At 67.9% G+C, this 54,814-nt stretch carries 55 protein-coding genes and 1 tRNA gene (2 of these 56 cut by a window edge); 29 read left to right on the plus strand and 27 right to left on the minus strand.

What is annotated here, in order from left to right:
* The 5 genes from CBM2594_RS02710 to gpmA form a co-directional block, all read right to left on the minus strand.
* On the minus strand, positions 1-145 hold the 5' end (the start) of the coding sequence (locus CBM2594_RS02710; protein ID WP_116357661.1) for a PGAP1-like alpha/beta domain-containing protein. 1,523 nt of this gene lie to the left of the window's left edge; 145 of the gene's 1,668 nt are visible here — the first part of the coding sequence; it begins with the start codon at positions 143-145; the stop codon falls past the left edge of the window.
* 7 nt (positions 146-152) lie between these two features.
* The gene (locus CBM2594_RS02715; protein WP_116355491.1) at positions 153-3,206 is read right to left on the minus strand and encodes a type VI secretion system Vgr family protein; all 3,054 of its coding nucleotides are present in this window, start codon (positions 3,204-3,206) and stop codon (positions 153-155) included.
* A 288-nt stretch (positions 3,207-3,494) separates the two neighbouring features.
* Positions 3,495-4,259: a HesA/MoeB/ThiF family protein gene (locus tag CBM2594_RS02720; RefSeq protein ID WP_116355492.1), complete on the minus strand. Its 765-nt coding sequence runs from the start codon at positions 4,257-4,259 to the stop codon at positions 3,495-3,497.
* Between the two features lie 257 nt (positions 4,260-4,516).
* Positions 4,517-6,124: a S41 family peptidase gene (locus tag CBM2594_RS02725; RefSeq protein ID WP_116355493.1), complete on the minus strand. Its 1,608-nt coding sequence runs from the start codon at positions 6,122-6,124 to the stop codon at positions 4,517-4,519.
* A gap of 179 nt (positions 6,125-6,303) precedes the next feature.
* Positions 6,304-7,050, minus strand: coding sequence for a 2,3-diphosphoglycerate-dependent phosphoglycerate mutase (gpmA, locus tag CBM2594_RS02730; protein ID WP_116355494.1), 747 nt, complete (start codon positions 7,048-7,050; stop codon positions 6,304-6,306).
* Between the two features lie 187 nt (positions 7,051-7,237).
* Here gpmA and CBM2594_RS02735 point away from each other — a divergent pair, with 187 nt between their 5' ends.
* The 5 genes from CBM2594_RS02735 (at position 7,238) to CBM2594_RS02755 (ending at position 10,852) form a co-directional block, all read left to right on the plus strand.
* On the plus strand, positions 7,238-7,651 hold the full coding sequence (locus CBM2594_RS02735) for a rhodanese-like domain-containing protein (RefSeq protein WP_116355495.1): 414 nt from the start codon (positions 7,238-7,240) through the stop codon (positions 7,649-7,651).
* Positions 7,652-7,729: 78 nt separating this feature from the next.
* Positions 7,730-7,987, plus strand: a complete 258-nt coding sequence (gene grxC / locus CBM2594_RS02740; RefSeq protein ID WP_116355496.1) for a glutaredoxin 3 — start codon at positions 7,730-7,732, stop codon at positions 7,985-7,987.
* Between the two features lie 201 nt (positions 7,988-8,188).
* Positions 8,189-8,707: a protein-export chaperone SecB gene (gene secB, locus CBM2594_RS02745; RefSeq protein WP_116355497.1), complete on the plus strand. Its 519-nt coding sequence runs from the start codon at positions 8,189-8,191 to the stop codon at positions 8,705-8,707.
* 114 nt (positions 8,708-8,821) lie between these two features.
* Positions 8,822-9,838 carry an NAD(P)H-dependent glycerol-3-phosphate dehydrogenase gene (locus CBM2594_RS02750; RefSeq protein WP_116355498.1) on the plus strand — a complete coding sequence of 339 codons (1,017 nt, stop codon included), beginning with the start codon at positions 8,822-8,824 and terminating at the stop codon, positions 9,836-9,838.
* Positions 9,839-9,874: 36 nt separating this feature from the next.
* Positions 9,875-10,852, plus strand: coding sequence for a tripartite tricarboxylate transporter substrate-binding protein (locus tag CBM2594_RS02755; protein ID WP_116355499.1), 978 nt, complete (start codon positions 9,875-9,877; stop codon positions 10,850-10,852).
* Positions 10,853-10,868: 16 nt separating this feature from the next.
* Here CBM2594_RS02755 and trmL read toward each other — a convergent pair whose 3' ends face one another.
* Together trmL and CBM2594_RS02765 are read right to left on the minus strand one after the other, a co-directional pair.
* Positions 10,869-11,339 carry a tRNA (uridine(34)/cytosine(34)/5-carboxymethylaminomethyluridine(34)-2'-O)-methyltransferase TrmL gene (gene trmL / locus CBM2594_RS02760; protein WP_116355500.1) on the minus strand — a complete coding sequence of 157 codons (471 nt, stop codon included), beginning with the start codon at positions 11,337-11,339 and terminating at the stop codon, positions 10,869-10,871.
* A 98-nt stretch (positions 11,340-11,437) separates the two neighbouring features.
* Positions 11,438-12,295: a ComF family protein gene (locus CBM2594_RS02765; RefSeq protein WP_232346546.1), complete on the minus strand. Its 858-nt coding sequence runs from the start codon at positions 12,293-12,295 to the stop codon at positions 11,438-11,440.
* Here CBM2594_RS02765 and CBM2594_RS02770 point away from each other — a divergent pair.
* From CBM2594_RS02770 to CBM2594_RS02800, 8 genes are all read left to right on the plus strand, one after another.
* On the plus strand, positions 12,284-13,237 hold the full coding sequence (locus tag CBM2594_RS02770) for a methyltransferase domain-containing protein (RefSeq protein WP_198048087.1): 954 nt from the start codon (positions 12,284-12,286) through the stop codon (positions 13,235-13,237). The two genes, CBM2594_RS02765 and CBM2594_RS02770, sit on opposite strands and share 12 nt — an antisense overlap.
* 269 nt (positions 13,238-13,506) lie before the next feature.
* A complete protein-coding gene (locus tag CBM2594_RS02775; protein ID WP_116355501.1) occupies positions 13,507-14,016 on the plus strand; it encodes a DUF2244 domain-containing protein in 510 nt (169 codons plus the stop codon).
* A 58-nt stretch (positions 14,017-14,074) separates the two neighbouring features.
* A complete protein-coding gene (coxB, locus tag CBM2594_RS02780; RefSeq protein WP_116355502.1) occupies positions 14,075-15,346 on the plus strand; it encodes a cytochrome c oxidase subunit II in 1,272 nt (423 codons plus the stop codon).
* A gap of 38 nt (positions 15,347-15,384) precedes the next feature.
* Complete coding sequence (gene ctaD, locus CBM2594_RS02785) at positions 15,385-16,992, plus strand: cytochrome c oxidase subunit I (RefSeq protein ID WP_116355503.1); 1,608 nt, start codon at positions 15,385-15,387, stop codon at positions 16,990-16,992.
* A gap of 71 nt (positions 16,993-17,063) precedes the next feature.
* The gene (locus CBM2594_RS26770; protein WP_217449847.1) at positions 17,064-17,195 is read left to right on the plus strand and encodes a cytochrome oxidase small assembly protein; all 132 of its coding nucleotides are present in this window, start codon (positions 17,064-17,066) and stop codon (positions 17,193-17,195) included.
* Positions 17,196-17,212: 17 nt separating this feature from the next.
* Entirely contained in the window at positions 17,213-17,836 is a 624-nt protein-coding gene (locus tag CBM2594_RS02790; protein WP_116355504.1) for a cytochrome c oxidase assembly protein, read from the plus strand.
* A gap of 43 nt (positions 17,837-17,879) precedes the next feature.
* Complete coding sequence (locus CBM2594_RS02795; protein ID WP_012351628.1) at positions 17,880-18,104, plus strand: DUF2970 domain-containing protein; 225 nt, start codon at positions 17,880-17,882, stop codon at positions 18,102-18,104.
* Positions 18,105-18,249: 145 nt separating this feature from the next.
* A complete protein-coding gene (locus tag CBM2594_RS02800) occupies positions 18,250-19,110 on the plus strand; it encodes a cytochrome c oxidase subunit 3 (protein WP_116355505.1) in 861 nt (286 codons plus the stop codon).
* A 142-nt stretch (positions 19,111-19,252) separates the two neighbouring features.
* Here CBM2594_RS02800 and CBM2594_RS02805 read toward each other — a convergent pair whose 3' ends face one another.
* The gene (locus CBM2594_RS02805; RefSeq protein ID WP_012351630.1) at positions 19,253-19,462 is read right to left on the minus strand and encodes a twin transmembrane helix small protein; all 210 of its coding nucleotides are present in this window, start codon (positions 19,460-19,462) and stop codon (positions 19,253-19,255) included.
* 105 nt (positions 19,463-19,567) lie between these two features.
* Between CBM2594_RS02805 and CBM2594_RS02810 the strand changes: the two genes are divergently transcribed.
* From CBM2594_RS02810 to CBM2594_RS02830, 5 genes are all read left to right on the plus strand, one after another.
* A complete protein-coding gene (locus tag CBM2594_RS02810) occupies positions 19,568-20,323 on the plus strand; it encodes an SURF1 family protein (protein WP_116355506.1) in 756 nt (251 codons plus the stop codon).
* 73 nt (positions 20,324-20,396) lie between these two features.
* A complete protein-coding gene (locus CBM2594_RS02815; RefSeq protein ID WP_116357664.1) occupies positions 20,397-21,047 on the plus strand; it encodes an SCO family protein in 651 nt (216 codons plus the stop codon).
* An 8-nt stretch (positions 21,048-21,055) separates the two neighbouring features.
* Positions 21,056-22,159 carry a COX15/CtaA family protein gene (locus CBM2594_RS02820; RefSeq protein WP_116355507.1) on the plus strand — a complete coding sequence of 368 codons (1,104 nt, stop codon included), beginning with the start codon at positions 21,056-21,058 and terminating at the stop codon, positions 22,157-22,159.
* On the plus strand, positions 22,156-23,100 hold the full coding sequence (gene cyoE, locus CBM2594_RS02825) for a heme o synthase (RefSeq protein ID WP_116355508.1): 945 nt from the start codon (positions 22,156-22,158) through the stop codon (positions 23,098-23,100). Before CBM2594_RS02820 ends, cyoE begins: the two co-directional genes overlap by 4 nt.
* Before the next feature lie 112 nt (positions 23,101-23,212).
* Positions 23,213-23,833: an SCO family protein gene (locus CBM2594_RS02830; RefSeq protein WP_116355509.1), complete on the plus strand. Its 621-nt coding sequence runs from the start codon at positions 23,213-23,215 to the stop codon at positions 23,831-23,833.
* 105 nt (positions 23,834-23,938) lie between these two features.
* On the opposite strand, the gene rpoH is transcribed toward CBM2594_RS02830, so the two are convergent.
* Entirely contained in the window at positions 23,939-24,868 is a 930-nt protein-coding gene (rpoH, locus tag CBM2594_RS02835; RefSeq protein WP_116355510.1) for an RNA polymerase sigma factor RpoH, read from the minus strand.
* 345 nt (positions 24,869-25,213) lie between these two features.
* Here rpoH and CBM2594_RS02840 point away from each other — a divergent pair, with 345 nt between their 5' ends.
* Positions 25,214-26,089, plus strand: coding sequence for a pirin family protein (locus CBM2594_RS02840; protein WP_116355511.1), 876 nt, complete (start codon positions 25,214-25,216; stop codon positions 26,087-26,089).
* A 19-nt stretch (positions 26,090-26,108) separates the two neighbouring features.
* Here the strand turns inward: CBM2594_RS02840 and ybiB are convergent, their stop codons facing one another.
* The 5 genes from ybiB to CBM2594_RS02865 all read right to left on the minus strand — a co-directional run bounded on the left by ybiB (position 26,109) and on the right by CBM2594_RS02865 (position 31,310).
* Positions 26,109-27,101 (minus strand): DNA-binding protein YbiB, encoded by a 993-nt coding sequence (ybiB, locus tag CBM2594_RS02845; protein ID WP_116355512.1) that lies wholly within the window; start codon positions 27,099-27,101, stop codon positions 26,109-26,111.
* Positions 27,102-27,186: 85 nt separating this feature from the next.
* The gene (locus tag CBM2594_RS02850; protein WP_116355513.1) at positions 27,187-27,990 is read right to left on the minus strand and encodes an ABC transporter ATP-binding protein; all 804 of its coding nucleotides are present in this window, start codon (positions 27,988-27,990) and stop codon (positions 27,187-27,189) included.
* Between the two features lie 18 nt (positions 27,991-28,008).
* Entirely contained in the window at positions 28,009-28,899 is an 891-nt protein-coding gene (gene ntrB, locus CBM2594_RS02855) for a nitrate ABC transporter permease (RefSeq protein WP_116355514.1), read from the minus strand.
* A 31-nt stretch (positions 28,900-28,930) separates the two neighbouring features.
* A complete protein-coding gene (locus tag CBM2594_RS02860) occupies positions 28,931-30,265 on the minus strand; it encodes a CmpA/NrtA family ABC transporter substrate-binding protein (protein WP_116355515.1) in 1,335 nt (444 codons plus the stop codon).
* A gap of 400 nt (positions 30,266-30,665) precedes the next feature.
* Positions 30,666-31,310 carry an ANTAR domain-containing response regulator gene (locus tag CBM2594_RS02865; protein ID WP_116355516.1) on the minus strand — a complete coding sequence of 215 codons (645 nt, stop codon included), beginning with the start codon at positions 31,308-31,310 and terminating at the stop codon, positions 30,666-30,668.
* Positions 31,311-31,517: 207 nt separating this feature from the next.
* On the opposite strand from CBM2594_RS02865, the gene CBM2594_RS02870 reads away from it, so the two are divergent.
* Together CBM2594_RS02870 and maiA are read left to right on the plus strand one after the other, a co-directional pair.
* Positions 31,518-32,219, plus strand: a complete 702-nt coding sequence (locus CBM2594_RS02870; protein ID WP_116355517.1) for a fumarylacetoacetate hydrolase family protein — start codon at positions 31,518-31,520, stop codon at positions 32,217-32,219.
* Positions 32,220-32,223: 4 nt separating this feature from the next.
* Positions 32,224-32,871 (plus strand): maleylacetoacetate isomerase, encoded by a 648-nt coding sequence (gene maiA, locus CBM2594_RS02875; protein ID WP_116355518.1) that lies wholly within the window; start codon positions 32,224-32,226, stop codon positions 32,869-32,871.
* Positions 32,872-33,118: 247 nt separating this feature from the next.
* Here the strand turns inward: maiA and ftsY are convergent, their stop codons facing one another.
* A complete protein-coding gene (ftsY, locus tag CBM2594_RS02880; protein WP_116355519.1) occupies positions 33,119-34,291 on the minus strand; it encodes a signal recognition particle-docking protein FtsY in 1,173 nt (390 codons plus the stop codon).
* A 230-nt stretch (positions 34,292-34,521) separates the two neighbouring features.
* Between ftsY and CBM2594_RS02885 the strand changes: the two genes are divergently transcribed.
* From CBM2594_RS02885 to CBM2594_RS02905, 5 genes are all read left to right on the plus strand, one after another.
* Positions 34,522-36,069 (plus strand): M16 family metallopeptidase, encoded by a 1,548-nt coding sequence (locus CBM2594_RS02885; RefSeq protein ID WP_116355520.1) that lies wholly within the window; start codon positions 34,522-34,524, stop codon positions 36,067-36,069.
* A 10-nt stretch (positions 36,070-36,079) separates the two neighbouring features.
* Positions 36,080-37,462, plus strand: coding sequence for a M16 family metallopeptidase (locus tag CBM2594_RS02890; RefSeq protein ID WP_116355521.1), 1,383 nt, complete (start codon positions 36,080-36,082; stop codon positions 37,460-37,462).
* 49 nt (positions 37,463-37,511) lie between these two features.
* On the plus strand, positions 37,512-38,159 hold the full coding sequence (gene rsmD / locus CBM2594_RS02895; protein ID WP_174080045.1) for a 16S rRNA (guanine(966)-N(2))-methyltransferase RsmD: 648 nt from the start codon (positions 37,512-37,514) through the stop codon (positions 38,157-38,159).
* Positions 38,160-38,413: 254 nt separating this feature from the next.
* Positions 38,414-38,899: a pantetheine-phosphate adenylyltransferase gene (gene coaD / locus CBM2594_RS02900; RefSeq protein WP_012351649.1), complete on the plus strand. Its 486-nt coding sequence runs from the start codon at positions 38,414-38,416 to the stop codon at positions 38,897-38,899.
* Between the two features lie 67 nt (positions 38,900-38,966).
* Positions 38,967-39,227 (plus strand): YfhL family 4Fe-4S dicluster ferredoxin, encoded by a 261-nt coding sequence (locus CBM2594_RS02905; protein WP_115663110.1) that lies wholly within the window; start codon positions 38,967-38,969, stop codon positions 39,225-39,227.
* 120 nt (positions 39,228-39,347) lie between these two features.
* Here the strand turns inward: CBM2594_RS02905 and CBM2594_RS02910 are convergent, their stop codons facing one another.
* From CBM2594_RS02910 to CBM2594_RS02945, 8 genes are all read right to left on the minus strand, one after another.
* Entirely contained in the window at positions 39,348-41,207 is a 1,860-nt protein-coding gene (locus tag CBM2594_RS02910) for a PhoX family protein (protein WP_116355523.1), read from the minus strand.
* A 208-nt stretch (positions 41,208-41,415) separates the two neighbouring features.
* Entirely contained in the window at positions 41,416-42,012 is a 597-nt protein-coding gene (gene pth / locus CBM2594_RS02915) for an aminoacyl-tRNA hydrolase (protein WP_116355524.1), read from the minus strand.
* Between the two features lie 146 nt (positions 42,013-42,158).
* Positions 42,159-42,776: a 50S ribosomal protein L25/general stress protein Ctc gene (locus CBM2594_RS02920; protein WP_116355525.1), complete on the minus strand. Its 618-nt coding sequence runs from the start codon at positions 42,774-42,776 to the stop codon at positions 42,159-42,161.
* Positions 42,777-42,909: 133 nt separating this feature from the next.
* Positions 42,910-43,863 carry a ribose-phosphate pyrophosphokinase gene (locus CBM2594_RS02925; RefSeq protein WP_116355526.1) on the minus strand — a complete coding sequence of 318 codons (954 nt, stop codon included), beginning with the start codon at positions 43,861-43,863 and terminating at the stop codon, positions 42,910-42,912.
* A gap of 97 nt (positions 43,864-43,960) precedes the next feature.
* Positions 43,961-44,037 (minus strand) — tRNA-Gln (locus CBM2594_RS02930).
* A 72-nt stretch (positions 44,038-44,109) separates the two neighbouring features.
* Positions 44,110-44,988, minus strand: a complete 879-nt coding sequence (ispE, locus tag CBM2594_RS02935; protein ID WP_116355527.1) for a 4-(cytidine 5'-diphospho)-2-C-methyl-D-erythritol kinase — start codon at positions 44,986-44,988, stop codon at positions 44,110-44,112.
* Positions 44,989-44,998: 10 nt separating this feature from the next.
* Positions 44,999-45,595 (minus strand): lipoprotein insertase outer membrane protein LolB, encoded by a 597-nt coding sequence (lolB, locus tag CBM2594_RS02940; protein WP_116355528.1) that lies wholly within the window; start codon positions 45,593-45,595, stop codon positions 44,999-45,001.
* A gap of 91 nt (positions 45,596-45,686) precedes the next feature.
* Positions 45,687-47,630 carry a tetratricopeptide repeat protein gene (locus CBM2594_RS02945; protein WP_116355529.1) on the minus strand — a complete coding sequence of 648 codons (1,944 nt, stop codon included), beginning with the start codon at positions 47,628-47,630 and terminating at the stop codon, positions 45,687-45,689.
* Between the two features lie 153 nt (positions 47,631-47,783).
* On the opposite strand from CBM2594_RS02945, the gene mutM reads away from it, so the two are divergent.
* From mutM to mutY, 3 genes are all read left to right on the plus strand, one after another.
* A complete protein-coding gene (gene mutM, locus CBM2594_RS02950; RefSeq protein WP_116355530.1) occupies positions 47,784-48,674 on the plus strand; it encodes a bifunctional DNA-formamidopyrimidine glycosylase/DNA-(apurinic or apyrimidinic site) lyase in 891 nt (296 codons plus the stop codon).
* Between the two features lie 259 nt (positions 48,675-48,933).
* Positions 48,934-50,886 carry a dynamin family protein gene (locus tag CBM2594_RS02955; RefSeq protein ID WP_116355531.1) on the plus strand — a complete coding sequence of 651 codons (1,953 nt, stop codon included), beginning with the start codon at positions 48,934-48,936 and terminating at the stop codon, positions 50,884-50,886.
* 132 nt (positions 50,887-51,018) lie between these two features.
* The gene (gene mutY, locus CBM2594_RS02960; protein ID WP_116355532.1) at positions 51,019-52,194 is read left to right on the plus strand and encodes an A/G-specific adenine glycosylase; all 1,176 of its coding nucleotides are present in this window, start codon (positions 51,019-51,021) and stop codon (positions 52,192-52,194) included.
* Positions 52,195-52,218: 24 nt separating this feature from the next.
* On the opposite strand, the gene CBM2594_RS02965 is transcribed toward mutY, so the two are convergent.
* The 4 genes from CBM2594_RS02965 to hprK all read right to left on the minus strand — a co-directional run.
* On the minus strand, positions 52,219-52,878 hold the full coding sequence (locus CBM2594_RS02965) for an LON peptidase substrate-binding domain-containing protein (RefSeq protein WP_116357665.1): 660 nt from the start codon (positions 52,876-52,878) through the stop codon (positions 52,219-52,221).
* Between the two features lie 91 nt (positions 52,879-52,969).
* Entirely contained in the window at positions 52,970-53,848 is an 879-nt protein-coding gene (rapZ, locus tag CBM2594_RS02970; protein WP_116355533.1) for an RNase adapter RapZ, read from the minus strand.
* A gap of 108 nt (positions 53,849-53,956) precedes the next feature.
* Positions 53,957-54,355, minus strand: a complete 399-nt coding sequence (locus CBM2594_RS02975; RefSeq protein ID WP_116355534.1) for a PsiF family protein — start codon at positions 54,353-54,355, stop codon at positions 53,957-53,959.
* 170 nt (positions 54,356-54,525) lie between these two features.
* On the minus strand, positions 54,526-54,814 hold the final stretch of the coding sequence (gene hprK, locus CBM2594_RS02980) for an HPr(Ser) kinase/phosphatase (RefSeq protein ID WP_012351664.1). 683 nt of this gene lie beyond the right edge of the window; only the last 289 of its 972 coding nucleotides appear in the window; its start codon lies off the right edge, out of view — the gene reads right to left on this strand; its stop codon occupies positions 54,526-54,528.

Raw genomic sequence — 54,814 nt, forward strand, 5'->3', positions numbered from 1 at the left:
TCACTGCGGGCAGCTTGGCCTCGATAACCTTGGTTCGTGTGTCCTCGGTGGGTGTCAGGTGTGTGTCAAAGACCGGTCGCCCGTCGATATCGCGCGTGCGCGATATCACGACTTCTGGATCGGACGGATTGCGCTCGTTTTGCATTGCCTCCTCAGCCCTCTTGGTCACGTGTGTGCTTTCCAAGTACGCGCAGCTGAACATGCTCCATCGAAATGCCTCGCTGCTTCGGCAAGCGCCCCTCGCTGTCTGTCACAAGTTTGATGCGTGCGCCATCGTTCCGGCGCAGTTCAACTTGGACGTTTCGCAGCGGCTCGCCGGTGATTTCATCTCTCAAAAGGTAGGCGTCATCGAACGGCGTTTGCGGCCACGTATTCATCTCTCTTGAGGCATGGGTCGGCCCTTCGAACTTCCTCTGCGCCGCCTTATAGGTAATCGGCCCCGGACATTCAAAGGTGATATTGCCGCCCTCGATGGTGATGGCAGCCCCGCCGGCGGTCGCAATACGAATGCGCTTGGCCGCGGCAAAGTCCACATTCATATTCGCCGAGACGATGGTCAGGTCCTGCCGCGCCGCCAGCTTCAGCAAGTCATGCTGCGCCTGCAGATCGATATCATCCTGGCCTGCCGTCAGTTGCAGGCCGATGTTTCCTTCGCCCGGCCCAGACAATCCCGCCGCCACGCCAATCGCCTTGCCTGCATGCACGCGCGCCCGCCCCGCGACGCCGATACTCTGGTCCTGCCCGCTGGCCATCACGACGCTTTCGCCACTGGCAATCTGCAAGTCCTGTCCCGCCACCATCGCAACGCCGGCCCTGCCGTTGAGGTGGACCATCGGCTCGCTCTGGTGCGGCACCTTGCCTGGTGTGCTGGTATTGCCGCTGGCCGCGTCGCCTTTGGCCGCTTCGAGCGATTGCCCATCGACCATGCCGCCTGCGGCCTTGGCCTGCTTCGCCAGCGGTGCCTCGTCATCCTTTCCGGTCGATAGGGCCTGGGTCTGGTGCGCGGTCGCGCCATCGCTCAGCGTCCTGACCAGATCGCCCGCCTGCCGCAACAGCGCGATGCCCGCGGCGTTGTCGCCAGTCGGCAGCACCCGCTTGGTGACGGCATCGCGATAGGTGGTCAGCAATAACCCCGCTTGCCCGCGCACCGCGGCATAACCGTCGGTGCGCAGCTCGAACCCCTGCCCGCGGAAGCTGCCGCGGCGGTTGTCCTGCTGGTGAATCACATGGCCGAGGTTGAGTTGGGTGGCCTGTTCCGTCGTGGCCAGTTGCGTGCGGAGCTGGTCATCGGTGTCGTCGAACACCAGCTGGTTGTAGCCCTTGCCGCCGTGTTCCTGGCTTTTGAAGCCCGTCAGCGCGGCGTCGTTGCGGTGGCCGTCCGGGTCGGCACCCATGCCATGCCACGCCGGGCTGTTGCCGCCGGCAAGGTTGCCCTGGGCACTGGGCCGGGTGTCGGAACCCATCGCATAGAGACCGCTGGCGTCATAGGGCTGGGAGAGCGTGGTGGCGGCCATCGATTTGCCGCCCGGGGTAGGTGTGATGCCGGCTTCGCCCTGGCCGTTGTAAAGCGCGCCGATCACGAAAGGCTGGTCGATATCGTTGTCCGCAAACTTGACCACCACCTCCTGGCCGATGCGCGGCAGCCATTGCCAGCCCATGCCGGCGCCGGCTTGCCGTTGCGCGACGCGCACCCAGCGGCTGCTGCGATCGTCGGCGCGCGCGCCGCGCTGCCAGGGGAAGCGCACACGGATCTGGCCGCTTGTGCTGGCGTGGTGCTCGGCATTGCCGTCCAGCTGCGTCTGCCCGTCGGGGCCGACCACGATTGCGGTATGGACGCCCAGCGGGGTCGATTGACTGTACAGGCGCGGACAATCGCCCTCCAGCACGGCGGCGCGCCATGGTCGACGTGCATCGAAGGCCCGGAAAAGCGCCGCATAGCCGTGTTCCCGTGCGGCCGCGCGCAGGGATTCGGTCGGTACCAGCCGTTCGCCTGTGTCGTCGAAGATGCTGCTCATCAGGCCGGCGGTGGTCGCCGCAACATCGGGCGCCGGTGGTGGCGTCTCGAAGCACAATGCCGCGTCCAGCGGCCCGATCCGGTCGGCCAGCGCGGCACGCGTTTCCACGCCCAGGTTGTTGATGCCGCAGTTTTCGACCGCATCGAGCAGTAGCGGGTAGCCGGCCGCATCGTCTTCCAGCGGCGGCAGGTGCGGACAGCCAGTGACGGTCAGCCGGGTGCCGCTGCGCAAGGTACGCATGGAGGCGCTGCCGGTGAACACCAGCGCGCGGGCTTCGATCGCATCCATCACCTGCTCGGCGACGCGCTGCGCGCTGGCGGTGTCGGGCGCCAGCGACACGCTGACCGACAGGTAAGGATCCGGACTGGCGGCACAGCTTGCAAATCCGCCGTAGCGCGCCGGCGCGTGGCCGCGAATGGCGCGCTTGGTCTCAGGGTCCCAGGCACCCACCGCGACGCCGCCGACCGCCGCACGCGTTTCACAGATCAACTGCTGGATCGCGTCTGCCGATTCCTGGCTATGTGCGCGGTGATACCGGATGCCGCCGCCAGCTGCTGATTCGGGATCCTCGGGCAGTTGCGCGCTGTCGGCAAAGATCACCACGGCATGCCCGAAGGGCGCTTCGTCGTCTTCCACCACGGTATATCCGAGCCCGGCCTTGGCCAGCAGGCGGGACAGGAAGTGGTGGTCGGTCTCGCGGAACTGCGCGATGTGGTTCCGTTCACCGAACGCCGCAATGCGGGCTTCGGCGCCGGCCGCGTAGCGCCACTGGGCGTACGGCGCATAGTCCTGCAGGACGGACTCGATGATGCTGTCGAGCTTGCGGTGCTGGAACACCTGGCTGTGGCGCTGCTGCGTGGTCAGCCACAGCCACGGCACCACGGTCAGGCGGTAGCGTGCCAGGCTGCCGTCGGCGCCCAGCTTCTCGACCTGCCGGATCAGCCCGGTGCGGCGTGACTGGCCGCCGCCGGCAAGCGTGGTCAGCAGCGTGACGCGTTGGCCAAGCAGGCTGTCGAGTGCGATATCGACATTGGCACTGACCGCAACGATGCGCCATTCGGACAGCGCAGAGATGGCATCTCGGCCGATCCAGGCTTCGACGGCCAGCTCCCGGATCGCGCCGTCGCCTTCGAGTGCATACAAGCGATGGGCCGCACTGAAGAGATGCTGGTAAAGGATGGCTGCATCCATTCGCTGTCCGAACTCCCTGGGTCCGTCGCAGCGCAACGTGCCCCATAGGCCCGCCCGTCACAAAACGGAATACGTCGTGCCAGCAGAATAAGTGGCAAATATGTCAAAAATATCCGACGTAATTCTAGAGCCGTGCGTTAATGCCGGGCAGCGGAAAATTCTGCGTAAGCAGCAGCCGTGGCTGCCGTAGTGAGGATTGCCGCAGGGAGGGGAAGAAGCGGGAAAGTGCTCGTGCCATGCCGGCGCCTGTCAGCGCCGTCGGCATTGTTCAGCGGAGGAATGCCAGGCTCAGTGCCCGCCGCAAACCGGGCAATCCGGCGTGCGGGCCAGTCGCATCGTGGTCCAGTCCATCGACAGCGCATTGACCATCAGCAGCCGGCCGGCGAGGCTGTCGCCCACGCCGGCAAGCAGCTTGAGGGCTTCGGCCGCCTGCACGGTGCCGACCATGCCGACCAGCGGCGCGAATACGCCCATGGTGGCGCAGGCGACTTCCGGGGCGGGTTCCGCTGGCGGGAACAGGCAGGCGTAGCAGGGCGCGTCGGGCTGGCGGCGGTCGAAGACGCTGATCTGGCCGTCGAAGCGCAGCGCGGCGCCGGATACCAGAGGCACCTTGTGGCGCACGCAGGCGCGGTTGACGGCCTGGCGCGTGGCGAAGTTGTCGCAGCAGTCCAGCACCACGCTGGCCGAGGCTACCAGTTGATCCAGCTCGGCATCGCCCACACGGGCCGGCACCGTGACGATGTCCAGGCCGGGGTTGATGCGCAGCATGCCTTCGCGGGCGGAATCGACCTTGGGCCGGCCCACGTTGGCGGTGGTGTGGATGATCTGGCGCTGCAGGTTGGTCAGGTCGACCTCGTCGTTGTCGACCACGGTGATGCGGCCGACGCCGGCCGAGGCCAGGAAGGGCAGGGCCGCTGCGCCCAGGCCGCCGGCGCCGATCACCACCGCATGGCCGGCGAGCAGGCGCCGCTGGCCTTCGATGCCCAGTTCGTCGAGCAGGATGTGGCGCGAGTAGCGCAGCAGTTGTTCGTCGTTGAGGCCGTCGTCACTCATGATGGGATCCTTCCGCGAGTGCGAAGAGGCGGGCGGTGTCGGGTGCTCCCAAGCCGCCCGAACTAGCCTAAGCAAGGTGTTCTCCCTCTCCCCTCATGGGGAGAGGGCCGGGGTGAGGGGTGGGCTAGCTAGGTACCACATCAAGCAAGGCCAACGGTGTTAACCCACCGGCCTCAGCCTTTGATCCACCTGCCCTCACCCCCGGCCCCTCTCCCGCACGCGGGAGAGGGGAGCAAACAAGTAGCGTGCGCGAAGCCTCAGGGTGCCTTGCCCGTTGGCGTGCCCAGCGGCTCGCCGATCGGTGCGCTCGCCGGCGGTTGCTTGCCGGGCGCCGGTGCCGCCGGCTTGGCGGCCGGTGCGCTGGCGCCCCGGGCGCCGCTCTTGCCCGAAGGCTTGGCGGCCTTGCCGTTGTCGGCCGGCGGATTGGTTTCCAGCTTGGACTTGGAGCGCTTGACCGGCTGCCCGTTGAGCTGGGCGATGGCCTGCTGCAGCATGAAGTCTTCGGCCGAGCCGAACTCCACCGGCTTCTTGCGGCGATCTTTTTCGCGCTCTTCCGGGGTTTTCTTCGCGTTCTCTTCTTCCAGCCGGCGCAGTTCCTCGACGCGGCGCTGCTCGCGCTCGGTCATTTCCGGTTCTTCCGATTCCTGCTTGTTGTGCAGGTGGCGTTCGGTGTCGATCTCGCGCGTGATCAGCGCGTCGTCGGGGTCGCCTTCGGGGTTCTGGTCGACCGGGATATCCGGGCGGATGCCCTTGGCCTGGATCGACTTGCCGCTCGGCGTGTAGTAGTACGCGATGGTCAGCTTGATGCCGGTGTCGTTGGTAAGCGGACGCACGGTCTGCACCGAGCCCTTGCCGAAGGTGGTCTTGCCCATGATCTGGGCGCGGTGGTGGTCCTGCAGCGCGCCGGCCACGATCTCGGAGGCCGAGGCCGAGTAGGCGTTGGTCAGCACCACCATCGGGATCTTCTTGTAGAGCGCGGGCAGGTCCTTGAGCGGATCCTCTTCCAGCGACGACAGCCGGTAGTTGTTGTACGTCGCCTTGTACACGCGCTTGGCGTCGGGCACCTGGCCGTTGGTCGACACCACGGTGGCGTCTTCCGGCAGGAAGGCCGCGGCCACGCCGACCGCGCCCTGCAGCACGCCGCCGCCGTTGTTGCGCAGGTCCAGCACCAGACCCTTCATGTTGGGGTTCTTCTGCGCCAGCTCGGTCAGCTTGCGCGCCAGGTCGGAAATGGTGCGTTCCTGGAAGCTGGTCAGGCGGATCCAGCCGATATTGTTGTCCAGCATCTTGGCCTTGACCGACTGCACGCGGATCTCGGCGCGCGTGATCGAGACCGGGAAGGTGCGTTCCTCGCTCTTGCGGTAGATGGTCAGCGTGACCTTGGTGCCGGGCTCGCCGCGCATGCGCTTGACCGCCTGCTCCAGCGGCAGGCCGCGCACGGGCTTGTCGTCGATACGGGTGATCAGGTCGCCGGGCTGGATGCCGGCGCGGAACGCGGGCGTGTCCTCGATCGGGTTGATCACCTTGACCAGGCCTTCTTCCTGCGAGATCTCGATGCCCAGGCCGGCGAAGCGCCCGCGCGTGCCTTCCTGCAGTTCCTTGAAGTCCTTCTCGTCGAGATAGGACGAATGCGGGTCGAGGCTGGCGACCATGCCCTTGATGGCCTCGGTCAGCAGCTTCTTGTCATCGACCGGCTCCACGTACTCACGCTTGATCTGCCCGAAGATATCGGCCATCAGACGCAACTGGTCCAGCGGCAGGGGCCCCGATGAATTCTGCGCGGTCGCTGAAATCTGCAGCGTGGCGAGCACGCCGGCGACGAGGCCGACCGAAACTAGGCTGATGTTCTTAAGCGTCTTGCGCATGAGGGCTGCCTGAACTTGTACGCGAAGTACGGGTGTACGGTATGGGGATTATGCCGGCTGCGGCCGCCCGGCGCCGGGCGGCTCGTCCGACAGTATAAGTGCGAGTGGAGAAATGGGCCTGTCCCGTCCCGGCTCAGGGTGGGCGGCCGCACACCTGCGCGCGGCCGCCCGGGCGGATCTCAGCGCGCCTTGCCCTGGCTGGCCACGGCCGCCAGCGAGGCGGCGATGGCGTCCTGGTCACCCAGGTAGTAATGGCGCAGGGGGCGCAGGTCGGCGTCGAGCTCGTAGACGAGCGGCGTGCCGTTGGGGATATTGAGGCCGACGATGTCGTCATCCGAAATCTGGTCCAGGTATTTCACCAGCGCGCGGATGCTGTTGCCATGGGCGGCAATGACCACGCGCTTGCCGGATTGGATGTCGGGGGCGATGGATTCGTTCCACAGCGGCATCACGCGGGCCACGGTGTCCTTCAGGCACTCAGTCAGCGGGATCTCGTTGCGCGGCACATTGGCGTAGCGCGGATCGTCGTACGAGGCGCGCGGATCGGTCGGCTCCAGCGCCGGCGGCGGGGTGTCGTAGCTGCGGCGCCAGACCAGCACCTGTTCGTCGCCGAACTTGGCCGCGGTCTCGGCCTTGTTCAGGCCGGCCAGCGCGCCGTAGTGGCGCTCGTTCAGGCGCCATTCGTTGCGCACCGGAATCCACATCAGGTCCATTTCATCCTGCACATGCCACAGCGTGCGGATGGCGCGCTTGAGCACCGAGGTGTAGGCCACGTCGAAGCCGAGGCCGGCTTCCTTGAGCAGCTTGCCGGCCTGGCGCGCCTGGCCGGCGCCGGTTTCGGTCAGGTCGACGTCAACCCAGCCGGTAAAGCGGTTTTCGAGATTCCACGTGGATTCGCCGTGGCGGATGAGGACGAGCTTGTACATGCTGCTGCTTCCAGAGAGTAGGTAACCTGCATGCGTCCGCGCCGTCACCTGGAGGGGCCGTGATGAGATTTGGCAGGCTCCCATGTCTCAGACAGGCGACAATGGCGGATGGCCGTGCAACGACAGGGCCTGGACGCCAAACCGCGTATTTTATAATGCCGCCGACCCAACCTACCGGAAAGCCAACGTGAATTTCTTTGCCGACTACAACAACCTCGCCCTGATCGCCCTTGCCGTGGTGTCGGGCGGCCTGCTGGCCTGGCCCGCGATTTCGCGCAGCGCGGGCGGCAAGTCGGTCAATACGGCCACCGCGACCCAGCTGATCAACAAGCGCGGCGCCGTCGTGGTCGATATCCGCGAGCCCGCCGAGTTCGCCAAGGGCCACCTGCCGCAGGCCAAGAGCGCGCCGCTGGCGGACCTGCCCTCGCGCGCGGCCGGGCTTGCAAAGGACAAGGCGGCCCCCATCATCGTGGTATGCCAGACCGGCCAGCGCTCGGGCAAGGCCCAGGCAGCGCTGAAAGAAGCCGGTTACAGTGAGATCTACGCGCTCGAAGGCGGCATTGCCGCCTGGCAGCAGGCGGGCCTGCCGCTGGTGAAGTAACCGCGGCAACCCGCCGTATCCGTCACGGCGCGTCCCGGCCAGGCCGGGGCGCGCCCATTGCATTCAAGGAGACCCCGCATGGCCCGCGTCGTCATGTACAGCACCGTGGTGTGCCCGTATTGCCAGATGGCTGAACGCCTGCTCAAGTCCCGCGGCGTGGAAACGATCGAGAAGATCATGATCGACCGCGAACCGGGCAAGCGCGAAGAGATGATGAGCCGCACCGGCCGTCGCACCGTGCCGCAGATCTACATCGATGACACCCATGTCGGCGGCTTCGACGACCTCTCGGCGCTCGACCGCCAGGGCGGCCTGGTGCCGCTGCTGGCCGCCTGAATTGACCTGGGGCAGCCTCCTGCGAAGAATCGTCTGATTTCGCGCGGGGTGGTCCCGGCATCGCTGCGGCGCGGGTGAATTCGCCATCCGCGTCATGTACCATATGCGTTTTCCAACCGGGTACCGGCCGGCCTTGCACGATGCAGGCGCTGCCGCCGCCGTGCCCGACACGCATCCAGCCCATCCTCCCGGAAGCCTTTCATGAGCGACCAGCAAAACACCCAGCAGGACGATCAACCTTTCTTCAACATCCAGCGTGTCTACCTGAAGGACATGTCGCTGGAGCAGCCCAACTCGCCGGGCATCTTCCTGGAATCGGAAGCCCCGTCGGTGGAAGTGCAGGTCAATGTCGGCGCTTCGCAGCTGCAGGAAGGCATCTTCGAAGTGGTGGTGACCGGCACCGTGACCACCAAGGTGCAGGACAAGGTCGCTTTCCTGGTGGAAGCCCACCAGGCCGGTATCTTCGATATCCGCAACGTGCCGGTCGAGCAGCTGGACCCGCTGCTGGGCATTGCCTGCCCCACCATCCTCTACCCGTACCTGCGCGGCAATATCGCCGACGTGATCACGCGCGCCGGCTTCCAGGCCATCCACCTGTCGGAAATCAACTTCCAGGCGCTGTACGAGCAACGCCTGCAGGCCGCCATGGAAGAAGCCCGGGGTGCCGAAGGCGGCAACAGCGGCATCGTGATGCCCGACGGCAGCCAGGCCCGCCACTGATCCCGGCGTCCTGCGCCATCCATCGAAACGGGGCTGCGGCCCCGTTTTGCCTTTGGGCTACCATCGTTGGCGCAAGCGGCCAAGGCGCTTGCGTCCACTACTGTTCGAGCTGCCATGAAACTGACCTTCCTGGGTGCCGGGGCGTGGGGCACCGCCCTCGCCAGCCATGCCGCGGCCACCAATGACGTGGTGTTGTGGGGACGCGACCCGGCGCAGCTCGCGGCGATCGCGGCCACGCACGAGAACGCCGCCTACCTGCCCGGCGTGACGCTGTCCGCCCGGCTGGCGGTGCAGGCGGATTTCGAGCAGGCGGTGGCGCACGCGGCCGACGACGCGGACGGCATCGTGGTGGTGGCCACGCCGGTGGCGGGCCTGCGCGAGATGACGCGCAGGCTGGCCGCGCGCAGTGCGAAGCCGGTGTCGATGCTGTGGCTGTGCAAGGGTTTCGAGGCCGGCACCCACCTGCTGCCGCACCAGATGGTGCGGGCCGAGCTGGACGCCGCCGGCCGCACCGAGGGCTTCGCCTATGGCGTGCTGACCGGCCCCAGCTTTGCCCGCGAGGTGGCTTTGGGGCTGCCGTGCGCGCTGACCGTGGCGGGCACTGAGCCCTCGCTGGCCGACCGCGCGCAAAAGGCCTTCCACCATCACGCCATGCGCATCTACGGCAGCGACGACCTGACCGGTGTCGAAGTCGGCGGCGCCGTCAAGAATGTGCTGGCGATCGCCACCGGCGCCAGCGACGGGCTGGGCCTGGGGCTGAACGCGCGCGCCGCGCTGATCACGCGCGGGCTGGCCGAGATGACGCGGCTGGGCCTGGCGCTGGGCGGCCGGGTCGAGACCTTCATGGGCCTGGCCGGCGTGGGCGACCTGATCCTGACCGCCACCGGCGACCTGTCGCGCAACCGCAAGGTTGGCCAGCAGCTGGCGGCGGGGCAGAGCCTGGAGCAGATCCTGGCCGGGCTGGGGCATGTTGCCGAAGGCGTGCGCTGTGCCCAGGCGGTGACCGAGCTCGCCGCCACGCACGGCATCGAGATGCCGATCGCGCGCGCGGTCTGCGCGGTGCTGTTCGACGGGCTCAGTGCCGCCGACGCGGTGGCGCAGCTGCTGCAGCGCGACGCGCGCGACGAATGACGGCCCGCGTATCCACTTTCTGACCCTCTGTACCGCATGCCCACACGACGACAAGCGCTGATCGCGCTCGCTGCCACCTGCGCCGCCGGGACTTCCGGCAGCGTCTTCGCCCAACCGTGGCCGGCGCGGCCGGTCCGCATGGTGGTGCCGTTCCCGCCAGGCTCGTCGCCCGACCTGATCGCGCGCATCGTGACCGAAAAGCTGGCCGCCGCGCTGGGCCAGCCGGTGGTGGTGGAAAACCGCCCGGGCGCCGGCGGCAACATCGGCACCGGCATGGTGGCGCGCGCCGCGCCGGACGGCTACACGCTGCTGTTCACCATCAACGGCCCGCTGGTGACCGCGCCCATGCTGTCGCGCAACCTCAACTACGACCCGTTCCGCCAGCTGGCGCCGGTCACGCTGGTGGCGACCTCGCCCAACGTGCTGGTGGTCGATGCGCGGCTGCCCGCGCACAACCTGCGCGAATTCGTCGCACTGGCGCGGGCGAAACCGGGTGAACTGAACTATGGCTCGCCCGGCAACGGCAGCGCCTCGCACCTGGCGATGGAGCAGCTGAAGGCGATGGCGGGCGTCGACCTGCAGCATGTGCCGTATCCCGGCTTCCCGCAGATCACCACGGCGATGGTCGGCGGGCAGGTGCAGGCGGCCTTCATGGTGCCGGCGATCGCGATGCCGCAGGTCAACGCCGGCAAGTTGCGCGTGCTGGCCGTGACCACCACCGGGCGCACCGCGGTGCTGCCGTCGGTGCCTACGGTGGCGGAGTCCGGCTACGCCGGTTTCGAGGCGATTTCGTGGCAGGCCGTGCTGGCGCCGGCGGGTACGCCGCAGGCGGTGATCGACCGGCTCTACCGCGAACTGGTGGCGATCATCGGCAGCTCTGAAGTACGCGACAAGATGCGTGCGCAGTATTTCGTGCCGGCCGGCACCGCGCCGGCCTCGCTGCGGCAGACGATGGTGAGCGAGAAGGCGCGCTGGGACAAGGTGATCCGGGCGGCGGGGGTGCAGGCGGAGTAGGCCGCTCCGCCTGGGTTCAGCTGCCGCCCGCGAAACCGTTCTGGCGCCAGGCCTCGAACACCACCACGGCCACCGTGTTGGACAGGTTCAGGCTGCGGTTGTCCGGCCGCATCGGCAGCCGGATGCGCTGCGCGGGCGGAAACCACTCGCGGCGTTCGGGTGACAAGCCGCGCGTTTCGGAGCCGAACACGAACCAGTCTCCCGGCCGGAATTCCACCTCGCCGAACGGCGTCGAGCCGCGCGTGGTCAGCGCGAACATGCGCGCCGGGTCCGGTTGTTCGCTGGCCATCAGCGCCTCCCAGCTGTCGTGCACGCGCATGGTGGCGTACTCGTGGTAATCCAGCCCGGCGCGGCGCATGCGCGCGTCCTCCAGCGGAAACCCCAGGGGCTTGACCAGATGCAGCTGCGCGCCGGTGTTGGCGCACAGGCGGATCACATTGCCGGTATTGGGCGGGATTTCCGGTTCGACCAGGACGACGTTGAACATGATGCGGGGCGATGGCGGGCGCGCGGCGCCCTTCGTCAGAACGGTGCGCAGCTTACCGCGCGCCCGTGCCCCTGTCATCCCGCCCGGCTGGGGCCCGGCTACGGCGTGCGCAGCGCGACGATCACGCTGACCCGGGCCGCGCCCCGGGCCTTGAGCACGGCGGCGGCCTCGTGCAGGGTGGCGCCGGAGGTCATCACGTCGTCGACCAGTGCCACGTGCAGGCCGTCCAGCCGCGTGCCGCGCGTGGGCGCGAAGGCGCTGCGCAGGTTGACCTGCCGCGCGGCCAGGTCCAGCGCGCGCTGGCTGCCGGTGTCGCGCCGGCGTTGCAGCAGCACCGGATCGGCGCGCAGGCCCAGGCGGCGCGCCAGCGGCCGCGCGATCTCCCAGGCCTGGTTGAAGCCGCGCGCGGCCAGCCGCTGCGGCGACAGCGGCACCGGCGCGACCAGGTCGGGTGCGGCATGCCTGGCCGCGGCCCAGGCCCGGGGCAGGCCATCGGCCAGCCTGGTGGCGAGCCAGGCCGCCAGCGGCAGGGCGTGGCCGAACTTGAGCGCCAGCACCAGCTGGTCCTGCGGCGCGGCGTAGTCGCCGAGCGTATGGGCGTGGTCGAAGGCGCGCGGCGATGCGCCGCAGGCCGGGCAGTGCAGATGCCGTCCCAGCGCCAGCGCGCATACCGGACAGCGCCGCACCGGGCGCAGCAGGTCGGCGGCGCAGGGCGTGCACACCACGTGGCGCTGCACCGCGCCGCACAGCGCGCAGGCGCTGGGCAGCAGCTGTTCGCGCGCACCGGACAGCGCCCGGCCGGCGGCGCCGGCAGCGCGCGCGGCGCACGCGTATACTTGCCGTCCGGCCGCGGCCCATCGGGCGTGGCGGCCGGGTTCGTCCGGCGTCCGGGGCAGTGCCTGCCCGCGCGCCGGTTCCTGGTTTCCTTGCTGCCCTGCCTGCCCGTGTCCCTGCATGCCGCCGATTCTCCCGATGCCTTCCTGCCGCCCGCGCGCCTGACCCGGCTCGCCTTCGACCGGCGCAGCCACGGTTTTGGCCAGCTCGACTTCCTGCTGGGCGAAATCGGCCGCCGCATGCAGGAGCGCATGGAGGTGATTCGCCTGGCGCCGCAGCGTGCGCTGGATCTCGGCTGCGGCCATGGCCAGGGCCTGGCCGGGCTGCGCGCGCGCTTTCCGGACGCGCAGATTGCCGGCCTGGATATCTCCGGCGCGATGCTGGCCGAGGCCGGCCAGCGCGACCCGCAGCGCCGGCCCGGCTGGATCGGCCGCATGCTCGGCAAGCGGCCGCTGTTCGACCTGGTCCAGGGCGATCTTGCCACACTGCCTTTTGCGCCCGCGAGCTTCGACCTGCTGTGGTCCAACCTGGCGCTGCACTGGCATCCGGAGCCGCACCGCGTGTTCCCGGAATGGCACCGTGTGACGCGCGACGAAGGGCTGGTGCTGTTCTCGCTGTTCGGCCCGGACACGCTGAAGGAGCTGCGCGCGGCCTTCGCCGAGGTCGACGACGCGCCGCATACGTTGCGCTTTGTCGACATGCACGACATCGGCGACATGCTGGTCCACAGCGGCTGGTCGACCCCGGTGATGGACATGGAAACCCTGACCGTGACCTACGAGTCGCCCGCGACGCTGCTGCGCGAGGTGCAGGCCTTTGGCGGCCTGCGCATGCCGGCCGGCGCGCCGCCGCAGGGCCTGCGCGGCCGCGGCTGGTACCTGGCGCTGACGCAGGCGCTGGAGCGGCGGCGCAACGCCGACGGCGTGATCCCGCTCACCTTCGAGATCGTCTACGGCCATGCCTGGAAGCTGGCCCCGCGCGGCGCGCAGGCGCGCGACGGCGAAGGCCGCGCGGTGGTGCCGCTGGACCAGATCGGCCGTGCAAAACCGCGTCGCACAGGTTAAAACTGAGTTAACTTGCGCCGGTGGCGGATTGCCGCAAACATAGCGCCGGCGCGGCGGGCAGGGCGATGGCAGGGCTTTGGCCCATGCACAGAATCAGGCGGTGCGCAAGCCTTGCGGTCAAGGCGCGCCCTTGTTCGTGTAGGGGAAGCGCCCTATAATGCGCCAGTTTGTCGCAGTGGTCCCCTGGCACAAGAACGTCCTGGTTTGCACGCACTGTGCGGTCCGGACGCCATCGTCCCGGGTGTGCATCCGATGCAGAGTGGTTGGCGATGCAAGACTTGGGTATCGCATTCCAGACGGCAGGTGGTGACTCCGGCGGAAATCTCGACGGACCTTCCTCCTCGCCCCACGACTGGCTGATGAAGCGCAATTGCTCGCTGAGTCCACGCCAGGTCGGCTGGTTTTACCTCTCGATCCTCACGGTTTCGCTTGCCATCGCGTTGTTTTTCGCCTGGCAAGGGTCGTGGCTCGTGCTGCCGTTTGCCAGCATCGAGCTGATCGGGCTGGGCATCGCCCTGCTTGTGTATGCGCGCCATGCGACAGACTATGAGCGCGTCAGCATCACCGACGGCACGCTGGTCGTGGAGACAGCCAGCGCCGGGCGGGTGACGCGCCAGGAATTCAATCCGTGCTGGGTGCGGATCGAACTGGGTGAATCGTTCCGCGCGCTGGTGACGCTGCGCTCGGGCAAGCGTGCGGTACAGGTGGGGTGTCACGTGGACCCGTACCGGCGACGCAAGTTCGCGCAGGAGCTCGCAGCGGCCTTGCGCCGCCTCTGAGAGGCGGCGGGAGCGGCGGCGGGGACAGATTTGAATCTGTAAATTGGGTAGATAACAAATGAAAATGTGGAAGAAGGCATCCGCAGTTTGTCTGGCCGGCGCGTCCCTGCTTGCCAGCCAGGCGGCGTCCGCGGTCAGCGACATGCCGGGCGGCCCCGCCGTGCGCCAGCTCAACCTGACCGAGCCGGTTACCAAGATCGCCGAACAGATTCACTGGCTGAACTGGATGATGCTGATCATCTGCACGGTGATCTTCATCGCGGTATTCGCCGTGATGTTTTATTCCATCTTCACGCACCGCAAGTCCAAGGGCGCCAAGCCGGACTCCTTCCACGAGAGCATCACCGTCGAGGTGGTGTGGACCATCGTCCCGTTCCTGATCGTGATCGCAATGGCCCTGCCGGCCACCAAGACCGTGGTCGCGATGAAGGACACCACCAACTCCGACGTCACCATCAAGGCCACCGGCTACCAGTGGAAGTGGGGCTATGACTACCTGAAGGGCGAAGGCGAGGGCATCTCCTTCGTCTCGACCCTGACCACCCCGCGCGAGCAGATCAACAACGAGCAGGCCAAGTCGAACACCTACCTGATGGAGGTGGACAACGAGCTGGTGGTGCCGGTCAACAAGAAGATCCGCATCGTCACCACCGCCAACGACGTGATCCACGCCTGGATGATCCCGGCCTTCGGCGTCAAGCAGGATGCGATCCCGGGCTTCGTGCGCGACACCTGGTTCAAGGCCGAGAAGATCGGCGTGTACCGCGGCCAGTGCGCCGAGCTGTGCGGCAAGGAACACGCCTTCATGCCGATCGTGGTGCGCGTGGTCTCCGACGCCGACTACACCAAGTGGGTCGACGGCAAGAAGAAGGAGCTGGCGGCCAAGGCCGACGATCCCAACAAGACCTGGACCCTGGACGAAGCCAAGGTGCGCGGCGAGAAGATCTACGCGGCCAACTGCGCGGTCTGCCACCAGCCCAACGGCAAGGGCGGCGGCGCGTTCCCGGCGCTGGACGGCTCCAAGATCGTCAACGGTCCCAAGGCCGGCCAGATGCACATGCTGCTGGAAGGCAAGGGCGGCATGCCGTCGTGGAAGCAGCTGTCGGACACCGAGCTGGCCACGGTCATGACCTATACGCGCAACGCCTGGAGCAACAAGACGGGTGAAGTGATCCAGCCGAGCGAATTCGTGGGGGCCCGCGCGGGCAACTTCCCCGAAGGCGGCGGCGCGGCCGGCGGCGCAGCGCCGAAGGCCGAGGCCAAGCCGGCTCAGGCCGGCCAGCAGGCCGACAAGCAGGCCAGTCTCGCGGGCAACCGCGTCGCGGGCTGACCCGCTGAAGACAGAACAGGATTAGAGGAGCATTTGCGATGAGTACTGCTACCCCGGACGCGCTCGCCCATCCGCACGATCACGCGCATGACGACCACGCGCACGATCACCCGCATGGCTGGCGCCGCTGGCTGTTCGCCACCAACCACAAGGACATCGGTACGCTGTACCTGCTGTTCTCGTTCATCATGCTGCTGTCGGGCGGCGTGCTGGCACTGCTGATCCGCCTGGAACTGTTCGAGCCGGGCCTGCAGTTCTTCCGCCCCGAGCTGTTCAACCAGTTCACCACCATGCACGGCCTGGTGATGGTGTTCGGCGCGATCATGCCGGCCTTCGTCGGCTTCGCCAACTGGATGATCCCGCTGCAGATCGGCGCGTCCGACATGGCGTTCGCGCGCATGAACAACTTCAGCTTCTGGCTGATGCCGCCGGCCGCGCTGCTGCTGGCCGGCTCGTTCTTCGTGCCGGGCGGCGCCACCGCCGCGGGCTGGACCCTGTACGCGCCGCTGTCGGTGCAGATGGGCCCGGGCATGGACATGGCCATCTTCGCCATGCACATCATGGGCGCGTCGTCGATCATGGGCTCGATCAACATCATCGTGACCATCCTCAACATGCGCGCCCCCGGCATGACGCTGATGAAGATGCCGATGTTCTGCTGGACCTGGCTGATCACCGCCTACCTGCTGATCGCCGTGATGCCGGTGCTGGCCGGCGCCATCACCATGGTGCTGACCGACCGCCATTTCGGCACCAGCTTCTTCTCGGCCGCCGGCGGCGGCGACCCGGTGATGTACCAGCATATCTTCTGGTTCTTCGGCCACCCCGAGGTCTACATCATGATCCTGCCGGCCTTCGGGATCATCTCGCACGTGGTGCCGGCGTTCGCGCGCAAGCGCCTGTTCGGCTACAGCTCGATGGTGTACGCCACCGCGTCGATCGCCATCCTGTCGTTCATCGTGTGGGCGCACCACATGTTCACGACCGGCATGCCGGTGACCGGCCAGCTGTTCTTCATGTACGCGACCATGCTGATCGCGGTGCCGACCGCGGTGAAGATCTTCAACTGGATCGCCACCATGTGGCGCGGCTCGATGACCTTCGAGACCCCGATGCTGTTTGCGATCGGCTTTATCTTCGTGTTCACCATCGGCGGCTTCACCGGCCTGATGCCGGCCGTGGCCCCGATCGACATCCAGCTGCAGGACACCTACTTCATCGTGGCGCACTTCCACTATGTGCTGGTGGCCGGCTCGCTGTTCGCGCTGTTCGCGGGCTTCTACTACTGGGGTCCGAAGTGGAGCGGCTTCATGTACAACGAAGCGCGCGGCCAGATCCACTTCTGGGGTTCGCTGATCTTCTTCAACGTGACCTTCTTCCCGATGCACTTCCTGGGCCTGGCCGGCATGCCGCGCCGCTATGCCGACTACCCGACCCAGTTCGCCGACTTCAACGCGATCGCGTCGATCGGTGCGCTCGGCTTCGGCCTGATGCAGGTGTATTTCTTCTTCTTCGTGGTGCTGCCGTCGTACCGCGGCGGCCAGCAGGCCGCGGACAAGCCCTGGGATGGCGCCGAGGGCCTGGAGTGGACCGTGCCGTCGCCGGCGCCGTTCCACACCTTTGAAGTTCCCCCGCAGGTCCGCTAAGGCGGTACCCGCGTAACCAGGCCGGGGGGCGGCAGCGTCCGCCCCCCGCGCCGGCAGGTATCAGGACCGTTATGCAGTCTCCAGACAAAAGCCCGTCACGCCCGGACCACAAGGCCGCCAACCGGCGCCTTGGCCTGATCCTGTTGTCGATCGTGGTGGTTTTCTTTCTGGGGTTCTTCGCCAAGATGAAGTTCCTTGGCTGAGGCGGCAGGGTAGCGAGATGAGCATCGAGCAGCAGGCGCGCAGGGAAGCGGACAAGGAAGCGGACAAGCGGTTCAACCGCGGCATGATGCTGCGGCTGGCCGTGATCGTGGCCGTGATGTTCGGCTTCGGCTACGCGCTGGTGCCGTTGTACAAGAAGATCTGCGAAATCACCGGCATCAACGTGATCACCACGCGCGAGCTGCATGGCGCGGTGAAGAACACGCAGATCGACAAGAGCCGCACCATCACGGTGGAGTTCGACTCCAACGCGCGCGGGCCGTTCGCCTTCCGGCCGGTGAAGAACAGCATGGAAGTGCACCCCGGCGAGATGGCGACGATCGTCTACGAGGTGGCCAACGGGCAGCCGCGCGATATCTCGGCGCAGGCCATCCCGAGCTACGCGCCCAAGCAGGCGACCCAGTATTTCATGAAGCTGGAGTGCTTCTGCTTCAAGCAGCAGACGCTCAAGGCGCAAGAGGCGCGCGAGATGCCGGTGGTGTTCGTGATCGATCCCGCGCTGCCCAAGGATGTGAAGAACATTACGCTGTCGTACACCTTCTTCGAGGTGGGCACGCCGGTGGCGCAGGCGCCCGAAGGCCAGCTGGCGCCGCAGCCCGCGCCGGCCGGCAAGGGCATCTGAAGCGGGCGGCTGAGCGAGAGGCCGGCCAGGCGGAGGACGGGCGATGGATGAGATGAAGGACGCGGTCAAGCGCAAGCTGTCGTTTGCGCAGACCATGCGCGCGGTGCTGTGGTCGTTCATCGGCTTGCGCAAGGGCGCCGAGCACGAACGCGACATGGCCCGGCTCAACCCGGTCCATGTGGTGATCGCCGGGCTGATCGCGGCGGCGGTGTTCATCGCGATCCTGGTCGTGATCGTGCGCCTGGTGGTCAGCCAGGCGGCGGCGTAGCAGGGCAGGAAAGGGTAGACAACAAAAGCAGTCGCAGAACAAAGCAACCGCGGCGGCGGGGCGGCCCAGAGGAGGCGGGTAGCCTGCAGTGCCAAGGCGGGGACAACGAATACTGAATCAAAGACTCTGAGCTGGAGATAAAAGAATGAGTGCGAATCGCGCAAACGCTCCGTACTACTTCGTACCGGGCCCGTCGCGCCACCCCATCACCGCAAGCTTCGGCCTGCTGATGACGGGTGCCGGCGCCGCCGGTTGGGTAAACGGGCAGCCCTGGGCGCCGTACCTGTGCGGCTTCGGCCTGCTGTGGTTCCTGTTCGTGCTCAAGAGCTGGTTTGGCGACGCCATCAGCGAGTCCGAAGGCGGCATGTACGGCAAGAACATCGACCTGTCGTTCCGCTGGTCGATGGGCTGGTTCATCTTCTCCGAGGTGATGTTCTTCGCCGCGTTCTTCGGCGCGCTGTTCTATGCCCGCGCCATCGCCATGCCGTGGCTGGGCGACCTGAACAACAAGATCCTGTGGCCCGACTTTGCCGCGGTATGGCCCAACACCGGCCCGGCCGGCGTGGTGGAAAACTTCCAGACCATGGGTCCGTGGCCGATCCCGACCATCAACACCGCGCTGCTGCTGATGTCGGGCGTGACGCTGACCTGGGCGCACCACGCGCTGCTGGCCGGCAAGCGCAACCAGCTGATCCAGGGCCTGGCGCTGACCATCCTGCTGGGCGCGATCTTCATGGGCTTCCAGGTCTACGAGTACATGCACGCCTACGCGGACCTGAACCTGAAGCTGAGCTCGGGCATCTACGGCTCGACCTTCTTCCTGCTGACCGGCTTCCACGGCTTCCACGTGACCATGGGCGCGATCATGCTGGCAGTGGTGCTGATCCGCGTGCTGAAGGGCCACTTCACGCCCGAGCACCACTTCGCCTTCGAAGGCGCGGCCTGGTACTGGCACTTCGTTGACGTGGTGTGGCTGTTCCTCTACATCGTGGTGTACTGGCTGTAAATCCGGCTGCCGTACCGGCCGGCGGCTTCCCGGACTCCGGGGCCGCCGGCGCCAACGCAAAAGAGAAACGCCGCAGGGGCCTGGCCAGCTGCGGCGTTTCTCTTTTGCGAGCCCGGGGTGGGGCCGCCCGCGGTGCGCTGATTCAGGGCGCCATGCGGATGCCGGTGCTGTGGATCCAGCCCATCCAGCTCGAGAACAGGATGAACAGGAACAGCGCCACCGAGAAGCCCACGCGCAGCATCAGCGAGCGCATCATGTTGGGCGTCTTGCCGCGGTCGCGCATCATGAAGAACAAGGCCGAGGCCAGGCTGGCGATGATCAGGATGAAGGCGATGATGATGACAAAGCGCATGGTGGGGCGGGGGTGCGGGGGGATTGGGTGCCGGGGCAGGCGCGGCGCGACGTGCGGCGCACAAGCCCATTATCGCACCGGGTCGCGCTTCGCAGTGCCGGGGCGATGAACTGGCGCCGCTTCGCCAGTCCGTTGCCGCTGGCTGCTGCACTGGTCGTGATCGCGGTGACCTGTGCGCTCGGCAACTGGCAGCTCAACCGCGCGCACGAGAAGGAAGCGCGCGCCGCGCGGCTGCAGGCGCTCGCAACACAGCCGCCGGTGGTGCTCGGCACGGCGCCGCTGTCACAGGCAGTGACCGAGCGCGCGGTGCGCGTGACCGGGCGCTTCGACGCAGCGCGCACCGTATTGCTGGATAATCGCCCCCACGGCACCGGCGGGCGCAGCGGCGACAGCCGCGCGGGTTTCCTGGTGGTGACGCCGCTGCTGATCGGCCCTGTGCCGGGTGAGGCCGGCGCCATGCGCGCGGTGCTGGTGCTACGCGGCTGGCTGCCGCGCGATGCGCAGGACCGTACCCGGATCGCGCCGTTCCCGACGCCCGCGGGCGAGGTCACCATTTCGGGCACGGCACTGGCCGGCGTGCCGCGGGTCTATAGCCTGGGCCAGGAAGCGGCCGGCAGCAGGATCCGCCAGAATCTCGAGATCGCGCCCTATGCCGCCGAAACCGGCCTGGCCCTGCATCCGCTGGTGATCGAGCAGCACAGCGATACCGGCGACGGCCTGGCGCGCGACTGGCCGCCTGCCGACCTGGGTGCCGAGCGCCACTATGGCTATGCCTTCCAGTGGTTCGGGCTGGCCGCGCTGACGGTGGTGCTGCTGTTCGTGCTGGGCTGGCGCCGCGCGCGGCGGCTGGCCGCACCGTGACCGATTGAATTGACCGCTTATGCGCCCCGCACGGGCGCATGGGCTCGCCGAAGACAAAGGACTGACGTACTCCATGGCACAGCAAGACTCCGCCCCGGCCGCCGCGGCCTCGCCGCCGGACCCCCGCATCGACGCACGCACGCGCCGTGGCCGCCTGCAGATGCTGATGCTGCTGCTGGTGTGCGCGTCGCCGGTGATCGCCTCTTATTTCACCTACTACGTGATCAAGCCGCGCGGCGGCGCCACCAACTACGGCACGCTGGTCGACCCGCAGCGGCCGATGCCGCCGGTGCGCGTCACCGACGAGCAGGGCCAGGCCGTGCCGCTGGAGCAGTTCCGCGGCAAGTGGCTGCTGGTCAGCGCCGACCCGTCCGCCTGTGACGAGGCTTGCGCGAAGAAGCTGTTCACCATCCGCCAGATCCGCGCGGGGCAGGGGCAGGACCGGCTGCGCATCGTGCCGGTATGGCTGGTTACCGACGACGGCAAGATCGACGAGCGCCTGGCCGCCGCCTACAACGAGCCCTACGCCGGCGTGCGCTTCCTGCGCATCGACCGCCAGGCCGCGCAGCAGTGGCTGCCGGCCGAGCCGGGCAAGCGCGCCGAGGACACGCTGTTCCTGGTCGACCCGCTGGGCAATCTGATGATGCGTTTCCCGCAGGACCCGGACCCGAAGAAGATGAGCGGCGACCTGAAGAAGCTGCTCAAGGTCTCGCGCATCGGTTGAGGGGAGGCATGCTGCTGCAACTGGCCATCATCGGCATCCTGATCGCGCTGTTCCCGCTGTCCTACGTGATGGTGAAGGGCGACCGCAACAAGTACCGCAAGCTTGCCTGGATCACGGCGTTCCTGACGCTGGACCTGATCATGTTCGGCAGCTTCACGCGGCTGACCGACTCCGGGCTGGGCTGCCCCGACTGGCCCGGCTGCTACGGGCATTCCAACCCGCATGCCGCGATGGAGCCGATCCGCGCGGCCGAGACCGCCATGCCCAGCGGCCCGGTGACGCTGGCCAAGGCCTGGATCGAGATGATCCACCGCTACTTCGCCATGGCCGTGGGCGTGCTGATCATCACGCTGATGGTGCTGGCGTGGGTCAAGCGGCGCGAGCTGAAGCAGTCGCCGTGGTTCGCCACCGGCGTGCTGCTGCTGGTATGCGTGCAGGGCGCCTTCGGCGCCTTCACCGTGACCCTGAAGCTGCAGCCGATCATCGTGGTCACGCACCTGATGCTGGGCATGGCGCTGCTGGCGGTGCTGATCCAGCTGGGCTCGCGCAACGACCCGCCGCACCCGGTCGCGCCGCAGGCGGCGCGGCTGCGCTGGCCGGTGCGCATCGGCCTGCTGCTGCTGGTGATCCAGATCTTCCTGGGCGGCTGGGTCAGCACCAACTACGCGGTGCTGGCCTGCACCGACTTCCCGCTGTGCAATGGCCAGCTGGTGCCGGAGATGGACTTCCGCCACGGCTTTACGCTGTGGCGCCAGCTGGGCATGACCGCGGACGGCGACTACATCCCGCACGCGGCGCTGGTGGCGATCCACTGGGTGCATCGCGGCTTCGCCGTCATCGTGCTGGGCTACCTGGCATGGTTCGGCCTGCGCGCGCGCCGGCTGGAAGGGCTCAGCCGCGCGGCCAACTGGCTGCTGGCGGCGCTGGTGCTGCAACTGGCCACCGGGATGTCGAATATCGTGTTCGACTGGCCGCTGGTGGCGGCGGTCGCGCATAACGGCGGCGCGGCGGTGCTGCTGCTGCTGCTGGTCCGTCTCCACTACAATATCGGGCTGACGACCCGGGCCGCCGGCGCCCCCAGTGCCGTGCCGAATGCCGCCCGCGCCACATGAAAGACAAGACCCCTTCCGTGGTTACCGCTACCCACCCCCATTCCCTGGGCAAGTTGAGCCGCCTGCGGCACCTGGCCCGGCAATACGCCGCCCTGACCAAGCCGCGCGTGACGCAGCTGGCCGTGTTCTGCGCCATCATCGGCATGTTTCTCGCCACGCCCGGCATGGTGCCGTGGCCGGTGCTGATCGGCGGCGCCGCCGGCATCTGGCTGCTGGCCGGCGCGGCCTTTGCCATCAATTGCCTGGTCGAGCAGAAGATCGACGCGCTGATGCGCCGCACCGCGTGGCGCCCGTCCGCCACCGGCGAGATCACCACGCGCCAGACCCTGGTGTTCTCCGCCATCCTGGGCGGCGCGGGAATGTGGCTGCTGCACGTCTACGCCAACGACCTGACCATGTGGCTGACCTTCGCCACCTTCCTGGGCTACGCGGTGGTCTACACCATCCTGCTCAAGCCGGCGACGCCGCAGAACATCGTCATCGGCGGCTTGTCCGGGGCGATGCCGCCGGCGCTGGGCTGGGCCGCGGTGGCGGGCGAGGTGCCGGCCGAGGCCTGGTTCCTGGTGCTGATCATCTTCACCTGGACCCCGCCGCACTTCTGGGCGCTGGCGCTGTACCGCCGCGCCGACTACGCCAAGTCCGGGCTGCCGATGCTGCCGGTCACGCACGGCGAGCGCTACACGCTGCTGCATATCCTGCTGTACACGCTGGTCATGATCGCGGCGACGCTGCTGCCCTTCGTCTACGGCATGAGCGGCTACATCTACCTGGCGGCCGCGCTGGCGCTGGGCGCGGGCTTCCTGGCCTATGCCTGGAAGCTGTACCGCAACTATTCGGACGAACTGGCGCAGCGCACCTTCCGCTTCTCGATCCTGTACCTGTCGCTGCTGTTCGCCGCGCTGCTGGTCGACCATTACTTCAAGTTCGTGCCGCAGGTCTGACCTGCGCCGGCGCGCGCCCCGGCTGCGGCATCTTGCCGCGCCGGCGCGAGCGCAGCGGCAGGATCGGCGATACTGCATGCTGTTTCCTTCCCATCCCTGACCCGTCCCCCGCATGCCACGCCTAAGCTCCGCCTCCGGCCTGTTCGCCGCTTTCCGCCGCTTTGCCCTGCTGGCCGCGCTCGCGCTGGCCGTGGCCGCCTGCGGGCAGCAGAAGGCGTCGTTCCGCAATGTCGATATCACTGGCGCCGCCGACTTCGGCAAGGACTTCTCGCTGACCGACCACACCGGCAAGGTGCGCACCCTGGCCGACTACAAGGGCAAGGCCGTGGTGATGTTCTTCGGCTACACCCATTGCCCGGATGTCTGCCCCACCACCATGGCCGAACTGAAGGCGGTGATGGAAAAGCTGGGGCCGGATGCGGACCGCGTGCAGGTGCTGTTCGTCACGGTCGATCCGGAGCGCGACACGCAGGCGCTGCTGGCGCAGTACGTGCCGGCCTTCGATCCGCGCTTCGTCGGGCTGCGCCCGGCCGACGACGCCGCGCTGCAGAAGCTGGCCAAGGACTTCAAGGTGTTCTACGCCAAGGTGCCGGGCAGCTCACCCAACAACTACACGGTCGATCACTCGGCCGGCAGCTATGTGTTCGATGCGCAGGGCAAGCTGCGGCTGTTTATCCGCCACGGCCAGGGTCCGGAACCCATCGCGCATGACCTGAAACAGCTGCTGTCGTGACTTGAACGGGCGGGAAGGGTGCGGCATAACGTCGCACCCTTCCCCTCGCGGGCAACAAAAAGGCCGGTCCAGTGGACCGGCCTTTTGCATGCCTGACGCTGCGGATCAGGCGAAAGCCTGCAGCGCGCCCTTCATCTTCTTCATCGCCGCGGCCTCGATCTGGCGGATGCGCTCGGCCGACACGCCGAACTCGTCGGCCAGCTCATGCAGCGTGGCGCCGCCCGAGCCGTCGTCCTCGACGTTGAGCCAGCGCGCCTCGATGATGCGGCGGCTGCGGTCGTCGAGCTTGCCCAGCGCTTCTTCCAGCCCCTCGACCTGCATGCGGTCGTGGCGCTTGGCTTCCATCACGCGCGTGGGTTCGTTGTGGTTGTCGGCCAGGTAGGCGATGGGGGCGAATTCCTCTTCGCCGTCGTCGACCTGGCCTTCGAGCGCCAGGTCGCCGCCCGACAGGCGGGTTTCCATCTCCATCACTTCTTCGGGCTTGACGTTCAGCTCGCGCGCGACGGCCTCGACCTGCTCCGGCGTGAAGGTGTGCCCGCCCTGCTTGTGGCTGCGCAGGTTGAAGAACAGCTTGCGCTGGGCCTTGGTGGTGGCCACCTTGACCATGCGCCAGTTCTTCAGCACGTACTCATGGATTTCCGCCTTGATCCAGTGCATCGCGTACGACACCAGGCGCACGCCCTGGTCCGGATCGAAGCGCTTCACCGCCTTCATCAGGCCGATATTGCCTTCCTGGATCAGGTCGGCGTGGGGCAGGCCGTAGCCCAGGTACTGGCGGGCGATCGACACCACCAGGCGCAGGTGCGACATCACCAGGCGGCGCGCCGCTTCGACGGAATCGTGGTCGCGCAGCTCGCGCGCGAGGCGTTGCTCTTCCTCCGCGGTCAGCAGCGGAATGCGGTGGACAGCCTGGATATAGCTGTCGAGGTTGCCCACGGTCGCCGGAAAGGTCAGCGCAAAGCTGCCCGTGTTCCGGGGCACCGTCGGCAGACGGCTGTTCGTCAGGGTTTGGTCGGCAGACAAGACTGCGTTCACTCAATGGCTCCTTTCGCGTCCGGCGGTTTGGTTGCCGGTGCACCGCGGCTCCCTGTGGAGACCGGCGGCACTGCAACACATCTTAGCACTCAGGCCGGGTGAGTGCTAATTCGAGTCCCGATGCCCTTGATAGTTCCCGGGTATGGCTTTATCTGTTCGGATAGCCAGGAAAGCTGCCAAGATACGACAACGACACCAGCGTCATCGCGCACTGGTAGTTAGAGCGCGCGTTGGTACCGGGGTTCTGCGCCCGATTGCAATGCTCTGTTCCAGCACCGGCTACACTCGACCGGCGGGCGGCGCACTGGCATGCTTGCGAGCCTCTCTTATTTCACCGGAGGAGTTATGTCTGCTATCGAACACCTGCTCAAGCCGCATGTGCGCGATCTGGGCGACTTTACCGTGCGCCGGCTGCTGCCGGCCGCGGCCACCCAGACCGTCGGGCCGTTCATCTTCTTCGACCATATGGGCCCCGTGCAATTGCCGCCCGGGCAAGGCGCCGATGTGCGCCCGCATCCCCATATCGGGCTGGCCACGGTCACTTATCTGTTCGAGGGCGAGATCATCCACCGCGACAGCCTCGGCAGCGACCAGGCGATCCGTCCCGGCGACGTCAACTGGATGACCGCGGGCCACGGCATCGTGCACTCGGAGCGTTCGCCCGAGCACGTGCGGCCTGACGGCGCACGCCTGCATGGCATCCAGACCTGGGTGGCGCTGCCGCAGGCCCACGAGACCGCCGAGCCGTCGTTCTTCCACCATCCGGCGGCCACGCTGCCGCGCATCGAGCGGCCCGGCGTGCGCATGGTGGTGATCGCCGGCGACGCGTTCGGCCAGACCTCGCCGGTCAAGGTCTTCAGCCGCACCCTGTATGTGGCGATCGAACTGGACGCGGGCGCCAGCGTGGAGATTCCCGCCGACCACGCCGAACGCGGCATCTATCCGGTCGACGGCGCGGTCTCGCTCGACGGCGAGCCGCTGCCGGCCGAGCACATGGTGGTGCTGACGCCGGGCCAGCCGGCGACGCTGACGGCCACGGCGCCGTCGCGGGTAATGCTGCTGGGCGGCGACCCGACCGACGGGCACCGCTTTATCTACTGGAATTTCGTTGCCAGCAGCAAGGTGGCGATCGAGGCGGCCGCCCAGCGCTGGGAGGACGACCAGTTCCCGCACGTGCCGGGCGAGACCGAGCGCATTCCGCTGCCCCCGCGCAAGCCCTGAGCGTTGATCCGGGCCCGGCTCAGACCGGGCTGGCCCAGGTCACGCGCGTGCCCTGCCGCAGGCATTCGCGGATGGCCTCGACCTGGATGGTGATGGGCGCCGGCACCGGCACCGCGCCGTCCAGCACGCGCCGGATCCAGGCCACGGTCAGGCCGGCATCGCTGCCCGGCGGCAGCTCCGGCACATCGCCGATCGTGCCCCCGGCCTGGCCCACCAGTGTCTGCTGGTGGCCTTCATGCAGCCAGTCGATGCGGCTGGTGCGCCGCGCATCGGCCACCACTTCGCCCTCGGTGCCGCGTGCCAGCAGCACGTTGGCGGGTTCGTGCGAGAAGTAGTCGGTCAGCGTTTCGCGGTATTCGGGGTGGGTGTAGCTGTACAGCCGCAGGCCTTCGGCGGGTGAATGCTCGCCCACCGGCTGCAGCATCTTGGCCACCGTATGCGACGAATTGCGCAGGCCGATCACGGTGCGCCGCTCCAGCAGCCGCGACAGTCCCGGCGACAGCACATCCACCGGCAGCACCGCCAGCGGGCCATCACCATCGCTCTCGCGCAGCTTCGCCGAAGCTTCGGCGGTGCTTGCGCACAAGGGCACGCCCAGCGCCTCGAACAGCGCCATGCTGGTCACGCGGCCCTCGAACACGCGCGTGCCGTGCACCAGCACGGGGATGCTTTCGCGGGCCAGCAGCAGCGCCAGCAGCGGCACCAGGTTGGGCTGCTTGCGCGCGCCGTTGTAGCTGGGAATCACCACCACCTGGCGGTCGGGGGGCGCCGGCAGCGGCTGGCAGTGCGCATGGGCGGCCTCGAGCATGCCGGCCAGCTCGTGCGGGGCCTCGCCCTTGATGCGATAGGCCATCAGGATGGCGCCCAGTTCCAGGTCAGAGACGCGGCCGGCCAGCATGGCGTCGAACAGGGCCTGCGCGTCCTCGCGCGGCAGCGCGCGCGCGCCGTTGACGCCGCGGCCGATCTCCTTGATATAGCGGGCGGCGGGAAATGGGGCGGCTGTCGTGGTCATGGCGGCGTGGGGTAGTGTGTTCTGGGTTCATGATAGCGGAGCGCGGCGGCCGCGCCCATGGCCGACTGGCGCACCACTTGCGCCGCTACGCCGCTTGCTGCAGCGCCGGATTGCCCTGCTTGCGGTAGAGGAAGTCCAGCACCGCGGTGCGGCAGCGATGGTAGGCCGGATCGTCCGCCAGCGCGACGCGGTCGCGCGGGCGCGGCAGGCCGACGTTCAGGATCTCGCCGATGGTGGCGGCCGGGCCGTTGGTCATCATCACGATGCGGTCGGCCAGCAGCACGGCCTCGTCGACGTCGTGCGTCACCATCACCACCGTGCTACGCGTGCGCGCCACGATCTTGATCAGCTCGTCCTGCAGGTGCGCGCGCGTGAGCGCGTCCAGCGCGCCGAAGGGCTCGTCCATCAGCAGCACCTTGGGCGCCATCGCCAGCGCGCGGGCAATGCCCACGCGCTGCTTCATGCCGCCGGAGATCTCGTGCGGGTATTTGCCCTCGGCGTGCGTCAGGCCCACCAGCGCCAGCGTGTCATGCGTGCGCGCGCGGAGCTGCGCCTTGTCCTCGCTGGCGGCAAACACACGTTCCACGCCCAGGTAGACGTTTTCGAAACAGGTCAGCCACGGCAGCAGCGAATGATTCTGGAACACCACCGCGCGCTCCGGGCCGGGGCCGGCGATCTCGCGCCCGGCGCAGATCAGCGTGCCGGCGGTGGGAGTAGCCAGCCCCGCAAGCAGGTTCAGCAGCGTGGACTTGCCGCAGCCGGAGTGGCCGATCAGCGTGATGAACTCGCCCTCGGCGATCTGCAGGTCGATGTCGCGCAGCGCGACGAACGGGCCCTTGCGGGTCTTGAAGGTCTGGCCGACGTTTTCGATGCTGACGAACTTGTCCATGGCGTCTCTCCCGCGATATCAATGGGTGCCGTAGCTGAAGCGCCGGGCCAGCGCCAGCAGCGCGTGTTCCAGCAGCAGGCCGATGATGCCGATCACGAAGATCGCGATCACGATGTGCTCGACCTTCAGGTTGTTCCACTCGTCCCACAGCCAGAAGCCGATGCCGGTGCCGCCGGTGAGCATCTCGGCCGCGACGATCACCAGCCAGGCCGTGCCGATCGACAGCCGCACGCCGGTCAGCATGTACGGCAGCACTGCCGGGAACAGCACGCGCGTGAACACCTTCCACTCGGACAGGTCGAGCACGCGCGCCACGTTCAGATAGTCCTGCGGCACGCGCGTGACGCCCACCGCGGTGTTGATCACCATCGGCCAGATCGAGCAGATAAAGATCGCCCAGATCGCGGCGGGGTTGGCCGCCTTGAACAGCAGCAGCCCGATCGGCAGCCATGCCAGCGGCGAGACCGGCCGCAGCAGGCTGATCACCGGCGCGGTCATGGCGTTGAGGAAGGCGAAGCGCCCGATCACGAAGCCCGCCGGGATGCCCACCAGCGCGGCCAGGCCGAAGCCCGCCGCCACGCGCGCCAGCGACGCCAGCACGTTCCAGCCGATGCCCTGGTCATTGGGCCCGTTGCGGTAGAACGGGTCGGCAAACAGCGGCACCGCGGCGTGCCAGGTCGCGCCCGGCGTGGGGATGGCCGGGATCATGGTGGCAATGCCGTGCCAGGCCAGCACGAACAGGGCGAAGCCCAGCAGCGGCGGCACGGCCTTGAGCACCAGCGCGGCGGCGGTCTCGCGGCGTGCCGCGCGCCGGGACTGCGCGGCGATTTCCTGTTCGCGCCGGCGTGTCCGTTCCTTGGTGTCAGGATCGGCCGCGGCATTGGGTGTGGTTGGGGCAATGGCATTCACGTCGGGCTCCTTTGGTCAGGGGCACTGCGGATCAGGCGGAAGGCGCGCTGGCGGCCTTGATCTTGAAACCATCGGCATAGGCTTTCGGGTCCTTGCCGTCCCAGACCACGCCGTCGATCAGCTTGGAGCTGCGCATGTCGCTGTTGGGCAGCGGCACCTGCGCGGCGGCGGCGGCCTGCTTGTAGATGTCGATGCGGTTGACCTGCCTGGCCACGGCGAGGTAGTCCGGGTGGGCCTTGAGCAGGCCCCAGCGCTTGTGCTGCGTCAGGAACCACATGCCGTCGGACAGGAACGGGAAATTGGCGCTGCCATCCTGGTAGAACTTCATCGCGTCGGGGTCGTCCCAGGTCTTGCCCAGCCCGTTGGTGTAGCGGCCCAGCATGCGGTCGAGGATGATGTCCATGTCGGTGTTGACGTAGGACTTGGCGGCGATGGTCTCGGCGGTCTTGCGGCGGTTGGAGGCCGAGGCGTCGATGAACTTAGACGCCTCCAGCACCGCCGCCACCATCGCACGCGCGGTGTTCGGATACTTCTGCACGAATTCCGCGGTAGTGCCCAGCGTCTTTTCCGGATGGTTCTTCCAGATCGCCTGCGTGGTCTCGGCGGTAAAGCCGATCTTGTCGGCAATCGCGCGCGCGCCCCATGGCTCGCCCACGCAGAAGCCGTCCATGTTGCCCACGCGCATGTTGGCGACCATCTGCGGCGGCGGCACCGTGATCGCCTTGGCGTCCTGCATCGGGTTGATGCCGTTGGCGGCCAGCCAGTAGTACAGCCACATCGCGTGGGTGCCGGTGGGGAAGGTCTGGGCGAAGGTGTAGTCGCGCTTTTCCTTCGTCATCAGCGCCTTCAGGCTGGCGCCGTCCCTGACACCCTTCTCGGCCAGCTTGGACGACAGCGTGATGGCCTGGCCGTTGTGGTTCAGGCTCATCAGCACGGCCATGTCTTTCTTCGGACCGCCGATGCCGAGCTGCACGCCATAGACCAGGCCATACAGCACATGGGCCGCGTCCAGCTCGCCGTTGACCAGCTTGTCGCGCACGCCCGCCCACGAGGCTTCCTTGGTCGGCGTGATCCTGATGCCGTACTTCTTGTCGAGCCCGAGCGTGGCCGCCATGACCACCGAGGCGCAGTCGGTCAGCGGGATAAAGCCGATGCGCACCTCGGGCTTCTCCGGTGCGTCCGAGCCCGCCGCCCAGGCGCCGGCGCGCACCAGCGGGTCGACCAGTGTCATCACGCTGGCACCGGCGATGGTGGCCAGCGCCCGGCGCCGGCCGCTGCTGGCCGGTACCGCATCGGCTGCGGCAGCGGCGTCGGAGTTCTGGACGGCTGCGTGCAGCGGCCTGGCATGGCTGAGGCGAGAGGGCATTGCGTGGCTCCAAGAAAAAAGCGTCCCCTGGCGCCGCCGGCTTCGCCAGAAGACCGGTGCGCTGCGGGGACGCCGTTGTCCGTGGCGTGACGCGGCCCGCGTTGGCCGTGTCCGCCTGAATGGTCGATCGGCCGCCGTTGGCCGATGCCTGCATCACGCAAGGCGTATGCCAGCATCGTGCGGCGCAACATTTCAGGGAACGGTGTGCCGGAACGGGGCGAAATGAGCGAGGTCGGTGCGTACGCGGACGCGGCGGGAGAAGGAAGGCAGCAGCCGCCGCGTCGCAGCGTCAAGCGGATGGGCGAGGCCGGGGCGGAGGACGGCGCCACGACCGTGCAGCGCACCAGCCGCGTGCGGCGTCGCACCGCGGCGGCCAGTGCAGGGCGCTCAGCCCGGAAGTTCAGCCCATCACGTCGATCACGCGCTGCGCGGCGTCCACCAGCTTCAGCCCGCGTTCCATCGCCATGCTGCGCAGCCGCTTGTAGGCGTCTTCCTCGCTGAGCCCGCGCGCCTGCATCAGCAGACCCTTGGCGCGCTCCACCACCTTGCGCTCGGCCAGCTTCAGCCGGGTGGCGTCGAGTTCGGCGCGTAGCTGCTGGTCCAGCTCGAAGCGGGCATAGGCGACGTCGAGCACGGTCTTGACGCGCTCGGCGCGCAGGCCGTCGACGATATAGGCGGTAATGCCCGCGCTCAGCGCAGCCTTGATGCGCTGGCTGTCGTCGTTGTCGGTGAACAGCACGATCGGGCGCGGCGCGTGCTGGGTCGAGACGCACACGTGCTCGATGGTGTCGCGCGCGGCCGACTCGGACGCGATGATCAGCATGTCGGGCTGCGTCGCGGTGATCACGTCGGGCAAGCGCAGGTCGGCGTCGACGATCTGGATCTCGGTGAAGCCCGCGCGCACCAGCCCGCTGCGGATGGTTTCGACGTTCAGGGGATCGAGGTCGAGCGGGTCGCGCACGAGCAGGATACGCAGCACCCGGCCGGTGGCGGAGGGGGCTGGGCTTGCAGGCGCGGGCGTGGGGGGCGGATGGCGTCGTGTCATGGCTGGCTCTGTTGCAGTGCGCCATGCAAGATTCGCGCCGGGCAGGGCAGAGCGGTTGCGCCAGTCCGGTGCGGCGGCACTGCGAGCGTGCCTGGATTCAGTGTATGCGGCCGTACGCAGGCCCGGCCCCGCGGTGTATCCTGTTGCCCTGCTGCGCCCGGCACCGGGCCCCGTCGCAGCACCGATCAGAACTATCTGGAGAGATGCATGACCGAATTCGTGTTCGCCCCGCCCGCGCCCGTTGGCGTGCCTGTGCGCGGCAGCGACGCCAGCTTCCCGGTCCGGCGCGTGTACTGCGTCGGCCGCAACTATGCCGCCCATGCCCGGGAAATGGGTTCGGACCCCGACCGCGAGCCGCCGTTCTTCTTCTGCAAGCCGTCCGATGCGGTCAGCTATGTCGCCGACGGCACCGAGGGCGCCTTCCCTTACCCGCCCGGCACCAGCAACTGCCACTATGAAGTGGAGCTGGTGGTGGCGATCGGCAAGGGCGGCCGCGACATCCCGGTCGAGCAGGCCGCCGGCCATGTATTCGGCTATGCCGTGGGCCTGGACATGACGCGCCGCGACCTGCAGAACGAATCGAAGAAAACCGGCCGCCCGTGGGAGACCGGCAAGGCTTTCGACCGCTCGGCGCCGATCGGTCCGATCGTGCCGGTCGCGGCCATCGGCCATCCGCAGAAGGGCGAGGTCACGCTGGCGGTCAACGGCGTGGAAAAGCAGCGCGGCGACCTGTCGGACCTGATCTGGTCGGTGCCGGAGATGGTGTCGTACCTGTCGAAGCTGTTCGAGCTGCAGCCGGGAGACCTGATCTTCAGCGGCACGCCCGAGGGCGTGGGCCCGGTGGTCAGGGGCGATGTCATGCAGTGCCACGTCGGCGGCGTGGGCGATCTCACCATCAAGGTAGTCTGAACCGATGCTCAAGCTTTACAGCTATTTCCGCAGCTCGGCCTCGTTCCGCGTGCGTATCGCGCTGGAACTCAAGGGCCTGTCCTATGACTACGTGCCGGTGCACCTGCTCAAGGAAGGCGGCCAGCAACTGAAGCCCGAGTTCCGCGCGGTCAACCCCGACGGCCTGGTGCCGGCGCTGGCCGACGGCGAGCACGTGCTGCAGCAATCGCTGGCCATCGTCGAGTACCTGGACGAGGTCTACCCCGAGCCGAAGCTGCTGCCGGGCACGGCGCTGGACCGGGCCTATGTGCGCGGCCTGGCGCAGGAAATCGCCTGCGAGATCCATCCGCTGAACAACCTGCGCGTGCTGAAGTACCTGAAGCACACAGTGGGCGTGACCGACGAGGTCAAGGACGCGTGGTACCGCCACTGGATCGAGCTGGGCTTTGCCTCGCTGCAAGCCAACCTGGAACGCAGCGGCAAGGCCGGGCGCTTCTGCTTCGGCGACACGCCCACGCTGGCCGACCTCTGCCTGGTGCCGCAGGTGTTCAACGCGCAGCGCTTCCATATCGACGTGGCGCGCTATCCGGCGATCGCCAGCATCTATGACGAATGCATGGCGCTGCCCGCGTTCCAGAAGGCCGAGCCGAAGTCGCAGCCGGATGCTGAGTAAGCGTGTTGCTTTGCTGTGCTGAGGGTTTGCTCCCCTCTCCCGCTTGCGGGAGAGGGGCAGGGGATGAGGGCAGGCGGGTCAACGGCTGATGCCTGTGGGTTCAAACCGCTGGCCTCGCTTCAAGTGGTTCCTTGCTAGACCACCCCTCACCCCGGTTGCTCTCCCCATGAGGGGAGAGGGAGAACACCTTGCTTAGGCTGGTTCGGGCGGCTATGGTGCACCGAAAACCGTCGGTTCCGGTTTTGGTTTATCCCAGTAGCGCCTCCGCAAATTCCTCCGCCCTGAACGGCTGCAGGTCTTCGACCTTCTCGCCGACGCCGATGAAGTAGACCGGCACCGGGCGCTGGCGCGCGATCGCCGCCAGGATGCCGCCCTTGGCGGTGCCGTCGAGCTTGGTCACGATCAGGCCGGTGAGCCCGAGCGCGTCGTCGAAGGCGCGGGTTTGCTGCAGCGCGTTCTGGCCGGTATTGGCGTCGATCACCAGCAGCACCTCGTGCGGTGCGCTCGGCATGGCCTTGCTGATCACGCGCTTGACCTTCTTCAGCTCTTCCATCAGGTGCAGCTGCGTCGGCAGGCGTCCGGCGGTATCGGCCATGACGATGTCGATGCCGCGCGCCTTGGCGGCATTGACGGCGTCGAAGATCACCGCCGCCGGGTCGCCGCTTTCCTGCGCCACCACGGTGACGTTGTTGCGTTCGCCCCAGATCGCCAGCTGCTCGCGCGCGGCGGCGCGGAAGGTGTCGCCGGCGGCCAGCAGCACCTTCTGGTCATAGCGCTGGAAGTGCTTGCACAGCTTGCCGATGCTGGTGGTCTTGCCGGCGCCGTTGACGCCGGCGATCATCATCACCAGCGGCTGCTCGCGGCCCAGCGCCATGGTCTTCTCGAGCGGGCGCAGCAGCTGGGTCAGCAGCTCGCGCAGCGCCGCCTTGACGCCCTCGGCGGTTTCGATCCGTTCGGACTTGACGCGCTTGCGCAGCTCGCCCAGCAGGTATTCGGTGGCTTCGACGCCGGCGTCGGCCATCAGCAGCGCGGTTTCCAGTTCCTCGAACAGGTCCTCGTCGACCTTGACGCCGACGAACAGCGTGCCGAGGTTGCGGCTGGTCTTGGACAAGCCGGTGCGCAGGCGCTGCATCCAGCCCTGCCGGGCTTCGGCGCTGGGCGCGGGCGGCGGCACCAGTTCCAGCGCCTCGGCGGCCACGGGCGCCGGCGCGGGCGGGGGCACTTGCGCCGGCACGGGGACGGGCACGGGCACCGGCACGGGCGCAGGAACCGGGGCAGGCGCAGGCGCAGGGGTCGGCGTCGGCGTCGGTGCCGGTGCGGGCACCTCCGGCGCGGGGGCCGGGAGGACTGGCGCGGGCGCCTCGACAGGCGTCTCGACGGGCGCCGGCTCGGCCTTGCGCTTCTTCCAGAAACTAAACATTGGGGAACGGGGTCAATACCGGGCCGAGACCCTGGCGGCAGCCAATGCCAGCAGGCAACCGGTGATTAATCAATGGGTTACGCAGGCTTCGCGATGGCTGGGGAGAAACCGTTGTGGTCCCGGCCGGCGCTTGCGTATAGTTCGCTACATGAGTTCTACTACATGGCAGATTCGCGCGCGCAGCGTTGCGCGCGCGGGTCGATCGGCAAAATTCTAGCAGACGGGGTCGCATGAACCATTGCGCTGTCATGACCGCGGCGGGCACGCCGGGCACCAAAGCCGGCGCCCGAGCGCGCATCCAACGCCACGCACCAGCTTTCCACGTGCTTCCCGCATACGCCGCGCGACTGGCGCGGCGCGTCATTCCCGCACTGCTGCTGGCCGCGCTGCCATGGTCCCTGCCCGTGGCGGCGCAAGGCGTGGTGGCCGCGCCCATGCCCGGCGCGCAGACCGCCCCGGCCGGCGCCACCGCGCAGGGCACGACCGAATACCGGTTGTCCAACGGATTGCGGCTGATCGTCAAGGAAGACCATCGCGCGCCCACGGTGGCGCACCAGGTCTGGTACCGCGTGGGGGGCATCGACGAGGTCAGCGGCACCACCGGCGTGGCCCACATGCTGGAGCACATGATGTTCAAGGGCACGCCCAAGGTGGGCGTGGGCGAATTCTCCAAGCAGGTGGCGGCGCTGGGCGGACGCGAGAACGCCATGACCAACCGCGACTTCACCATGTACTACCAGCAGATCGGCAAGCAGTACCTGCCGAAGATGATGGAGCTGGAAGCCGACCGCATGGCCAACCTCGTCATCACCAAGGACGAGTTCGAGCGCGAGATGAAGGTGGTGATGGAAGAACGCCGCCTGCGCACCGACGACTCCGCGCGCGGCACCGTCTATGAGCAGCTGCTGGCGACGGTCTACACCGCCGCCGCCTACCGCCACCCGGTGATCGGCTGGATGGACGACCTGGTCAACATGCGCGTCGAAGACGTCAAGGACTGGTATCGGCACTGGTACGTGCCCAACAACGCCACGGTGATCGTCACCGGCGACGTCAAGGCCGACGAAGTGCGCGCGCTGGCCGAGCGCTACTACGGCAAGCTCAAGCCGCGCGCGCTGCCGGTGCGCAAGGACCAGGAAGAGCCGGCGCAGAAGGGCATCAAGCGCATCTGGGTCAAGGCGCCCGCCGAGAACCAGTACATGGTGATGGCCTACAAGGTGCCGCGCCTGCGCGATGTCGAGAAAGACGTCGACCCCTATGCGCTCGAGGTGCTGGCGGCCGTGCTCAACGGCTACGACAACGCGCGCCTGACCCGCGAACTGGTGCGCGAGCAGCGCCTGGCCGACGACGTCAATGTCGGCTACGACAGCATCAACCGCGGCGAGTCGCTGTTCGTGCTCGACGGCACCCCGGCCGCTGGCCACAACACCGAAGAGATCGAGCGCGCGCTGCGCGCCGAGATCCAGCGCATCGCGCGCGAAGGCGTGTCGCCGGAGGAGCTCAAGCGCGTCAAGGCGCAGGTGGTGGCCGGCCAGATCTACAAGCGCGATTCGGTGTTCGGGCAAGGCATGGAGATCGGCGTCTCGGAAATCTCGGAGCTCTCCTGGCGCCAGATCGACCGCATGCTCGACAAGATCAAGGCCGTCACGCCGGCGCAGGTGCAGGCCGTCGCGGCGAAGTATTTCAACGACGACAACCTGACCGTGGCCACGCTGGTGCCGCAGCCGATCGATCCGAACAAGCCCAAGTCCCAGGCCCCGTCGGGCCTGCGCCACTGAGAACAAGGCGATGACCGAGTCCGTCACTTCCGCGCCGCGCGCGCTGCGCAAACTGGCCGGCGCCGCATTGGGTGCCGCCGTGCTGCTGGCCGCGCAACTGGCGCAGGCCGCAATCCCGATCGAACACTGGACCGCCTCCACCGGCGCCCGGGTGTACTTCGTGCACAGCCCGTCGATCCCGATGCTCGACATCAATATCGACTTCGACGCCGGCAGCCGCTATGACCCGCCCGGCAAGGCCGGGCTGGCCACGCTGACCGCGGCCCTGCTGGACAAGGGCGCCGCCGCGCAGGACGGCCAGCCGGCGCGCGACGAAGCAAAGATTGCCGATGGCTTTGCCGATACCGGTGCCGCCTTTGGCGGCGCGGCCGGCGGCGACCGCGGCGGCATCGGGCTGCGCACCCTGACCGCGCAGCCGGAGCTGGACCAGTCGGTCGCGCTGGCGGCGCAGCTGATCAAGGCGCCGACCTACCCGGATGCCGTGGTCGGCCGCGAGAAGCAGCGCCTGATCACCGCCATCCGCGAAGCCGACACCAAGCCCGGCGTGATCGCCGACAAGGCGCTGGCCCGCGCGATGTATCCCGACCATCCCTACGGCATTGCCGCGACGCCTGACAGCGTGGCGTCGATCACGCGCGACGATATCGTCAGGTTCTGGCGCGACAACTACGGCGCGCAGCGCGCGGTGGTGACGCTGATCGGCGCGGTCGACCGCAAGCAGGCCGAGGCCATCGCCGAGCAGCTGACGCGCGGGCTGCCGCCCGGCAGCGCCGCGCCGGCGCTGCCGCAGGTGCGGCTGAAGATCGCGCCCAGCGAACAGCGCCTGCCGCACCCGGCGCAGCAGTCCAGCGTGGCGCTGGGCCAGCCCGCCATCGCGCGCGGCGACCCGGATTATTTCGCGCTGCTGGTGGGCAACTACGTGCTGGGCGGCGGCGGCTTCAGCTCGCGCCTGACCGACGAAGTGCGCGAGAAGCGCGGCCTGACCTACGGCGTGGACAGCTACTTCGCACCGTCCAAGCAGCCGGGGCCGTTCGGCATCAGCCTGCAGACCAAGAAGGCGCAGACCGACGAGGCGCTGGCGCTGGTGCGCGAGGTGCTGGCGCGCTTCGTCGCCGAAGGCCCGAGCGAAAAGGAGCTGCGCGCGGCCAAGGACAACCTGATCAACGGCTTCCCGCTGCGCATCGACAACAACCGCAAGCTGCTGACCAACGTCGCCAATATCGGCTGGTACGGGTTGCCGCTCGATTACCTCGATACCTGGACCGCGCAGATCGGCAAGGTCACGCGCGAACAGGTCCGGGCGGCGTTCCAGCGCCATGTGCACCCGGACAACATGGCCACGGTGATCGTCGGCGGCCCGGTGGGCGCCACGCCCACGGCTTCGCGGCAGTGACGGCGGCATCGCCTGCGGCGGTCCGCGCCGCAGGCTCTACAATCACGGCATGAATTCGCGTTCCCGATTGCCTTCGCCCGCTCCGCGCGGGCGATCTCCCGTCTCTGCGGTGCCGCGCCAGGCACCCGCGCAGGTCCGCATCATTGGCGGACGCTGGAAGCGCACGCTGCTGCCGGTGCCCGACGCCCAGGGGCTGCGCCCCACGCCCGACCGCGTGCGCGAGACCCTGTTCAACTGGCTGGGCCAGGACCTGTCCGGGCTGGAATGCCTGGACCTGTTCGCCGGCTCCGGCGCGCTCGGCTTCGAGGCCGCCTCGCGCGGCGCGGCCGCGGTGACGCTGGTCGAATCCAACGCGCGCGTGGCCAGGCAATTGCGCGACAACCTCGACCGGCTCGATGCGCAACAGGTGCGCGTGCTGCAGGGCGATGCCTTTGCCATTGCCGCGCAGCTGCCGGAGGCCAGCTTCGACGTGGTGTTCCTGGACCCGCCGTTCGCCGAGGACTGGATCGGCCCGTCGCTGGCGCATGCGGCGCGGCTGTCGCGGCCGGGCGGGGCGGTCTATGTCGAGACCGACCACCCGCTGACCGGTGCCGACGCGCCGGTGCCGGCCTCGCTCGAGATCGTGCGGCACGCGCGCGCCGGCGCGGTGCATTTCCACCTGCTGCAGCACCGCGTGCCGGGCAACGGCGCGGCCTGATCCGTGCCGATGCACCCGTGCGCGGCGCCACGACTGGTGTCGCGCTTCCAAAACGGGGAAGGGCCCCTTCCTGATTGCGGAAGCGATTCTTAGCTGCACCGCCGCAAAACGGTGCACCGGGCGACTTCCAAGCGGGGCATTTGGGGTTACACTACGCCGCTGTCACAACGCTCGCGACGCAGCACCCACGCCGGCCCGGCCGGCGCAAGAGGCGGCCGATCCACGGCCGGCAGCGGGCAGATCAAGGAGGAAGTATGGTCAGCGCGGTCTATCCCGGCACCTTCGATCCAATGACCCGGGGACACGAGGATCTGGTCCGCCGTGCGTCGAACATCTTCGACGAACTGGTGGTCGGCGTGGCGCACAGCCCCAACAAGCGCCCGTTCTTTTCGCTCGAAGAGCGCATCAGCATTGCCCGCGAAGTGCTCGGGCACTACCCCAACGTGCGGGTCGAGGGCTTTTCCGGACTGCTCAAGGACTTCGTGCGCAAGAACAATGCGCGCGTGATCGTGCGCGGCCTGCGCGCGGTGTCGGACTTCGAGTACGAGTTCCAGATGGCAGGCATGAACCGCTACCTGCTGCCCGACGTCGAGACCATGTTCCTGACCCCCTCGGACCAGTACCAGTTCATCTCCGGCACCTTCGTGCGCGAGATCGCGGTGCTTGGCGGCGATGTCAGCAAGTTCGTGTTCCCGTCCGTGGAACGCTGGCTGCAAGAGAAAATCGCCAAACCGGAATAAAATACGGCTTCAGACACGTCAGACCGCGGCCAGTCGGGCGCGGGCGTGTCCGCAGGAAGGAAACACCATGGCGCTGATGATCACTGACGACTGCATCAACTGCGACGTTTGTGAACCCGAGTGCCCGAACGAAGCCATTTCGATGGGGCCCGAGATCTACGAAATCGACCCCAACAAGTGCACCGAGTGCGTTGGGCACTTCGACGAGCCGCAATGCCAGCAGGTCTGCCCGGTCGCCTGCATCCCCAAGGATCCGAACCGCGCCGAGACCCACGAGGTGCTGCTGCAGCGCTACCGGCTGCTGACGGCGGCCCGGCACGCGGCCTGACCCCAGGACCCGCGCGCTTTTTCCGCTTCCGCCGCGCGAAAAAAAGCCCCCGGCACCGCAAGGTGACGGGGGCTTAACCTTTCCCCTGTTACTACGGTTACTGCCTACTGCACTGCGCGGTCAGGCACCGATCGGCTTGCCGTCGGCACGGCGCACCACGATGGTCGACGAGCGCGGCGGCCTGGCCGCGTCCGGCCACTTGCCGGTCGGGTGCTGGATGTTGATGAAGCAGGTGGTCAGGTCCGGCGTGTAGGCGATGCCGGTGATCTCGCAACCGGTCGGGCCGGCCAGGAAGCGCTTCGACTGGCCCGTCGGCGACAGGTAGTACATGCTGTTGTTGCCGAAGGTGCCGGTGTAGGTGGCGCTGGTGCTCGAGTCGGTCTGCACCCACAGGCGGCCCTTGGGGTCGACGCGCAGGCCGTCCGGGCTGGAGAAGGTGTCGCCGTTGATATTGCCCTTCAGGTTGTCGGTGGCCAGCGACGGATCGCCGGCCTGCAGCAGGATGCTCCAGGTGAAGGTCGTCGCCAGCGGCGAGTTGCCGGCCTCGTTCCACTTGACGATATGCCCGTGCAGGTTGTTCTTGCGCGGATTGGCGGCATCGGTCTGCTGGCGTCCGCTGTTGTTGGTCAGCGTGCAGTAGAGGGTGTTGTCCGGCGCCGCGGTGATCCACTCGGGGCGGTCCATCAGCGTGCCGCCCGCCACGCGCGCGGCGGACTTGGTGTTGATCAGCACGTCGGCCTGGCTGGCGAAGTCGACCGTGGTCGGCGCCGGCGATACCGCCGACTGGGTCCAGTTGCCCGGGTCCGAGGCGCCGACGGTCAGGCCGTTCTTGCCCTGCGTCAGTTCGATCCACTGGCCGCTGCCGTCGGCGTTGAACTTCGCCACGTACAGCGTGCCGCTGTCGAGCAGGTTGGCGTTGGCGGCGCGGTTGTTCGGATCGAACGCCCTGCCGGGCACGAACTTGTAGATGCAGCCCGGGGTGCCGTCGTCGCCCATGTAGAAGGCGACGTTGTTGCTGGCATCGGTGATGAAGGCGACGTTCTCATGGTCGAAGCGGCCCATCGCGGTGCGCTTGGCGGGCGCGCCCAGCGTGCCGTACGGATCGATTTCCACCACCCAGCCGTAGCCGTTCTCGGCCTGGGTCGGGTCGATGTAGTTGTCGGTGCTTTCTTCGCAGGTCAGGTAGGTGCCCCACGGGGTATGGCCGCTCGAGCAGTTGTTGAGCATGCCGACCACGGTCGCGCCGATGACCGGCGCGGCCGGGCCGCCGACGCGGTACAGCGTGTTGCCGGTGTAGCGCTTGTTGTAGATCGAGTCGCGCTTGACCTGCCACTTGCCGCTGGCCGCCAGTTCCACTTCGATCACCGAAATGCCGACCGCCGACAGCGCGATGCGCTTCTGCTCGGGGCTCGCGGTGGCGGCATTGTAGGCGGTCGGGAACAGGATGTTGTAGTCCGGCAGCTCGTGGTTGATCGCCAGCAGGCCGCCTTTCTGCGGGTCGACGCCGGGCAGCGTGAAGTAGTGCATGCCGTCGTGGTTGCCGCCGGCCTGGCGCTCGGTCTCGGCCGACGACTGGAACGCGCCGACATAGCCGGTGGCGCCGGCTTCGACCGCATCGCCGGCGGAGAACAGCACGTCGACGCTGTAGCCGCTGGGCACCACCACGGTATCGGCGGTGGACTTGGCGATCGGCTCGAAGGTGACTTCGTAGCTCGGCGTGGCCGGTGCCGGGGCGGGCGCGGGGGCCGGTGCCGGGGCCGGTGCGGGCGCCGGAGCCGGAGCGGGATCGTCATCGCCGCCGCAGGCGGCCAGCAGGCCGCTGCCGAACGCCGACACCAGCGACAGGCCCAGGCCGCCGCGCAGCACCCGGCGGCGGGCCGGGTTGGCAGCGACGATGTCCTCGAGCATCTGGCCGGGCACGTCAACGTCAGGCTTGGCGGCGCGGCTTGCGGCGCGCGCTTCGTCGGTCAGGTACGACATGGGCTTTCCTCCTGTGGGATGTCATGCGCATCGGCAACCATGCGATACCGACGCGATTGGAAACCCCGCAATGTAGGTGTAGCCCATGGCACTTTGATGACACCATGTCTGACACTGCAGACCGGTGCGGCCAAACGACGACGGGCCGCGAATGCGGCCCGTTTTCATGCTGTTGTCGCAGGACTATGCCTGGCTGGCGGCGCGGCGCTTAGCGCGCGGTATGCAGCTGCGCCATGGCGCGCTCGGCATCGCCGCGGGCCAGCAGGCCGAGCGGCTCGATGCAGCGGTCGAGCGCGGCATCGATGGCTTCCTGCTCCTCGCGCCGCGGCGGCTTGAGCACGAAGTTGACCACGTCCTCGCGGCCCGCGCCGGCGCCGCCGGGGGCATTGCGCGGATGGCCCACGCCCAGGCGCAGGCGCCAGTAGTCCTGCGTGCCCAGGTGGGCCGAGATGTCCTTCAGGCCGTTGTGGCCGCCCGCGCCGCCGCCGCGCTTGAGCTTGGCAGCGCCCGCCGGCAGGTCCATCTCGTCGTGCGCGACCACGATCTCGTCGGGCAGGACCTTGTAGAAGCGCGCCAGCGACACCACGGCCAGGCCGGAGCGGTTCATGAAGGTCGACGGCTTGAGCAGCCAGATGTCCTGGTCCCACAGCCGCGCGCGCGCGGCCAGGCCGTGGAAGCGGCCCTCCACGCGCAGCGTGGCGCCGCCCATCCGGGCCAGCTGGTCCACCAGCCAGAAGCCGGCGTTGTGTCGGGTGGCCTCGTACTCCGCACCGGGATTGCCGAGGCCGACGATAAGCTTGATCATGCGTGTGACTGTGTCGTTGGCGCGCGGACTGCGCCACAGGCGCCAAGGATACCGAAAAACCGGCGGTGCGCCGCCGGGCGAAAAAAAACCGCCGCAAGAGCGGCGGTTTCTTCGTGGCGCGGCCCGCGGGCCGCCACCGCGGCAGCTTAGGCAGCCGGGGTTTCGCCAGCGGCTTCGCCGCCTTCGGCAGCTTCCGACACGGCGCCAGCCGGTTGCGAGACGCTGGCGATGGCCGGGTTGTCGTCACCGTGGGTGATCACGGTCACGCCCTTCGGCAGCTTCAGGTCCGACAGGTGCAGGGTCTGGCCCAGTTCCATCGTGCCGACGTCCACTTCGATGAACTCGGGCAGGTCGGCCGGCAGGCACGACACTTCCAGGTCATTGACGATGTGGTTGACCAGGCCGTGGCCCAGCTTCACGCCAGGAGCGGTTTCCTGGTTCATGAAGTGCAGGGGCACCTTGACGTGGATCTTGTCGTTGGCCGACACGCGCTGGAAATCGACGTGCAGCACCAGCGGCTTGAACGGGTGCATCTGGAAGGCGCGCAGCAGGGCCTTTTCCGACGTACCGCCAACTTCCAGGTCCAGGATCGACGAGTGGAACGCTTCCTTCTTCAGGGCGTGCCACAGGGCGTTGTGATCCAGTTCGATCATCTTCGGCTCGGCGGCGCCGCCGTAGATGATGCCGGGGGTCTTGCCCGAATTGCGCAGGCGGCGGCTCGCACCCGTTCCCTGTACGCTACGCTCGAAAGCGACAACTTTCATGATGACTCCAAAAGTAAGAAGGCTGTCCGCGACCAGACAGCCTCGTTGCGGCGCAAATCAGCAAGACATGCGCCGATCAGGTCACGTTGAGCGCCAAAACAGGGCGATCAACGCAGTAAAGCCCTAAATTCTATCAGGAACCCGCGAACAGCGACATGATCGAGTCGCCCTTGACGATGCGGGTAAAGGTCTCGGCCAGCAGCGGGGCGGTCGAGAGCTGGCGGATCTTGGTGCACCTGGCAGCTTCTTCCGACAGCGGGATGGTGTCGCACACCACCACTTCATCCAGCGCCGAGTCCGCGATGCGGGCGGCCGCGCCGCCCGACAGCACGGGGTGCGTGCAGTAGGCGAAGACCTTCAGCGCGCCGCGCTCCTTCAGCACCTGGGCGGCCTTGCACAGCGTGCCGCCGGTGTCGATCATGTCGTCCATGATGACGCAGTTGCGGCCATCGACTTCACCGATGATGTTCATCACCTCGGCCACGTTGGCCTTGGGACGGCGCTTGTCGATGATCGCGAGGTCGCAGTTCAGTTCCTTGGCCAGCGCGCGGGCACGGACCACGCCGCCGACGTCGGGCGAGACCACCAGCAGGTCGCCGTAGTTCTTCTCGCGCAGGTCGCCCAGCAGCACCGGCGAAGCGTAGATGTTGTCGACGGGGATATCGAAGAAGCCCTGGATCTGGTCGGCGTGCAGGTCCATCGTCAGCACGCGCTCGACGCCGGCGACTTCCAGCATGTTGGCCACCACCTTGGCCGAGATCGCGACGCGCGCCGAACGCGGGCGGCGGTCCTGGCGGGCATAGCCGAAGTAGGGCATGGCCGCGGTGATGCTGCGTGCCGACGCGCGCTTGAGCGCATCGACCATCACCATCAGTTCCATCAGGTTGTCGTTGGTCGGCGCGCAGGTGGACTGCAGCACGATGACGTGCTTGCCGCGAACGTTTTCCTGGATTTCGACCTGGACTTCACCGTCGGAGAAACGGCCAACCTGGGCCTTGCCCAGCGGAATGCCGAGGTGCTGTACGACAGCCTCCGCGAGTTTGGGGTTGGCGTTGCCGGTAAATACCATCAAGCCTTCGCTGCTCATTCGGGGCACCTGTCTTGCTGCTGGGGGAGCTTGGTGTCACCGGCGAAGCCGGTGACTTGGAAGATATCGTGTTCCGTGAGGACACTATAGGAAGTAATGGCAGGGGAAGAAGGATTCGAACCTTCGAATGCCGGAATCAAAATCCGGTGCCTTGACCAACTTGGCGACTCCCCTACACAACCGGGCCGTTCTTCGTGGTACCAGACTGTCATGTGACAGTGACATACCGCGCCGAACGAAAACTTGCTATGCGAATGTCGCGAGCGGGTGCTGTGCCAGACTTCTCACACACCTGCCATCCCATTCGGGTGGCAACCTTTCCAAAACCTGCTGCGCTGTCGTTGCGTCGGGAAAACGCGCAAACACGCAGGCTCCGGAACCGGTCATCCGGGCATGCTGGTTGTGTTGCTTCAGCCATGCCAGGGCTCGGGCGACCTCGCCGAACTTCGCTGTTGCTATCGGTTCCAAGTCGTTGCGACCGAAATCGAATTTGTTTGTGCGAGCAGCGAAGACCGCAATTATGGAGAGGGGCGTATCCCTTGTCAAGCACTCGTCCGAAAAAATTTCAGCGGTGGGGACATGCTGTTTCGGGTGGATGATCACGAACCAGCTGTCGGGCAGCTCGACCGGGGTCAGGTCCTCGCCGATGCCCTGGGCAAAGGCGTTTTGCCCGAGCACGAACACCGGCACGTCGGCGCCCAGCGCCAGCCCGATCCGCATCAGCTCGGCGCGCGTCAGCCCCAGCCCCCACAGGTGGTTCAGCGCCAGCAGCGTGGTGGCGGCGTCGGAAGAGCCGCCGCCGATGCCGCCGCCCATCGGCAGCACCTTGTCGATGGCGATCTCGGCCCCGAAGGAGGTGCCGGTGGCGGCCTGCAGCGCGCGCGCGGCCCGCACCACCAGGTCGGTTCCCGCCGGCACGCCGGGCACCTCGGTGACGCGCGCGACCACGCCGTCGTCGCGGCGGCGGAAATGCAGCGTATCGCACCAGTCGACCAGTTGGAACACGGTCTGCAGCATGTGGTAGCCGTCGGCGCGGCGGCCGGTCACGTGCAGGAACAGGTTGAGCTTGGCCGGCGCGGGGCAGTCGCGCAGTTCGGGCGGGGGCAGGGGGTGGCTGCGGGGCATGTCGAGGGCTTTATGGCGTCTGGGGATCGATGACGAGCCGCACCGACAGCGGATTGCTGGCAGCGTCGCGCGCCAGGTCGATGCGGCGCGGCACCTGCGCGGCGGGCGCGTCCTGCCAGGCGACGTAGCGCACGGTCCAGCCGTTCTGCGCCAGCGTTGCCAGCCGGCCCTGCTCGTCGCGCGTGGCGCGCGCCGGGGCGCCGCGGGTGGGGCGCCCGTGCAGCCAGTCGCGCATGCCGGCCACCGGCAGCGCGAAGCCCAGGGCTTCCTCCATCAGGGTATCGACCTCGGGCGCGTTGCGCGGCGGCTGGTTGGGCAGGTCGAGCGTGGCGCCCGACGGCGTGGCGGTGACCACGGCCAGGGTCTGGCCGAGCGGCGAGACCAGGTCGAGCCGCACGTTGCGGCCCTGCTCCTCCCAGCGGAAGCTGCCCTGCACGCCCTCGTCGCGCCCGTAGCGCACGTAGTTGGCGGAAAAGCGGCCGGTGTACTGCTGGCTGGCGGCATCCTGGTCGACATCAAAGCTGCGCGACGGCGCCACGCTGGCGCATGCCTGCAACAGCAGCGGCGCGCCAAGGCAAAGCAGCGCCAGGCGTCGGGATCGGTTCATGGGCATGGTCGTGAGAACGGCGGCGCGAGGGCCGCCGGCTGACGGAAATCCTGCGCCGCGGGCCCGGGCTTGCCGGCCGCGGCGCGCGGGCTTATCTGGATGGCTGCACGTTGAACTTGTAGCGGCGCAGCGTATCGACCAGGGTCTCGTTCTCGGGGTCGATGCGCATGGCTTCGGTCCAGGTCTTGCGGGCTTCGTCGTGCTCGCCGAGCTGCCACAGCACCTCGCCTAGGTGCGCGCCGATTTCAGCCTCGGGGGCCTTGGCATAGGCGTTGCGCAGCAGGTCGGCCGCGGGGCGCAGGTCGCCCATGCGGAATTTGACCCAGGCCAGGCTGTCCATGATGTACGGATCGTCTGGCCCAAGTTCCGAGGCACGCTGCAGCAGCTGGAGCGCCTCGGGCAGGCGCTCGTTGCGGTCCGCCAGCGAGTAGCCGAGGGCGTTGTAGCCCTGCTTCTGCTGCGGCTGCAGCGCAATCACGCGGCGCAGGCCGGTTTCCATGCTGGCGTAGCGCTTCTGGCGCTCGTCGAGCATGGCCAGCTCATAGATCCAGTCGGCGTTGTCGGGCTCCGCCGCGACGCGGTCGTTCAGCACCTTGCGGGCGCGGTCGTAGGCCTTGTTTTCCATCAGCGTGGCGACTTCGGCCTGGCGGATGGCGGTCACGCGCTGCGAGCGCTGGCCGGGATCGGAGATGTCCTCGGCGTCGCTCAGCATCTCGCCGAACAAGGCCTGGGCGTCGTCGAGCTTGCCCATGCGCGCCAGCAACTGGGCGCGCTTGGCGGTGGCCGCCGGCGCCAGGCGGATGTCTTCGATGCGGTCGAGCCAGCGGATCGCGCCGGCGTAGTCCTTGCGTTCCTCGGCGATCTGCGCCAGGTACTGGTAGGCGATATCGGGATTCGCGCTGGGCTGTTTTTCGACCAGCTGCAGGTATTCCTGCAGGTACTGCTCGGCCTCGCCGTAGTTCTTGGCCTGCAGGCTGGTCAGGCCCAGCGCCAGCGGCACGCGCGGGTCGGCCGGCGCCACCTTGCGCAGCGTCTCGAATTCCTGGCGCGCCGCCGGCATGTCGTTTTTCAGCAGGTACAGCCGCGCCAGCGTGATATGGCCGTTGACCGATTCGGGCGACTTCTCGAGAAAGCGCTTGAGCACCGCCACGGCTTCGTCAGGCTGTTTCTCGGCGCGCAGTTCGGCTGACATCAGCGCAGCCGCTTCATAACTGGGCCGCAGCCGCAGGGCCTGGTCGAGCGCCGCCAGCGCGCCCGGCTCGTCGCCGGCGACTTCGCGTGCGCGCGCCAGTGCCAGTTGCGTTTCCGGCAGCCTGGCTTCGTTGCGGGTCAGGTCCTGCAGCAGCGTCGCCGCGCCGGCCGGATCGCTGGTGCGCGACAGCTGCTGCTGCAGTTGCAGGATGGCTTCGCCGCGCTGGCTGGCCGGCACCGCGGTCAGCTGCTGCTGCAGCAGCGGACGGGCGTCGTCCCAGCGGCCGTTGAGCACCAGCAGGGTCGACAGCACCTGGCCGGCCGCGGGCGAGGTCGGGGTGATCTCCTTCCACAGGCGCGCGGCGTCAAGCGCCTGCTGCGGGATGCGCGCGTTGAAGGCGATTTCGGTGGCGCGCTGGGCGAAGCGCGGGTCGCGGGTCTGGCGCGCCAGTTCCAGGTAAGTGCGGTAGGCCGGGCCAACCAGCCCGCGCTGGATGGAAATCTCGGCGGCCAGCACCATATAGACGATATCGTCGGTCAGCTCCAGCGACGGCAGTGCCGGCCGCGCCGGCTTGGCCGCCGGGGTGTCCGCCGCGGCCAGTTGCAGCATGGGCAGCGAACCCGCCCCGACGGGGGGCGCGGCGTGGGCGGCGCCTGCCGCCGTTGCCAGCAGTGCGCCGGCGGCCAGCGCGCGCACATGGCGCTGCGGGGCCTGCCACCAGCGGGCCAGGCGGCCGGCACGGCGCGCCGTGCGCATGCCGGTTCCCGGCAATGTGGTCTGGCCGCCGCCCGCGGTGGCTTGCAACGTGGAGTCCGGCATCTGGTCCGGCATCAGGTCCGACATGTATTGAGTGCTCCGGCGCGCGCTGGCGAGGAATAGGAGATTGCGCATTGATAAGGGCATTGTAGCCTGCCGCTACAATGCGCTGCTTGGCGCCGCAGGCCGGCGCCAGCAGGCGCTGCAGCAGTTTTGAGCGGTAACCAACGGAGAGGTTCGATGCCTGAATTGCCCGAGGTCGAGGTGACCCGGCGCGGCTTGCTGCCGCATGTGGTGGGGCGGCGCATCGCCGCGGTCACGGTGCGCCACCGCGGCCTGCGCTGGCCGGTCGACCCGGAACTCGAGGCTCGCCTGGCCCGGCGCCTGGTGCGCCGCATCGAGCGCCGCGGCAAGTACCTGCTGCTCGAATGCGTCAGCGCCGACGCCACGCAGCCCGCCGGCTGGCTGCTGGTGCACCTGGGCATGACCGGCACGCTGCGGGTGCTGCCCGAGGCGCCGCCCCCGGGTGTGCACGACCACTTCGACCTGGTGCTGGACGCCGACCCGGACACCGCCCCGGACGCCGCGCCCGGCCAGCATCCGCGCACCATCGTGCTGCGCTTCCGCGATCCGCGCCGCTTCGGCGCCATCCTCTGGACCACGCTGCCGGAGGCGGAACTGCCGTCGCATCCGCTGCTGAGCACGCTCGGCATCGAGCCGTTCGATCCCGCCTTCGACGGCGCCTGGCTGCACCGCCACACGCGCGGGCGCAGTGCCGCAATCAAGACTGTTCTGCTGGCGGGCGCGATCGTGGTGGGTGTGGGCAACATCTATGCGTCCGAAAGCCTGTTCCGCGCCGGTATCCGTCCGACCACCCCGGCCGGGCGCCTGAGCCGCGCGCGCTGCGACCGGCTGGCGCAAGCCGTGCGAGAAACCCTGGCGCAGGCGATCGAACGCGGCGGCAGCACCTTGCGCGATTTTGTCGGCAGCGACGGCGCCAGCGGGTACTTCCAGCTGGATTGCTTCGTCTACGACCGGGCCGGCCAGCCGTGCCGGGTTTGCGCCACGCCGGTGCGCCAGATCGTGCAGGGCCAGCGTTCCACCTTTTACTGCCCCAACTGCCAGCACTGATTTGCGGGCCGAGTGCTTCAGGGCACGCCGTGCGGCACAGCGTCGATGGGTCGGCGCAACACTCGCAGGGACGCCGCCGTCGAAGGGACGCGAATTCCACAAAACCGCCGTGGAAACCTGTATCGTGTGCGCAGTCATAAAAAGTTACAAAATGGCCGGCCGCGAGCCATGCAGGCAGGGGGTGCGGACCGGCATTGCGCGAACACGGGCATGCCGCACAGGAGGCGGGGCCCCGAGGTAAAACCAGCCCAACAGGTCCATGACAACGCTCGCCCACCAATTCGAACAATACGGCGCCTGGAGAACCGGGGTCCTCCAGTCACTGGCCGAATTCCAGTCCTGGCTGCAGCAGCACGACCTGTACGACGCCCAGGCCGACGAGCGCGTGCAGCGCATCCAGAGCGTGCTGCGCAGCGACCGCCTCAAGGTCGCCTTCATCGCCGAGTTCTCGCGCGGCAAGAGCGAACTGATCAACAGCATCTTCTTTGCCGACTACGGGCGCCGCATCCTGCCGTCGTCGGCGGGGCGCACCACCATGTGCCCGACCGAGCTGCGCTACGACGAGGCCGAGCCGCCCGGCATCCGCCTGCTGCCGATCGAGACGCGCCTGCAGGATGCCTCGACCGCGGATTTCCTCGAGGCTGGCAGCTCGGCGTCGCACTGGCATTCGGTGCCGCTCGACCCGTCTTCGCCGGAGGGCATGCTGGAAGCGTTCCAGCACGTGGTGCAGACCATGCGCGTGCCGCCCGAACACGCCGAGGCGCTGGGGCTGTACCACGAAAACGATCCCGATGCCGCCTACGCGGTCGACGCCGAGGGCATGGTCGAGATCTCGCGCTGGCGCCATGCCGTCATCAATTTCCCGCATCCGCTGCTGCGCCAGGGCCTGGTGATCCTCGACACGCCGGGGCTGAACGCGATCGGCACCGAACCCGAACTGACGCTGCGGCTGATCCCGGACGCGCACGTGGTCGTGTTCGTGCTGGCCGCTGACGCGGGCGTGACCAAGAGCGACCTGGAGCTGTGGCGCAGCCATGTCGGCGCGGGGCACCGGCGTGGCTGCCTGGCGGTGCTCAACAAGATCGACGGGCTGTGGGATCCGCTGCGCCAGCCCGGCGAGATCGCGCAGGAAATCGCGCGCCAGGTGTCGACCACCGCGCAGGTGCTGGGCATCGAGCAGTCGCGCGTGTATCCGGTATCGGCGCAGAAGGGGCTGGTGGCCAAGGTCACGCACGACGATGCGCTGCTGGCACGCAGCGGCCTGCCGGAATTCGAGCACGTGCTGTCGGACCAGCTGATCCCGCGCCGGCGCGAGATCGTCTCGGACCAGGTGTACCGGCTGGTGCAGGACATGGCGCGCGCCGCGCAGCAACTGCTGCAGAGCCGCCGCCGCGATATCGTCGAGCAGCTGTTCGAGCTGCGCGGCCTGCGCGGCAAGAACCATGCGATGGTCAAGCACATGCTGATGCGGGTGCAGGGCGAGAAGGACGAGTTCGAGCAGAGCATCAGCAAGTTCCAGGCGCTGCGGCTGGTCTTTGGCCGGCACAGCGCCGACATCATCAAGAGCCTGCAGTTGCGCGACGTGCGCCGCACCATGCGCAGCGCACGCGAGCAGATGAAGGAACGCTTCTTCTCGCGCGGCCTGCGCGAAGACATGGACGCATTGTTTGCGCAGCTGAGCGGGCTGGTGAGCGATGCCGACAACAAGATCGGCCAGCTGCACCAGCTGATCGAAAGCATGTACCGGCGCTTCAATGCCGAGCACGGCTTCACGCTGCCGGCGCCGATGCAGTTCACCGCCGAGCGCTACCTGGCCGAGCTGCAGCAGACGCTGCGGCTGGTGCAGGCGCATTTCGGCACGGTCAGCATGCTGACGCGGTCGCGGCCGCAGCTGGTGCAAAGCGCGTTCAACACCATGGCCAGCCGCGTGCTGGAGAATTTCCGCGACCTGAACCGCGATATCGAGGTCTGGCTCAAGTCGGTGATGACGCCGCTGGAAGCGCAGGTGCGCGAACACCAGAAGCAGCTGCGCCGGCGTGTCGATTCGATCGAGCGCATCCATGAAGCCACCGACACGCTGGAAAGCCGCATCGCCCAGCTGGAGGAAGTGCTGAACGGGCTGGACGAGCGCAGCGGGCGCATCGAGGGCTACGCGCAGCGGCTGCTGCGGCCGACGGCCGCCGCCGACAGCCCGAGCCTTGCGGTGGCCTAGCAAGTTCCTGAAGCCGGTATATCATGTGGCGCCGCTCTGCCGGTTTGCTCCCCTCTCCCGCAAGCGGGAGAGGGAGCACCGAACTGGTAACGAAAAAAGCCCGGCGGCTTACCGTTCTCCCAGCTTTACCCGATGCCCCGCAAGCCCGTTCCCCGCACTGTTCCCGCCATTCCCGACGACATCCACGTTGCCCCCGACTTCGGCGCGCGCGTCGTCACGTGGCAGCGCCAGCATGGCCGGCACGACCTGCCATGGCAGAACACGCGCCACGCCTACCGCATCTGGTTGTCGGAGATCATGCTGCAGCAGACCCAGGTCAGCGCCGTGATCGAGTACTTCCAGCGCTTTGTCGCCGCCTTGCCGACGGTGCAGGCGCTGGCCGCGGCGCCGGCCGACCAGGTGATGGCGCTGTGGGCCGGGCTGGGCTACTACTCGCGCGCGCGCAACCTGCACCGCTGCGCCATGCAGGTGGTCAGCGAGCACGGCGGCCGCTTCCCCACCGACCCCGCGGTGCTGGTCACGTTGCCGGGGATCGGCCGCTCCACCGCGGCGGCGATCGCCGCATTCAGCGCGGGCGTGCGTTCGCCGATCCTGGACGGCAACGTCAAGCGCGTGTTCGCGCGCTGCTTCGGCATCCACGGCCATCCGGGCGAGCGCGCGGTGGAGTCGCGCATGTGGCAGCTGGCCGAGCTGGCCTTGCCGGCGCCCGGCCCGCGCCAGGCCGAGGACATGATTGCCTATACGCAGGGCCTGATGGACCTGGGCGCGACCGTGTGCTCGCGCGGCAAGCCGGCCTGCCTGGCCGATGCCGCCGCGTGCCCGCTGTCCGCCGACTGCGTGGCGCGCCGCGATGGCCTGACCGCCGTGCTGCCCGCGCCCAAGCCGCGCGCAGCGATTCCCGAGCGCAGCACGGTGATGCTGCTGGTGCGGCGCGAGCGTGAAGTGCTGCTGCGCCTGCGTCCGGACAGCGGCATCTGGGGCGGCCTGTGGAGCCTGCCGGAGATGCCGGTCGACACCGTGCCCTTCGACGCCGAAGCCGCCGAGGCGAGCGCGCTCGACTACGCGCGCGCGTTCGGCACGCCCGCGCGCGCCGTGCTGGCCGGCGAGCTGACCCATGTGTTCACGCACTTCCGCCTGCTGATCCGCGCCATCCGGGTCGACCTGAATGCGGAGGCGAACGTGCTGCGGCAGGACAGCGCGGTGCCCGCCGGGCAGCGCTGGCTTTCGCTCGACGACCTCGATGCGCTGGGCACGCCCGCGCCGGTGCGGCGGCTGCTGGAAGACCAGGCGCGGGTGGGCTTGTTCTGAGGCTGGGGCAGGGCGGAACGCCGCCTACAGCATGTGGTTCTGGCGCATGTAGCGGTGCACGATCTCGATGCGCATGCCTGCATCGGGCAAGGCCATCAGCATCTGCTTGGCTTTCAGCGGCACCGGCAGCAATTCGCACAGCCGGTTCGCGACCCAGCTCGGGTCATCCCACAGGTAGGGTTCGTCGAAGGGCAGGCGGTCGGGCTGCTCGGCGTGCAGCCGCGTGACGATGCGGCGCAGCGCGTCCAGGCATTCGCCCAGCAGTTCCAGCTTGCAGTCGATGATGTCGGGGGGAAGCACCTCGGCGCGCGCCACCAGCAGGCCGTCGTCGCGGGTCTCGTGGCTGATGATATGGAAGCGCTCGCGGCCGCGCGTGCGGATCAGCAGCACACCCAGTTGCTCCATGTTGCAGTCGACGATCTCGGCCAGGCAGCCGACCAGCTCGGGCACGGTGGCCTGGTCGGGCCGGGCCACTTCTTCGCCGCTGGCGATCAGGCACACGCCGAACGGCGCGCTGTCGCGCAGGCAGTTGCGCACCATGTCGACATAGCGCGCCTCGAACACGCGCAACGGCAGCCGTCCACCGGGAAACAGCACCGTGTGCAAGGGGAACAGCGGCAGGTTGTCGAGCGTCCTTGGCGGGTCTGCGGAACCGGTGGGACGGTAGAGGTCGGTCGAGGACATGCGTGCAGGCTTGGGGTCGCGCAGCATTGGGCCGCCAGGCAGACGCTGCGCTCAGAGGCCCCGTAAAGCCAGGAGTGCCACCCCGCAAGCGTCAGCCCGCCGGTGCGAGCTCTCGGTGTCTGACCAGCACATTACCATGTGCCCGGAAATAGTTGGCGAGCCTTTCCGCAATATAGACCGAGCGATGCTGGCCACCGGTGCAGCCGATCGCCACGGTCAGGTAGCTGCGGTTGTCGGCAATGAAGCTTGGCAGCCACTTTTCGACGTAGGCGCGGATATCCTCGGCCATCGCCAGCACCATCGGCTGGGCCTGCAGGAAGTCGATCACCGGCGTGTCGCGGCCGGTCAGCGGCCGCAGCGCCAGGTCGTAGTAAGGGTTGGGCAGCGAGCGCACGTCGAACACCATGTCGGCATCGCTGGGCACGCCGTGCTTGAAGCCGAACGACTCGAACAGCAGCGTCAGGCGCTGGCTGTCGTCGCGGATCAGCTCCTTGATCCAGCTGCGCAGCGTATTGGTGCGCACATTGCTGGTGTCGATCCGATGCGCGGCCTCGGCCAGCGGGCTCAGCAGCGCGCGCTCCATCTCGATCGCTTCCATCAGCGCCGTGTCGTTGAAGGCGCCGCCGCCGCCGACCACGCCGTCGGTGCGTGCCGACAGCGGATGGCGGCGGCGCGTCTCGGAGTAGCGCTGCACCAGCGCGTCGGTGCTGGCGGTCAGGAAAATGACCTCGACCTGGTGGTCGGCGGCCAGCGCGCGCACGGTGTCGGGCAGCTGGTCGAGCGACTCGCGGCTGCGGATGTCGGTAGCGACGCCCAGGTGCGTGTAGCCCTGGCTGTCGAGATAGCGGGTCAGTTCAGGGATGAACTGCGCCGGCAGGTTGTCCACGCAGTAGTAGCCTGCATCTTCGAGGACGTTCAGTGCGACGGACTTGCCGGAACCGGATATGCCGGTGATGAGGATGATGCGCATAGCAACTGAAGCATAGCATCGAGTGCCGGCTGCGTCATGACAGCGCTATGACACCAGCAAAAATGGCGAACCTCACGGCTCGCCATGCTGCGTTGCCAGTGGCGGCGCTCAGGCTGCCTTCGACAGGCATTCCTTCATGTAGGCCTTGTATTCGTCGCCCTTCTTGCCCTTGCCGGACTTGCTGCAGGCCGCCATCTTCTCCTGCTGGGTCTTGGGCGCGCCCGACTTCGACAGGCATTCCTTCATGAACGCCTTGCGTTCGTCGCCTTTCTTGCCGGAGGCTTGCGCGTTGCAGGCCTTCATCTTGTCTTGCTGGGTGTTGGCCGCGGCTTTGTCAGAGGATTTGTCGGCCGGGGTGGCAGGCGTGGCCGGCACGGCAGGCGTTGCCGGCGCCGTGGCCGAAGGCTTGGCCGGGGTGGCGGGCGTGGCCGGCGTGGCGGTCTGCGCAAAGGCGCTGGCGGCGAACAACGGGGTCACCAGCGCGCACACTGCAATCAGTTTCTTCATGCTTGCTCTCCTCGGGGTGGAAATCGTTATCGCCGCGCGCCGGGGTCGGCGTTGCAGCTTCCGTAACGGGCGTGATGCCCATTACAGCACAAAACGGAGCATGCCTGAGAAGCGTTGACGGCGTGTTGCAACGCCGTTGTAAGCAATTGAAAACCGCGGCGAACGGGCCGTTACAGCAGCCGGCCCTGGCCGCGCGAGACCGCGTCGGCCTGCATCGCGGCGCGCTGGCGGTCCATGAAGTCGCGCAGCGTGTCGATGCCGCGCAGCCGCAGGATGGTGTTGCGCACGGCGGCCTCGACCAGCACGGCCAAGTTGCGGCCGGCCGCCACCTGGATCTTGACCATATGGATGGGGAGCCCCAGCACGTCGAGGTATTGCGAGTCCAGCGGCAGCCGCTCGAACTCGCCGTCGTTGCGCCGCACCAGCTGCACCACCAGCTTGATCTTCATCTTCCGCCGC

It is taken from the genome of Cupriavidus taiwanensis (assembly GCF_900249755.1).
In the GTDB taxonomy this organism is placed as follows: domain Bacteria; phylum Pseudomonadota; class Gammaproteobacteria; order Burkholderiales; family Burkholderiaceae; genus Cupriavidus; species Cupriavidus taiwanensis_D.

What these genes read in the sequence shown, in the direction of transcription:
- CBM2594_RS02715 (WP_116355491.1), bottom strand. Translation starts at nt 3,206, where the DNA reads ATGGATGCAGCCATCCTTTACCAGCATCTCTTCAGTGCGGCCCATCGC.
- CBM2594_RS02720 (WP_116355492.1), bottom strand. Translation starts at nt 4,259, where the DNA reads ATGAGTGACGACGGCCTCAACGACGAACAACTGCTGCGCTACTCGCGC.
- CBM2594_RS02725 (WP_116355493.1), bottom strand. Translation starts at nt 6,124, where the DNA reads ATGCGCAAGACGCTTAAGAACATCAGCCTAGTTTCGGTCGGCCTCGTC.
- gpmA (WP_116355494.1), bottom strand. Translation starts at nt 7,050, where the DNA reads ATGTACAAGCTCGTCCTCATCCGCCACGGCGAATCCACGTGGAATCTC.
- grxC (WP_116355496.1), top strand. Translation starts at nt 7,730, where the DNA reads ATGGCCCGCGTCGTCATGTACAGCACCGTGGTGTGCCCGTATTGCCAG.
- secB (WP_116355497.1), top strand. Translation starts at nt 8,189, where the DNA reads ATGAGCGACCAGCAAAACACCCAGCAGGACGATCAACCTTTCTTCAAC.
- CBM2594_RS02750 (WP_116355498.1), top strand. Translation starts at nt 8,822, where the DNA reads ATGAAACTGACCTTCCTGGGTGCCGGGGCGTGGGGCACCGCCCTCGCC.
- CBM2594_RS02755 (WP_116355499.1), top strand. Translation starts at nt 9,875, where the DNA reads ATGCCCACACGACGACAAGCGCTGATCGCGCTCGCTGCCACCTGCGCC.
- trmL (WP_116355500.1), bottom strand. Translation starts at nt 11,339, where the DNA reads ATGTTCAACGTCGTCCTGGTCGAACCGGAAATCCCGCCCAATACCGGC.
- CBM2594_RS02765 (WP_232346546.1), bottom strand. Translation starts at nt 12,295, where the DNA reads ATGCAGGGACACGGGCAGGCAGGGCAGCAAGGAAACCAGGAACCGGCG.
- CBM2594_RS02775 (WP_116355501.1), top strand. Translation starts at nt 13,507, where the DNA reads ATGCAAGACTTGGGTATCGCATTCCAGACGGCAGGTGGTGACTCCGGC.
- coxB (WP_116355502.1), top strand. Translation starts at nt 14,075, where the DNA reads ATGAAAATGTGGAAGAAGGCATCCGCAGTTTGTCTGGCCGGCGCGTCC.
- ctaD (WP_116355503.1), top strand. Translation starts at nt 15,385, where the DNA reads ATGAGTACTGCTACCCCGGACGCGCTCGCCCATCCGCACGATCACGCG.
- CBM2594_RS26770 (WP_217449847.1), top strand. Translation starts at nt 17,064, where the DNA reads ATGCAGTCTCCAGACAAAAGCCCGTCACGCCCGGACCACAAGGCCGCC.
- CBM2594_RS02790 (WP_116355504.1), top strand. Translation starts at nt 17,213, where the DNA reads ATGAGCATCGAGCAGCAGGCGCGCAGGGAAGCGGACAAGGAAGCGGAC.
- CBM2594_RS02795 (WP_012351628.1), top strand. Translation starts at nt 17,880, where the DNA reads ATGGATGAGATGAAGGACGCGGTCAAGCGCAAGCTGTCGTTTGCGCAG.
- CBM2594_RS02800 (WP_116355505.1), top strand. Translation starts at nt 18,250, where the DNA reads ATGAGTGCGAATCGCGCAAACGCTCCGTACTACTTCGTACCGGGCCCG.
- CBM2594_RS02805 (WP_012351630.1), bottom strand. Translation starts at nt 19,462, where the DNA reads ATGCGCTTTGTCATCATCATCGCCTTCATCCTGATCATCGCCAGCCTG.
- CBM2594_RS02810 (WP_116355506.1), top strand. Translation starts at nt 19,568, where the DNA reads ATGAACTGGCGCCGCTTCGCCAGTCCGTTGCCGCTGGCTGCTGCACTG.
- CBM2594_RS02815 (WP_116357664.1), top strand. Translation starts at nt 20,397, where the DNA reads ATGGCACAGCAAGACTCCGCCCCGGCCGCCGCGGCCTCGCCGCCGGAC.
- CBM2594_RS02820 (WP_116355507.1), top strand. Translation starts at nt 21,056, where the DNA reads ATGCTGCTGCAACTGGCCATCATCGGCATCCTGATCGCGCTGTTCCCG.
- cyoE (WP_116355508.1), top strand. Translation starts at nt 22,156, where the DNA reads ATGAAAGACAAGACCCCTTCCGTGGTTACCGCTACCCACCCCCATTCC.
- CBM2594_RS02830 (WP_116355509.1), top strand. Translation starts at nt 23,213, where the DNA reads ATGCCACGCCTAAGCTCCGCCTCCGGCCTGTTCGCCGCTTTCCGCCGC.
- CBM2594_RS02840 (WP_116355511.1), top strand. Translation starts at nt 25,214, where the DNA reads ATGTCTGCTATCGAACACCTGCTCAAGCCGCATGTGCGCGATCTGGGC.
- ybiB (WP_116355512.1), bottom strand. Translation starts at nt 27,101, where the DNA reads ATGACCACGACAGCCGCCCCATTTCCCGCCGCCCGCTATATCAAGGAG.
- CBM2594_RS02850 (WP_116355513.1), bottom strand. Translation starts at nt 27,990, where the DNA reads ATGGACAAGTTCGTCAGCATCGAAAACGTCGGCCAGACCTTCAAGACC.
- CBM2594_RS02860 (WP_116355515.1), bottom strand. Translation starts at nt 30,265, where the DNA reads ATGCCCTCTCGCCTCAGCCATGCCAGGCCGCTGCACGCAGCCGTCCAG.
- CBM2594_RS02865 (WP_116355516.1), bottom strand. Translation starts at nt 31,310, where the DNA reads ATGACACGACGCCATCCGCCCCCCACGCCCGCGCCTGCAAGCCCAGCC.
- CBM2594_RS02870 (WP_116355517.1), top strand. Translation starts at nt 31,518, where the DNA reads ATGACCGAATTCGTGTTCGCCCCGCCCGCGCCCGTTGGCGTGCCTGTG.
- maiA (WP_116355518.1), top strand. Translation starts at nt 32,224, where the DNA reads ATGCTCAAGCTTTACAGCTATTTCCGCAGCTCGGCCTCGTTCCGCGTG.
- ftsY (WP_116355519.1), bottom strand. Translation starts at nt 34,291, where the DNA reads ATGTTTAGTTTCTGGAAGAAGCGCAAGGCCGAGCCGGCGCCCGTCGAG.
- CBM2594_RS02885 (WP_116355520.1), top strand. Translation starts at nt 34,522, where the DNA reads ATGAACCATTGCGCTGTCATGACCGCGGCGGGCACGCCGGGCACCAAA.
- CBM2594_RS02890 (WP_116355521.1), top strand. Translation starts at nt 36,080, where the DNA reads ATGACCGAGTCCGTCACTTCCGCGCCGCGCGCGCTGCGCAAACTGGCC.
- rsmD (WP_174080045.1), top strand. Translation starts at nt 37,512, where the DNA reads ATGAATTCGCGTTCCCGATTGCCTTCGCCCGCTCCGCGCGGGCGATCT.
- coaD (WP_012351649.1), top strand. Translation starts at nt 38,414, where the DNA reads ATGGTCAGCGCGGTCTATCCCGGCACCTTCGATCCAATGACCCGGGGA.
- CBM2594_RS02905 (WP_115663110.1), top strand. Translation starts at nt 38,967, where the DNA reads ATGGCGCTGATGATCACTGACGACTGCATCAACTGCGACGTTTGTGAA.
- CBM2594_RS02910 (WP_116355523.1), bottom strand. Translation starts at nt 41,207, where the DNA reads ATGTCGTACCTGACCGACGAAGCGCGCGCCGCAAGCCGCGCCGCCAAG.
- pth (WP_116355524.1), bottom strand. Translation starts at nt 42,012, where the DNA reads ATGATCAAGCTTATCGTCGGCCTCGGCAATCCCGGTGCGGAGTACGAG.
- CBM2594_RS02920 (WP_116355525.1), bottom strand. Translation starts at nt 42,776, where the DNA reads ATGAAAGTTGTCGCTTTCGAGCGTAGCGTACAGGGAACGGGTGCGAGC.
- CBM2594_RS02925 (WP_116355526.1), bottom strand. Translation starts at nt 43,863, where the DNA reads ATGAGCAGCGAAGGCTTGATGGTATTTACCGGCAACGCCAACCCCAAA.
- ispE (WP_116355527.1), bottom strand. Translation starts at nt 44,988, where the DNA reads ATGCCCCGCAGCCACCCCCTGCCCCCGCCCGAACTGCGCGACTGCCCC.
- lolB (WP_116355528.1), bottom strand. Translation starts at nt 45,595, where the DNA reads ATGAACCGATCCCGACGCCTGGCGCTGCTTTGCCTTGGCGCGCCGCTG.
- CBM2594_RS02945 (WP_116355529.1), bottom strand. Translation starts at nt 47,630, where the DNA reads ATGTCGGACCTGATGCCGGACCAGATGCCGGACTCCACGTTGCAAGCC.
- mutM (WP_116355530.1), top strand. Translation starts at nt 47,784, where the DNA reads ATGCCTGAATTGCCCGAGGTCGAGGTGACCCGGCGCGGCTTGCTGCCG.
- CBM2594_RS02955 (WP_116355531.1), top strand. Translation starts at nt 48,934, where the DNA reads ATGACAACGCTCGCCCACCAATTCGAACAATACGGCGCCTGGAGAACC.
- mutY (WP_116355532.1), top strand. Translation starts at nt 51,019, where the DNA reads ATGCCCCGCAAGCCCGTTCCCCGCACTGTTCCCGCCATTCCCGACGAC.
- CBM2594_RS02965 (WP_116357665.1), bottom strand. Translation starts at nt 52,878, where the DNA reads ATGTCCTCGACCGACCTCTACCGTCCCACCGGTTCCGCAGACCCGCCA.
- rapZ (WP_116355533.1), bottom strand. Translation starts at nt 53,848, where the DNA reads ATGCGCATCATCCTCATCACCGGCATATCCGGTTCCGGCAAGTCCGTC.
- CBM2594_RS02975 (WP_116355534.1), bottom strand. Translation starts at nt 54,355, where the DNA reads ATGAAGAAACTGATTGCAGTGTGCGCGCTGGTGACCCCGTTGTTCGCC.